The organism is Plebeiibacterium sediminum (assembly GCF_026013605.1).
Taxonomy (GTDB): Bacteria; Bacteroidota; Bacteroidia; order Bacteroidales; family Marinilabiliaceae; genus Saccharicrinis; species Saccharicrinis sediminus.
Map to the genome: position 1 here is coordinate 1 of NZ_JAPDPJ010000019.1, position 57,671 is coordinate 57,671.

Genomic DNA, 57,671 nt, shown 5'->3' on the forward strand with positions numbered 1-57,671 from the left:
TATCAAAACGAAGTTTTACCAGTTGATGTTCCAAGATTTGGTATGACAGCAGGTTTACCTGTAACATTAGAAGGTCTTGTGGGAGCTAATGGAACAGTATGGGGATTAGATCATTTTGGATATTCTGGTCCATACACTGTATTAGATGAAAAATTCGGTTTTACTGCCGATAATGTATACGAACAAGTAACGAAATTGCTTATTTAATTAGTTAATTATTTTAGGACGAAAAGCCGATTATGAATTTTTCTGATCGGCTTTTTTTAATTAACTATAATTCTTTTGTATAAACCAGAGTGTTGTGTAATATTTAAATCCAGGTTATGACGAAAAATATAATGCTATTTTACTTGATTGCAGTAGTTGTTTTATGTACCAATTGCAAACAAGAGAATTCCAAATTAGAACCTTTCCAGTTAAGCGATGTGGAATTGTTAGATAGTCCTTTTAAAAAGGCAGAGCTAACAGATATGAATTATATCTTAGAGATGGATGTAGATCGTTTATTAGCTCCATATCTGAGAGAAGCCGGGTTAGAACCTAAGGCTGAAAGTTATACAAACTGGGAAAATACAGGTTTAGATGGCCATATTGGAGGTCATTACTTAACCGCACTTTCATTAATGTATGCATCAACAGGTGATGTTAGAATGAAAGAACGCATGGAATACATGATTTCCGAATTGAAAAAATGTCAGGATGCCTTTGGTGATGGATATCTTGGAGGAATTCCAGGAGGGTATGAAATGTGGAAGGACATTGCAAAAGGTAATATCGATGCAGGTTCTTTTTCATTAAATAAAAAATGGGTACCTCTTTATAACATTCACAAAATATACGCAGGATTAAGAGATGCTTATTTGTACGGTGGAAGTACTGTTGCAAAAGATATGCTCATTAAACTATCCGATTGGGCTATTCAGTTGGTTGCAAATCTTAGTGAAGCGCAAATTCAGGACATGCTAAGAAGCGAGCATGGTGGTTTAAATGAAGTTTTTGCTGATGTGGCTCAATTAACAGGAGATTCAAAGTACTTACAACTTGCGCATCAGTTTTCTGATCTTAGTGTTTTAAATCCTTTGATAAACAAAGAAGATAAACTAACAGGTATGCATGCCAATACTCAGATTCCAAAAGTTATTGGCTATAAAAGAGTGGCTGATGAAGAAAATAATCAGGCGTGGAGTGATGCGGCTCGTTATTTTTGGGAAAATGTAGTAACCAAGCGTTCTGTTTGTATTGGTGGGAATAGTGTAAGAGAGCATTTTCATCCAATCGATGATTATTCAAGTATGTTGGATAGTGAACAGGGCCCAGAGACTTGTAACACCTATAATATGCTTAAACTAACAAAGCTATTATTCATGTCAGATCCTCAGGGAAAGTATATGGATTACTACGAAAGAGCTTTGTATAATCACATATTATCAACTCAAAATCCTGAAACAGGTGGGTTTGTATATTTTACACCGATGCGTACAGGACATTACAGGGTTTATTCTCAACCTCAAACCAGTTTTTGGTGCTGTGTAGGCTCAGGTCTTGAAAATCACGCCAAGTATGGAGAAATGATTTATGCACATCAGGGTGATGAATTATTGGTTAACTTATTTATTCCTTCAAAATTATCATGGAAAGAGAAAAATACTGAGATCATTCAGAAAACCAATTTTCCTGAAAGTGATATTGTGGAATTAGCTGTAAATCCAGAAAAAGCAACTTCTTTTAATTTAAAAGTTCGTTATCCATCCTGGGTTCATAAAGGTGATTTAAAAATAGAAATTAATGGAGGTTCTGTTGATTTTAAAGTCCTGGAAAATGGTTACTTATCTATCGATAGAAAATGGAATAAAGGAGATGTAGTAAAAGTTGTTTTACCAATGCATATTCAGGTGGAGCAAATTCCTGATCATGAGCATTTCTACTCTTTTAAGTACGGACCTGTGGTTTTGGCTGCAAAAACAGATACCACTCATATGGACGGTATGTTTGCAGATGATAGCCGTGGAGGACATATTGCTGCTGGACCAAAAGTTCCATTACAGGATATGCCTATTATCATGAGTGATCCAAATACGATTCAGAGTAAAGTACATGAGGTAGATGGAAAACCTTTAACATTTACGGTGGATTCATTAGTTTCTGATCACTATAAAAACTTGCAATTGATGCCATTTTACAATGTTCATGAGTCAAGATATATTGTGTATTGGCAGAGTGAGACAAAAGATGGTTTAGCGGAGATTAAAAAGAAGATTGAGCAAGAAGAAAAAGCAAAGCAGGCATTAGAAGCCCAAACTATTGATTTGGTTTATCCCGGAGAACAACAACCTGAATCAGATCATTTTGTTAAAAGCGAAAAATCGAATATTGGAGTATTTAATGGCAAACATTGGCGCGATGCAACAGGATGGTTTAGTTATGAATTAAAAGATCCAAAAAAGGAGGCAAAAGTTTTAAGGGTAATGTATTGTGGTTATAATGGAGGACGAACTTTTACAATTTTGATCAATAATAAGAAGTATAAAGATGTAGTTCTTGAAAATAACGATAATGTATTTTATACCATAGACTATAAATTACCTAAAGACATTGTGGATTCATCAAATGGTAAATTAACGGTGAAGTTTGTTGCTGCTGAGGGCTCTGTTGCCGGAGGTGTGTTTGAAGTTAGATTAATGAAATAATAAAATAAGGCCCTAAAAAAAGATATAAGAATTAATTTTTAGGCATCAAATTATAAAGGAAGGTCAATTCTCAATAGGGGATTGACCTTTTTTATATTGTTGATTGTTGGTTTCAGACGTTGGATGAATTTTTTTTGTAGTAAAAAAGGAAAACCAAAGTCTTTAGATAGTCATAATTTTTATCGGATTTTAGTTAGATTAAGCAGAACCTGTGAAATTCATTCCAAAGTATTAATAATCACATGGAAACAATAAAAAATACATAGATTATTTTTTGAATTTTAGATCATTATTACTTAATTGAACTATTGACATATTATATCTATAGTTTTAAAAAAATACCAATTATAATAAGAATCTGTAACTTTAGATCTTTGTATCTATGGTGTCAGAGTATTATTTTATAATATATAGATATTGTAAATTGTAACATAAATAGCTTACTTTTGTAGTAAAGTGTAATTCTAAATCTCCGTTTAGTCATTAGTTAACAAATAATCTTTAAGTTTTAGAAAATAAATCCTGTCGAGTACAACAACAAAAGTAGATTTGATGTTAACAAATACATTGAGTAAGTTGATGGATAATTAAATATTGAGAGTTTATAATGGATAATAAAAGCCTTCTTGTTAGTTTATCAAAAGGAGATGTAAATTCTTTTAATCGTATTTATAGGGATTATTATGATCGTATTTATCGTTTTGTATATCAAACTATATCAAATAGAGAAGATACAGAGGAAATTGTTCAAGAAGTTTTTATTAAAATTTGGGATAAGAAGTGTGAGCTTGACCCAAATAAATCTTTTAATTCATATATCTATACAATTTCCAAAAATTGTATTAATGATTATTTAAGACGAGTTTTAAGAAGTAAGAAATATATCGAAGAGATTATTTCAGAGTTTTCATTGATAGATAACCAATTGGAAGATATTGTAAATTATCGAGAAACAGAAAAAGTGATAAAACTACTAATTGATAAACTTCCCGCAAAAAGAAGAGAGGCATTTGAATTAAGTAGATTTAATGGAAAAACTTATCGTGAAATATCAAGGATCATGAATATTTCGGAGAATACCGTAGACACCCATATTCGAAAATCTTTGATATGGCTTAGGAAAGGACTTGTAAATTTATCTTCATTTTTAGTTCTTATAAATTCTTTATTAAAATAATCTACGAAAACTTTACTTACTATAGTTTCTTCCTTTTTTTTGTCAATACTCTCTTTTATTATCTCTCAATTATGTTTTTTAAAGGGTAATGAAAAGAAAAATACGACATATGGTTTTGTTGTTTTGTAAAAAAAAGGGGGTGAAATCTAAAAAAAATAAATATTCGATCACGGAACTTTAAAGTTCAATCGTATTATAATATATAACATTTAATTAAATGAGCTATAAAGATAAAATTGAGCAAATATTAAGTCAGAAAAGAATAAAGGCTGATAGAATTAAAGATTTGGAAAAATTTTTAGATCAATTTGAATCTGATAAGGAAATTGATATATGGCTCAGGAACAAATGGAATACGTCAAATAATTTAATTGATGAGAACCTGAAGAATAAAAAGTTAACCGTAATAAAAAGAGCTGTAGTAAAAATTGTAAGTATGGCTGCAATTATTGCAGGTATACTATTTTTAATTAATTATGGTGAGGGTAATCATTCGAAAAACAATAGAATAGCTGAAGTTGAAATTCCTAATGAATTTAGAGAGGTTATTTTACAACGTGATCAACAGGTTTATAATTTATCAGATAGTTCAATTAATATAAATGAGAATCTGGTTTGCATGCAAGGGAATGATAAAAATTTAAAAATGAGCTCTGTCCGTGTTGATACGCTAAAACAGCAAACGTGGAGTACATTAAAAGTTCCTATTGGTAAAGACTATTATGTAGAATTATCAGACGGAACAAAAGTTTGGTTAAATGCTTGTAGTGAGTTTAAGTTTCCTGATTATTTTCGAAAAGGAAAGAGAGTTGTAGAATTAAATGGGGAGGCATATTTCGAAGTTCAATCAGATGTTACGAATCCATTTTTTGTAAAAACAGGAGATTCTCAAGTTATAGTAACAGGCACAAAATTTAATGTATATCATTATTTAAGCGAGGTAGAAAACGCAGTTACACTAGTAGAAGGTAAGGTCACGGTTGAAACCTCTAAAAATAAATTTATATTAAAGCCTGGAGAACAATTTTTAAATAATAATAATAATGTAGCCAAGATTGTTGAAGTTGATGCGGATAAATTTACATCTTGGAAAGACGGAATGTTTGAGTTTAATAATCTATCTCTAAAAGAAATTTCGTTGCGTATCGAAAAATGGTATAATATAAAGTTTGATTTTGAAGATATTAATATATCAGGTCATAGATTTACAGGTATGATAAAAAAGGATAAATCAATCGATTATTTTATCACAGTATTGCAGAAAACAACAAACTTAAAATTTGAAATAAAGGAAAATATAGTAATTGTAAAAAATTAATAATCCAATCAATATTTAACTAATTAGAAAATAGCCAATGAAGAAATTTAAAACATTTCTACCTGGACTAGATAAGTTCAGGTATCGGGGAAAATACATTCTTTTGAGAATGATAGTGGTAGTTTTTATGTTGTTGATATCCAGTATGTATGATGTAGTGCTTGCTATGGAACAGCATGATATTTACATTGTAGATCGCCAACAAAAAATAGAAAAAATTTTTGAGGAAATTAACAGTCAGACCGGGTTAACTGTAATTTACAATAACGATAAGCTTAATAAAGACAAAGTAATTAATTTGCCAGATAATAAAATGGAAATTAATGCTTTGATGTATTGTGTATTAAAGGATGAAGGTCTGAGTTATGAAATAAATAGTGATTACATAATAGTGAAACCTGAACCTATTATTATTTCAAATGCAGTGCAACAAAAGGACGGAAATATAAGTGGTACTGTAGTTGATGATGTAGGTGAACCGTTACCTGGAGTTGCAGTTATTGTAAAAGGAACTCAAATTGGAACAGCAACTGACGTTGAGGGACATTTTAATTTAACTTTACCTGAAGGAAAAGCAACTCTGGTTGTTTCATTTATCGGTATGCAACCAAAAGAAATTTCAGTAAAAGGAGGTACAATTATAAAAGTTGTACTAGAGCCAGATGCTACAGACCTTGATGAAGTAGTTGTAACCGGAATGGTTTCAACAGACAAGAGACTCTTTACTGGAGCCAGTCAGAAGATAGCTGCTCAGGATGTAAAAATAGCGGGACTTGCAGATGTGAGCCGTGGATTGGAAGGAAGAGCAGCAGGGGTTTCAGTACAAAATGTATCAGGAACCTTTGGTACTGCTCCTAAAATTAGAGTCAGGGGTGCAACATCAATATATGGAAACTCTAAACCATTGTGGGTTGTAGATGGTGTTATAATGGATGATGTTGTTGAAATGAGCTCTGATGACTTATCTTCAGGAGATGTAAAAACACTTATTAGTTCAGCTATTGCAGGATTAAACTCAGAGGATATTGAGAGTTATGAAATATTAAAAGACGGTTCTGCAACTTCAATTTATGGTGCGCGAGCCATGGCTGGTGTAATCGTAATTACAACAAAAAAGGGTAGAGCAGGAGTAAGTAAGATTAGTTATACAGGAGAGTATACATACCGTTTAACGCCTTCTTATGGCGATTTTAATATTATGAACTCTCAGGAGCAGATGTCTGTTTATGAAGAGATGCGTGAGGCAGGTTGGTTAAACTACGCTGATGTGGCCAACGCTAGCGAGAGTGGAATATATGGTCGGATGTACAATCAATTGAATCAATTGGATGAGAATGGTAACTTTGTGTTGCCCAATACGCCGGAGTCAATTGCAGCTTTTTTGAGAAATGCTGAGTACAGGAATACAGATTGGTTTGATGAATTGTTTAAGCAAAATGTGATGCATAACCATTCAGTTAGTATTTCTTCGGGAAATGACAGGTCAACTTATTATGCATCATTGAGTGCTCTAGTTGATCCGGGTTGGACATTAGATAGTAAGGTTAATCGTTATACTGCAAATTTGAATTCAAGTTTTGATATTAGAGATAACCTTAAACTGAATATTATTACTAATGGTTCGTATCGTAAGCAAAAAGCACCCGGTACTTTATCACAAAATAAAGATGTGGTAACAGGTGAAGTTAAGCGCGATTTTGACATTAATCCATATTCTTTTGCATTAAATTCATCACGAACTTTAGATCCGAATGTGAGCTATATTAGGAATTATGCTCCTTTTAATATTAAAAAGGAGTTGAAAGAAAATAGTATAGACCTGAATGTTGTGAATGTTAAATTCCAATCAGAACTAAAGTGGAAACCTTTTTCTAATTTAGAGTTATCTGCATTGGGAGCATTAAAATATCAGTCAACATCACAGGAACATGATATCACTGAGTTTTCTAATCAGGCAGAGGCATATAGGGCAATGGGAAATACAACAATTCGCGACAAGAACCCGTTTTTATATACTGATCCAGATGACCCTTACGCATTACCTGTTACGGTATTACCTCAAGGAGGTATTTATAAAAGAACAAATTATTCGATGTTAGGTTACGATTTTAGGGCTACAGCTTCCTATAAAAATGTTTTTAAAGATGTACATATTGTAAATATATATGGGGGCACAGAAGTTAATTATGCTGATCGTGAACAGAATAATTTTACAGGCTGGGGTATGCAATATTCTATGGGAGAAATACCATTTTATTCATACGAACTATTTAAAAAAGGAATAGAGGACAATAACTTATATTATGGTATATCTAATACAAGATATCGCAACGTAGCCTTTTTTGCTAATGGAACTTACTCATTTAATAGAAAATATACATTGAATGGAACAATTCGTTATGAAGGGTCAAATAAATTAGGAAAATCTCGAAGCGCAAGATGGTTACCAACTTGGAATGTTTCGGGAGCATGGAATGTTGATGAAGAACAATTTTTTGAAAGTTTGAGACCAATACTGTCGCATCTAACATTAAAAGCATCCTATAGTTTAACTGCAGATAGGGGACCTTATAATGTAACAAATTCATTAGTATATATTGATAGCCAAACACCGTGGAGACCTTCTGCCGGCGTAAAAGAAAGTTCTTTATATATTAAATCTCTCGAAAATAGTGAATTGACTTATGAAAAGAAGCATGAACTTAATTTTGGTTTAGAAATGGGATTTCTAAACAATCGTTTAAATACTACTTTCGATATTTATAAAAGAAATAATTTTGACTTAATAGGTATTGTTAATACACAGGGATTAGGAGGAGAAGTAGCTAAGTATGGAAATGTTGCCTCAATGGAATCAAATGGTTATGAATTGTCTATATCTTCAACTAATGTTAAAACGCAAAACTTTAAATGGCAGACTAATTTTGTATATTCAAAAGTAAAAAATGAGGTTACAGAATTAGAAACAACTTCAAGAGTTATAGACTTAGTAACAGGTAATGGATTTGCGAGAGAAGGCTATTCTGTTAGATCAATTTTTTCTATACCATTTAAAGGTTTAAATGATGAAGGATTACCTACTTTTATAAATCAAAGTGGCGAAACAACAACTTATGATGTATACTTTCAAGAGCGTGATAATTTAGATTTTCTTGAATATTCAGGTTCTGCCGATCCAACAGATATTGGAAGTTTAAACAATACTTTTACTTATAAAGGTTTGCGTTTAAATGTATTTATGACGTACTCATTTGGAAATGTAATTCGTCTAGATCCAGTTTTTAAGAGCTCATATTCCGATTTGGATGCCTTACCTCGTGAATTTAAAAACAGATGGGTGGCTCCTGGGGATGAGAAATATACAGATGTGCCCGTGATTGCAACGAAAAGACAGCAGAACAATATTGGTTCATCTGATTTAGCAACAGCATATAACGCTTATAATTATTCTTCTGCACGAATTGCCAAAGGAGATTTTGTTCGTATGAAGGAAATTTCTCTTTCGTATGATTTTTCAAAAGAGTTGTGTAATGCACTTAAGGTGAGCAATCTGTCTGTTCGTTTACAAGCAACTAACCTGTTTTTGATTTATTCGGATGATAAGCTTAATGGACAAGATCCGGAATTTTTTAATGCCGGAGGTGTTGCTGTACCTGTTCCAAAACAATACACTTTTACTCTAAAACTGGGATTGTAGAGGATATTTATTTTTATATTAAAAAATGTGTATTTAAGATTGTTTTATAATTGAATAATATTATTTTAATGAAAAGACTCAATATTATATATATAGTAATTATTTCTATTGTCTTCTCGTCATGTAATGACTTTCTCGATGAGACCCCTGATAATAGAGCTCAGGTAGACAGTAAAGAAAAAATTCAGAAATTGTTGGTTTCCGCATATCCAACAGGCAATTATGCTTTAGCATGTGAATTGTCGTCAGATAATATATATGACACTGGCGAATCTAATCCTAATACTTCTCGTATTCTTGAGCAATATGCAAATTGGGAAGATATAACTGAAGAAGATAATGAAGATCTTGAAACGATATGGTCTGGCGCCTATGGAGCTATTGCAAATTCAAATTTAGCATTATCGGCTATTGAAGAAATTGGAGAAGAAGATTTGTTAGCCGAAAAGGGAGAAGCGCTTATAACAAGAGCATTTTCTCATTTTCTATTAGTGAATATATTTTGTAAAAACTATAATTCGACAACAAGTGGAAAGGATTTAGGTATTCCTTACATGGAAAAATCGGAAACAACTTTAGATCCAAAATATGAAAGGGGAACAGTAAGAGAGGTTTATGAAAAAATTAATGCTGATATCGAAGCTGCTTTACCTTTGATTAGTGATGATATATATGAAGTTGGATTATATCATTTTACCAGAAAAGCTGCATATGCTTTTGCTGCACGTTTTAACTTGTACTATGAAAATTGGCAAAAAGCATATGATTATGCAACCATAGTGTTGGGTGATAACCCAGTTGGACAGCTGAGAGATTGGGTTGCAATGGGAGAGTTACCTCGTAGTCCAAGTCCGGTAACTAATGCATATATCAGCGACGCTTCTGATCTATTGGCATTACCTTTTAATTCAGGTATGGGATTGTATTTTGGGGCTTATTACAGAGGATCTAGGTATAGTCATACCAATTCATTAGCTTATGCTGAAACTTTATTTGCCGGATTACCTTGGTCTCCCGAAGGTATTTCATCAGCGTATTATAATTTTAGACCCTTTGTATATTCGGGAACAAATATAGATAAAACATTATCTTATAAAATTCCATACTTATTTGAATATACTGATGCTGTGGCTGGTATAGGGTATTATAAAACTGTGATGATTCCATTTCATTATGATGAAACTTTGTTAGTTAGAGCTGAAGCTGCTATTATGCTTGAAAATTATTCTAATGCTGTAAGTGATTTAAATAATTGGGCTGGTAATTTTTTTATAGCAGATTCAGAAACTACATTAGAGGATATCGATAATTTTTACGCAGATTTAACTTATTCATCAGAGGAAGTTCCGACTTCAAAGAAAGTTTTACAACCTGGTTTTTCTGTTGTTTCAGGTACGCAAGAAAACTTAATACAATATGTTTTGCAGTGCAGGAGAATTTTAACAATACATGAGGGACTTCGTTGGTTTGATGTAAAGCGCTATGGAATTGAAATTGTTCGTTATCAGGTACAAGCAAATGGAGGGATGAAAGTTATTGATGTTTTAACTAAAGATGATCCTCGAAGAGCACTTCAAATACCAATGGATGTTATTACTGCAGGAATTGAACCTAATCCTCGTAACTAAAAAAAACAAAATATTATGATAAATATTAGTAAATCAATAAAGTGGTTGGCAATATTGGCTTTTGTATTTATACTAGGAGCATGTTCTAAAGATGAAGAACCTGATACAGGCAAAACAGTCATAACTATTGATGATTCACAAAAGAATGAATTTGATAACTACCTAGAGAAGGTTTTTACAGATCCGTATAATATCCAGGTATTATACAAGATGGAAGATATAGAATCAGACATGGATTACCAGTTGGTGCCTGCTTTGTATGAAAACTCTATAAAAACAGCCAATCTTGTAAAATACTTATGTTTAGATGCATATGATGAAGTTGCACCACAAGGTTTTCTTCAACAGTATTTTCCTAAAATGATTATGTTAGTGGGATCTGCTGCCTATAGAAATAATGGGACTATGGTTTTAGGTACTGCAGAAGGAGGATTAAAAATTACGTTATATAATATTAATGAACTAGATGTTTCGAATATAGAGTATTTATATGAATATTATTTTCGAACTATTTTTCATGAATTTTCGCATATCTTACATCAAACGATAGATTATACTACAGATTTTGATAGAATATCTGCTACAGAATATGTAGGAGGAGAGTGGAATGAAGCATGGGCAGAAGGCGAATCTTTACAGAATGGTTTTATAAGTGATTATTCAAGTAAGGAAGCTAATGAAGACTTTGTTGAACTTATAGCACATTATATAACTAATTCAGAAGAAACTTGGAATGCTAAGTTAGATGAGGCAGGAGATGAAGGGAAAGCCATTCTAAACGAGAAAATCGCTATTGTAACCTCTTATTTGGAGCAATCATGGGATATAGATATAGATGAATTGAGGAATGCTATTCAAACAAGAGCAGAAAATTTAGATCGTATTGATCTAGATAGTATTATAATAGAATAGTATAATGAGTTGTGAATCTTAAAAATGTAAGAATATGAAGAATATTATATATTTAATCTTATTTTCTATTGTGTTGGTATTTGCAGTATCCTGTGATAACGATTCAGAGGAGATATTTGATCAAACGGCTTCAGAGCGAAAAACAGCAGCCGTAGAGGAGTATCTAGGAATATTACAGGATTCTGAGTTTGGATGGTCTTTTCAATATTTTCCTGAGAAAGAACTAAGTTATGGTGGGTATAATTTTGTTGTTAAGTTTGGAGAAGACAGAAAAGCATCTGTTTGGACTGAACTAGCAGTTGATATATCGCAGTCTGTTGAATCGTATTATGATGTTATTAGTTATGGAGGTCCAGTACTTACATTTAATACTTATAATAATTTTATGCACTATTTTGCTACCCCGTCAGCTGATGAATATGATGCTAAAGGTGGAGATTATGAGTTTAGGTTAATCTCTTATGAAAATGGAGTTGTTACCTTAAAAGGGACAAAAACGGGTAATGAAATGCGATTGATTAAGCTAGAACAGCCAGTAGAGAATTATTTAAATGACATTACAGATATGGTTAGCCGCATATCTGGAGTAACTTTAGCGGTAAATGTTGATGGTGTTTATGCAGCAACGCAAAATACAGCTAGGAATATAGTTTTTGATCTTCAAGACATAGATTCGGAGAATGGGAACTCATATAAAATACCATATATTATTTCTGCGGAGGGAATACATTTCTATGAACCAATTGATATTGCAGGGATTATGTATCAAGATTTTGTTTATAATAGTGAAAATAATATACTTGAATCATCTGTTGGAAATGTTTTTTTTGATATTGTAGTTCCACCAATTAATTTAAACTCTACAGTATGGTATTTAGATGTAAGTGTTGAAGCAAATCGTTCAAGTGAAATTTTTAATTCCTGGGTTTCTGCTTATAATGCTAATGCTAATACTTGGGGAGAAGAGTTATATACCGTAATTACTTTAGGTGAGGTTAGTGCGGTTTATGGGGATTATGGTATTTCATTTTATTCTTATCCAGGACCATATAGAGCACATTATAATATGAATTTTGTAGGAGTACCTGGTCATTCTGATTATCTTGATTTTATAAAGATTGATGGTGGTTTTAACTGGACTTGGTATACCCACCTGGAAGTCTTTATAAATGAAATTGCTGATAATGCCCCATATATAACTGAAATAGATAATGATGAAGATCCATCGGAAGTTAAATTTACAAGTGTTAGTAATCCTGATGTTTGGTTTATAATTAAAACGACATATTAAAAAGAGTTGATTTTTATACTATTTAACTATTTAAAGGCTGTCTCAATATGAGATGGCCTTTTTAGTTTATATTTATTATATGTTACAATATTTAAAAATAATTAACACAGTCGATAACTTACACTTTATCAGTGCCTTAAAATACATGACATTTGTCATATTGCGCTATTTGGAACCTGTAAAAATACAGTTTGATAAATACTAATTTTAATCGTATACATTTGCCCTTCAATTTCTATAACGCACACAAAACTAATAATGTAAGAAAACTTTTAGGTAAGGTCTTACCTTTTTATTCATAAGGTTCATGTACTATTCTATTACCACCAGAATAATTCATGTTACAGACTTTATGATTCTTGAAAAGGTATGCTCTGGCTTTAAGTAAAATTGAATAACCGGCAAATACACACAAAATGAAATTTATTAGATTGAAAAACTTAAAGATCTTAACCAAACTATTAATTTTTTCCCAATCTATTGGCCTGATTATAGCTTTAAGTATTGGAGTCTTGTCCATTTACAATTCAGGTAAGGCTCTTGAAAATGAAAACATTGAAAAAATAGAAGCCTTATCCAACTTAAAAAAGAAGGCTATTGATCAATTTTACACTAACATCTTTAATGATTTAAAAGCTTTCTCTGCATCTTATGAAACAAATCTGCTTTTAGATAGATTGTTGGAATACGGAGAAACCGAAGAGGCTCATATAGGAAATGCATTTAATGTTTCAAGTGAGCATTATCAGGATATTTATAAAGATCATTACGAATCATTTAAAACCTTTATTGAAACCAAAGGATATTACGATATTTTTTTGATTTCAAAGGATCAAGGCCACGTAATGTTTACTGTCGCTAAAGAAAGTGATTTGGGAGAAAGTCTTCCCAATGGTTTTTTAAAGCAATCTCATTTTACAGATTTATGGAGGCGCACAGTAAATAAAAGAGAAATTGGAGTGTCTGATTTAAAACGTTATGAACCAAGCAATAATGATCCGGCTCAGTTTGTAACATGTCCAATAATGGATGAAAATAACGAAATGAAAGGTATTCTAGCTGTTCAGGTACCTGATAAAATGATTAACGATATCATGACCAATCGTATTGGAATGGGTAAATCAGGTGAGGCCTATTTGGTGGGACAGGATCTATTAATGCGTTCGGATTCTCGTTTTATAGAAGATGCCATATTAAATACTACAGTAAATGGAGTTACTACAAAAAAGGCGCTGAATAAAGAGATAGGAATTGAAATTGTTGATGATTACCGGGGAATACCTGTTATTAGCTCGTACGATTATATTAATATTGGAGGTTTAGATTGGGCTTTACTAACAGAAATGGATGTGTGGGAGGCGGTTAAAGCTTCAAAAGATTTACGAAACAAGTTGATTGTAATTGTTTGTATAATTGTTGTATTACTCATATTTGTATCTTACTTTTTCGGCAGAAGCTTCTCGAAACCTATTGAGCAAGTTTCTGTATTAGCTGAACAACTGTCAAAAGGAGATTTAACCCACAAGTTAAACTACAACCAGAACGATGAAATTGGTCAGATGGTGAAAGGTTTTAATATGATGGTTGATAAACTAAAAACCATTATTTCGGAAGTAGTTTATGGATCTGATAATATGCTCAAGGCTAGTCAACAGGTGAGCCAATCAGCAAATTTAATTAGTCAAAATGCATCCGAACAAGCCTCTTCTGTTGAGGAAATTTCTTCAACGATGGAAGAAATCGTAGCAAATATTTCAAATAACACAGAAAACTCAAAAAGAACAGAGCATATATCTCTTGCTGCAAAAGAAGGTATTGATGAGTTATCTGAAAATACGAAAGAAACAGTACGAGCAAACCAGGTGATTGCACAAAAGTCGGCTGTTATTAGTGAAATTGCCATGCAAACAAATATACTGGCTTTAAATGCGGCAGTTGAAGCAGCCAATTCTGGTGAGCATGGTAAAGGTTTTGCTGTGGTGGCAAATGAAGTCAGAAAATTAGCAGAAAGAAGTAAAGAGGCTGCAGAGCAGATAGAAAGTGATGTATTGAATGGTTTAAAGATGTCTGAAATAGCAGGAGGAAGAATGGTGAGCATACTTCCGGATATTGCTTTGGCATCTGATTTAGTAAAAGAAATTGCTGCGGCCAGTATGGAGCAAACACAAGGAGCTGATCAGGTAAATAACGCCATTCAACAATTAAATTATGTAACGCAACAAAATGCGGCAGCCAGTGAAGAATTAGCCGCTCAGTCAGAGGAAATGTCAAATCATGCGGGTAAGTTAAAAGATCTGGTTTCCTATTTTAAGATTTAATATCTATATCATTTTAGATACCTGTTAGTTTATGAAAAAAAAAGCGTTAAGGAGCAATCCTTAACGCTTTTTGTGTATTGTAAGTAATAAGTTTATTCTGCTTTAAACTTATAAATTGTTGTTGTATGATACTCTTCTCCTGGTTGAACTAGAGTAGATGGAAAATTTTCCTGATTTGGTGAATCTGGGAAATGTTGAGTTTCAAGACAAAGGCTTTCACGGTAATTTAATTTCTTACCATATTTACCATCAAATTCTCCTGAAATAAAGTTACCTCCATAGAATTGAATTCCTGGTTCAGTAGTTAATACATCCATTGTTCTTCCAGAAACAGGATCTTTTAATGTGGCAGCTAAAGTAAATTCTTCTTCGGTTGTATTTAATACCCAGTTATGATCGTAACCTCCACCAAGTTTTAACTGTCCGTTATCATCATTAACTCTGGCACCAATAGCAGTTGGAGTTCTGAAATCAAATGGAGTACCTTCAACAGTTGCAATTTCTCCTGTTGGGATTAATCCAGCATCAACTGGAGTGTATGCATCTGCATTAATCATTAATAAATGATCGTTAATTGTTCCTGAACCTTCACCTGCTAAATTAAAATAAGTATGGTTTGTTAAGTTAATATGAGTAGGCTTGTCAGTTGTTGCAAAATACTCGATTTTTAATTCATTTGCATCAGTTAATTCATAAACAACTTTAATTTTAGCAGTACCAGGATATCCTTGCTCACCATCAGCTGAAGTATAAGTTAACTCAAGTTTGTTTTCACCTAATTGTTTTGCATCCCAAACTTGTATATGAAAACCTAAAGAACCACCATGTAGAGAGTTTTCTCCGTCGTTAATGTCTAACTTAAAAGTATCTTCTTCAATAACAAACTCACCTTTGCCAATACGGTTTCCATAGCGTCCGATTAAAGCGCCAAAAAATGTTTCAGTATTGTTGATATAAGAATCAATATTGTTGTAACCAATACTTACATCAGCAAAAGTTCCGTTTTTGTCAGGTACCCAAAGAGAAACAACACGTCCTCCGAAGTTTGTAATTTGAGATACCAAGCCATTTTTATTTTTAAGGGTAAATAAATTAACCTCTTTACCATCAATTGTTTTAGAAAAGTTTTGTGCGTCCATTAATTGAATGTCTTGCTTTTTTTCACTTGTACAGCTAATCGCAAAAACAAAAATTAACGCATAAATTAAATTCTTCATAGGTTTAAATAATTTTGTCGTTTTTAGAAATGTATGTTTTGAAAAACCTAAAGATAGATATTTAAATAAAATTTCTGCGTAATTATTATAAACGAATTAGCACTTGTATTTATAAATTCTCTTTGTTTACAACAGGCCATCCTTCATTATCCCATTGCATATCCAAAATAATTAGTTTTGGTTTTCCTTCATCCTTAGCATCATAACCATGAAATACAAGGTAATCTTTACCATTAAATGTATATGCAGAATTATGGCCTACTCCGTACCAGTTTTCATTTCCTTGTAATACAATTGATCCTCCTCCTTTGGCCATATCTTTTCCCTCTTTGTCGATAAACGGACCTTTGATGTTTTCAGAGCGACCTATAATCATTTTGTATGTACTGTTTATTCCCTTGCAGCAATAATCAATGGAAGCAAAAAGGTAATAGTATTTTCTTTTTTTAAAGATAAAAGGAGCTTCAATAGCATTTGCACCTGCATCAACCGGATTGTTATCAACTGCTGGCGGATTTGGATCATCAGATGATTTTTTGCGTGATGCAATAGTCGGGATATCATCTAAATTGCTTATAACTTCTGTTGCATCAGATGAAAGTTGTACCATTTTAAGTCCATCCCAAAAAGATCCAAATGTCATGTAAGGTGTGTTATCTTCAGCAACAATTAAGTTTGGATCTATCGCATTCCAGTTGGTTTTGCCAGGAAAGGATTGTATTACTTTTCCATGATCTACCCACTTAAATTCAGGATCTTTAGGATCTAAAGTTTTATTTGTGGCAAGTCCAATACAAGAGGTGTTTTTGCCAAAAGCAGAAACTGAGTAGTATAAATAATACTGATTGTTAAAATAAGCAATGTCAGGTGCCCAAATATGTCCTTTAAATCCTTTAACTGCATCTAAAGCCCATTGTGGGGCATCTTTAAATACAGGTTCTTCTTTGGTCCAGTTTTTCATATCCGGAGATGACCATACACTAATTCCCCATCCAGTACAATACAAATAATAGGTGTCATTTTCCTGAATCATTACAGGATCGTGAACGATTATACTTTGTGAATTAATATTTACTGATACCAAAAATAGGAATAGGATGATACTTACTACGTTCTTCATATGCATAATTAGAGGGTGTATATTTATATTCGAAAGTAAGATATAGAAAAAACAGTAATTGTATTTGAAATGCCTGGTCTTTTCTACTACAATGTAGAGAACGGTGGTTAGAGGATAGGAAGAGTTAGTTATTGTACAATAAAAAAGGTAAGCGCACAGAGGCACTTACCTTATAATAATGTATTATTTTCTACCAACCAGTATTCTGTTCGTAATTCGGGTTTTTATCCAATTCCGCTGGAGGAATAGGGAAATATTCACGTCCGGCTATATATCCTGAGAATTCAGAATCGTGAGCTTTTAGTTCATTTAACCTGTTGGTATCATATAACCATCCCCATCTAACAATATCTTCAAAACGAATGCCTTCAAAAGCAAACTCAAGAACTTTATCATGAGATAATTGACTGTAGAAATCTTCGCTACCCATTGCTGCTATTGCATCTGAAATATCTGGTAAGTTAGATCTGTCACGAACCATTTGAATATAGTCTGCTGCAACTCCAGGGTTACCCAATTCATACTGACATTCAGCATACATCATTAATACCTCAGCATAACGCATTACTCTTTCGTTGATATCAGATCGCCAGTCTGTTTCGTTGGCTCTTTCTGAAGAATAGGCATTTGTATATTTTCTGATAAAAACAGAGTTCCATCTTGATGCATCAAAAGCTTCGCGAAAAGGAGTTCCATACATTGTACATTCCGGATCGTCGTAACTCATACTCACAAGAGCTCGTGGGTCAACGTTTCCATCAATATCCTTTTCAATCATATACTCATCATAAATCCATTGTGTTGCTGCAGCATCTCCAAAACCGAAAGGAGTAGGCGCAAAAGTAATGGCGTGAGCAGTAGTTTTTGACCAGTTGGCACTTGGTTGACTTACCCATCCAAGAACAGTACCTCCAACACTTCTGTCTAATTGAATTTCAAAAATAGATTCAATGTTATTTTCATTTGAAATGGTAAAGTTGTCCGCATAGTTATCAACAAGATCGTAAATATTCAAATCAATTACTTGCTTTAATAAAGCTGAAGCGTTTGAATAATCATGGTTCATTAAGTAAGCTTTTCCTGCAAAAGCTAAAGCAGCACCTTTTGTTGCACGACCAAGGTTTGTTTCATCGTAAGTTGTAGGCAATAAACTTGCTGCTTCAGTAAAATCTGCAATAATTGCAGCCCAGGTATCAGCAGGAGAAGATTGCGTTGGATATAAATCACTATCGCCCTGATAAGTTCTCATTACTAATGGAATGTTATTATAAAACGACACTAAATAGTAATGAGAAAGTGCTCTTAAAAATAAAGCTTCACCTTTGTACTGATTATAGGTTGCTGTTGAAGCAAAATCTACATTGTCGATGTTCTCAAGAACCTGATTAGCTCTGTTAATTACTCCGTAAAATGAAGTCCAGGGCCATTGTGCCATAATAGGATCGCCGGCTAAACTAAATTTACCTGTTAAACTTAAAACTGGCCACGGACTAAAACTTTGAATATCGTCGCCTTTAAGGTTTAATGCAAATGGCGCAAAGCGTAAAAATGTACCATCGTATAACAGACCCATATAGGCAGCACTCACACCTGCTTTAACATCCGCTTCTTTTTGCCAGAAGGTTTCCGTGGTTTGTAAGTTGGGGTTACTTAACTCCAACCATTCTTCTTTACATCCTACTAATAAAATTAATATAGGAATTATGATATATTTTAGTTTCATATAAAAGCTATTTATTGATTAATTAAAATTTCACTTTAACACCAAAAAGAATTGTTCTAGGAGTAGGTAATCCACCAGAAAAATCAGTAAATGATTTATTTGCTTCAGCACCATTGTCTGTTGCACGGTTAAATAAACCGTCGTTGTTAAATTCCGGATCGTAACCAGTATAGCCTGTAAATGTTATTGCATTTTGAAGTGATGCGTATAAACGAACAGAAGAAAGGTGAATCACATCAAGTGTTGACTTAGGTAAGTTGTAGCCTAATTCAATATTTGAAATTTTAAGGAAATCTCCTTTTTCAAGCCAGTAATTACTTGCTCTTCCGTTTTTGTTCGGATCATCTCTGATAATGCGTGTTCTACCAGTGTTTGTCTGGCTAGGTGTCCATCTGTCTAATAGATCTGTACTCATATTTTCTAGTCCGGCACCTGAACGTAAACCATTACCAATTGTATTTACAATTTTGTTACCACTCGCACCCTGAGCAGAAAGTGTGAAATCAAAGTTTTTGTATTGAGCAGAGAAATTAAGACCATAATATAAGTTTGGAATAGCACTACCAATGTATGTGCGGTCTTGTTCGTTAATTTCATTATCACCGTTTAAATCTTTGAATTTAAAGTCTCCGGCATCAGTCAATAATTCTTGATAATAACCATCAGGAGCCAGTGCATTTAAGGCATCAACTTCAGATTTACTTTGGAAAACTTTTTCAACAACATAACCATATAACTCACCAACTTCAGTTCCTACATCGGTTCTACTCCAGTTTCCATCAATTGGGTTAATTCCTTCACCTAGTGATAATACTTCATTTTTAAGAGTTGAAACATTTGCGTTAATGCTATAAGTAAATTCGCCCTCAGCTTTACGGTAAGTAGCGTTTAATTCTACCCCTTGGTTTTTAACTGATAAAGCATTTCGTACAGGAGACTCCCATTCATACCATCCTAAATGTGTTGGAGTAGGAATAGTTCCCAATAGATCGTCAACTTGTTTTACGTAGTATTCTGCAGTAAATAAAATTCTGTTTTCAAATAGACCTAAATCAACACCAATGTTTGTTGTTTTTGATTGCTCCCATTTAATAGCACTTGAAGCTGGAATAAATTGAGCAGCACCAGCAACCGGATTTCCGTTTAATACATAACTTGCATAAGGGTTAATGTATCCTTGATAGCGGTAATCACCAATATTTTGGTTACCTAATATACCATAACTAAGTCTTAGTTTTAATTGACTGATAAGGTCACTTGAGCTTAAGAATGATTCTCTATGTGCTTTCCATGCAACTGCAATAGAAGGGAAGTTACCCCACTTGTTTTTAGGACTAAATCTTGAAGATCCATCACGACGTAAGGTAGCTGTTACCATGTATTTATCATCATACCCCAAAATAAGTCTACCAAAGTAAGATGTTAAACGGGACTGGTATTCGTCACTACTACTTGTTCTTGATTCACCATTACTAAGTTGTTTAAAGTAAGGCTCAGAAAAACCTTCTGCGTGTCCGTATATTCGGGATTGTAATGAGTTTAGAGCACTTTGTCCAAGTAAAGCATTAACAGAAAATCTGTCGAAAGTTTTATTATAAGATAAAGTCTGTTCAAGAGTAGTAGTATAACCATAACCCCTGTTATCATCCATTTTTGCAACAGAGTTTCTGTATCCGGCAAACCATCCTAACTCATAGGTAGGTTCAAAGTGGAAATCTTTCCAATCTGTTCTTTCGTAACTTAAGCTTAGCTTATATTTTAAACCTGAGATAATTTCGTATTCACCATATACGTTACCAATAAAACGGTATCTGTCTGTATTACTTTCAAGTGTATTGTTCATACCAACAACGTTAGCAGAATAGGCTCCGTGTAAATCGGCACTGGCAGCAGAATATGTTCCTGTTGATGGATCAATTACCGGTAATGTAGGAATTGCAGATGCAACATAAGATAACATTGTTCCTGTGTGTAGGAAAGTCATTAATGATTGATCAGCATAGGTATAGTGTAACGATTCACCAATTTTTAATTTACCTAATTTATGATCAGAGTTAACCATAATACCGTATCTTTTGTAATCAGGGCCATTACCTTCAACAGTACCTGTTTGATCATAATAGTTCAGGTTCACACTAAAGTTAGACACGTCATTTCCTCCACTTAACGAAAGTGTGTGGTTGCTAATATGACCGGTTTTAAACATTTCATCCTGCCAATCTGTATCCACATCGTTTACATAGTTTGGATTACTAGGATCATTTGCAGGGTAGATATACAAGTCGTTAGCATATTGTTCATAAGCCATTGCATTTGTTGTAGCTTCATTTACTAAAGTTTGATATTGCTCTCTGTTAGCCACATCATATCTTTTAGTAACATCCTGAATACCATAGTAACCACTGTACGAGATATCCATAGCTCCTTTTTTTCCTCGCTTGGTAGTAATGATGATTACACCATTTGCTGCACGAGAACCATAAATAGCCGCAGCAGAAGCATCTTTTAATACTTGTATTGATTCAATAGCTTCTGTTGGAATATCGTTTGCAGGTGCAAATACTCCATCAATTACATATAAAGGATCATTGTTAGTAAAAGAGGTAATACCACGAATTTTAATTTTTGGTGCGGCACCCGGATCTCCTGAACTTTGAATTGAGATACCAGAAACTTTACCTTGTAGTGCTTTACCAACATCGTTTGTGGCAACTTTTGCCATTTCTTCGGTATCCACAATTGAAATAGATCCTGTTAAATCTGATTTCTTTTGAGTACCATAACCAATAGCAACAACTTCATCTATCCCAAATACATCCGGTGATAGAGAAATGTTAATTGATATTTTCCCATCGATAGCTATTTCTTGTGTTGTATAACCAATAAAGGAAAATATAAGGTTTGTGTTTTGATCAGAAACAGAAAGTGTGTAGTTTCCATCAATGTCGGTAATAGTACCATTAGTAGTACCACTTTCTACAACATTTACTCCTGGCAGCGGGCTACCATCATTTGCATCTGTTACATTACCTGATATAGTATGTTGTGCCATACCATGTAGAGGTATTAGTGATAGTAACACGAGCATTAACAGATTAATCAGTTTTTTCTTCATAAACTAGATATTTGATAATTAATAACAATTAAAGCATGTGAAATAATGTTAAACAAATGTATTGTGCTTGTATAGAAAGTACGGTCAGTTAAGTTTTTAAATGGCGGATATATGTTGATTTAACTGTATTTGAATGGGGGTGTGAAGTGGTGAACTGCTGTAATCCTTGTATAGTGCGGTTTTTGGGGCGTTGTAAAAAGGAATTGTTTATGGTGAAAATTGTTGAATCCGTGTAGCAGCCTGATGTAGAGGTCTGTTTTGTATTCTAAAATCCGCTTAATTTTAAATATAAGTCCCCCTGATTTTATAAATAAATTGAGTGAACACTGGAGATATCTTTATTATTAAAGACATGGAATAATCTAAAAATGCAATAAAACGGGAATTTTACCTCTCAAAATATACATGAAACCTCTTTTAAATATTAATAATGGTTAAAAAGGGTGTCGATTTAAAGTCTGCTTGTTCGGGAATTTCATTTTTTTGTTGATGAGGAGCTGTTTAGGATTAAATACGTTTTGCTGTAAAGCACAGAAAAAGTGGTTGTTTACCGCATTTTTAAAGGAATAATTCAATGATGTTACGCATATTTTTAGTATCATTAAATTAATTACTCTGAAAGTATGTGTTGAGAATACAAGTAAGGGTAGTTGTTGTTAATAAAAGATTTACCCTTAATCATTCGTCTACAAAATTATGTTGCAAAAATATACGAGAGTAGTTTGTTCGTTGGTTTTATTTCTGATGGTTTTTGTTGTTCAAGTAACAGCATTAATATTTAGTCCCGCAACGCTGGAGTACATTACTGTTTCAAATGGATTACCGCAGAATACGGTTCGTTGCATAGAAAAGGACTTTTATGGTTTTATGTGGTTTGGAACGGATAATGGATTATGCAGATACGATGGTTATGATTTTGTTTATTACACTACCTCAAAAGAATCCGGAACTTTAAATGATGATCGTATTCTTGATATAAAATCCGGTAAAAACCATCTTTTATGGTTAACAACACCAAAAGGGGTTCAGATATTCAATGCTTTAACCAATAAGTTTGAAGTCATCTTTGATCAAAATGTAAAAGAATTATTTAATTCAAAAATATTACATCTTGAAGTTTCCGAAAAATCCATATGGGTAGTATCTCAAAATAATGGTGTTTATGAGTTAAACAACAATAATAAAGTAGGTAACATACGAATTAAAAAACAATACTTTAATAATGATTTGAATATAAAAGCTTCGTATGTTGAAATAGGAAAGGATAACCAAGTATATGTAGGAACTAACAATGGTGTTTATGTGTTTGATGATGCAACTAGCACTTTTGTAAAGTTAGACAGTAAGAATACCGAATTTAAAAATGTAGCTGTTCAAACAATATATAGCACAGATTCAGAGATGTGGGTTGGAACAGAAGAAGGACTTTATGTATTAAACAGTAGAACCAAACAAGTTAGGCATTATGTTTATGCTCCATTAGATGCAACAACAATACCTCATAATAGTATTACAAGTATTGTAGAGAGTGTAGAAGGTCAGATATTGATTGGTACTTTAGGAGGACTGTGTGTTTACAATGATGAAAAGGATTCTTTTCAGGAGATTGAGTTATTTCCATCATCATTGAATAAAGATCACGATGTTTTTATTAGTTCATTATATACAGATGATATTGGAAATGTATGGGTTGGGACTGAAAAAACAGGCTTGGTTCACTTCTATACATTTACAAAGAAATTCAAGGCTTTACCCGAAAGTGAACGGTTTAAGAATTTTAATCATAATATTATAAATGCGATTCTTTATAGTAAAAATAACTTATGGATAGGAACAGCTGGTGAAGGTTTGGTTCGATATGATCAGAACAACGACATGGTGATTCGTTACAAAACAGAGTTAAATAATGACAATGCAATAGAAAGTAATTTTGTAACCTATATTTTGGAAGATAAAAATTCAGAATATTGGATTGGAACCTGGGGAATGGGGGTTCAGAAATTGTTGGATATTAATAGTGAAAATTTTATAAGTTATCATACAGAACAAGGACTTCCTAACGAAAATATAGCCTGTTTTTATAAATGTAAAAATGGAACCCTTGTGGTAGGAACTCAGGGAGGATTAGCGATTTATAATCCAATAAAAGATGTGTTTGTACCAATTGAATTAACTTGCAGAAATAAAGAGGATGCCTGGCAGGTTGGTAGTATTCAGGAAGATAATGAAGGATTTTTATGGATTGGGACAACCAATGGATTATTTCGATTTAAATCAGATTTGATTAACTACAAAAGAGAAATACAATTAAGTGTTTATGATATAATTGCCTTCGAAGAATCTAATGATTTAGGTACTCTGCCTAACAATTATACTACTTGTATTGATTTAGATAAAGAAGGAAATATCTGGATTGGAACCTATGGAAAAGGAATCGCAAAGGCAGTACCTGAAATTAATGGTACATTTTCTTTTCAGAATTTTACAGAAAAGGATGGCTTAGCCAATAATGTGGTTTATAAAATAATTTCAGATAAGAATAATGATTTATGGATAACCACAGAAAACGGACTATCTCGTTTTAATCTGGATTCATTGAGGTTTATCAATTATTATTCTAAAGATGGATTAAGAAATGATCAGTATTACTGGTCAGCAGGCTATAAAGCCAATAATGATTATATCTATTTTGGAGGACTTAATGGATTGAATTATTTCCATCCGGATAGCATAGAGAATTACCCTTACAGTTCAAAAACCTATATTACAAAACTCAAAGTCTATAACTCAGATGTAACAGCGGGACAAAAACTTCATGGAATCATGCCTCTGAAAAAGGCTACTTTCAATACAGATTCCATTCAATTATCCTATAAAGACAATGTTTTTAGTATCGAATTCTCAGCTTTACCTTATTATCTGTCATCTAAAGTAAAATATGCTTATTTATTGGAAGGTGTGGATAAGGATTGGGTATATGTAGATGCCGACAGAAGAATTGCATCTTATACAAATTTAAATGGGGGAGCATATACCTTTAAGGTAAAGTCAACAGATTTGGATGGTCAATGGATTGGTGAGCCTACGGAGGTACTTATCCGAGTGGAACCACCGATTTGGAAAACCAAATGGTTTCAGTTTTTATTAATACTCTTATTGGCCATTCTTATTTCAGCTTATATCAGGTATCGTTCCTTTAGAATTTCTCAACAAAAGAAAAGACTGGAGCAGATTGTTAAACAGAGGACGCTTGAGATCAAAGAGAAGAACGACCAGCTGGAAAAGAATGCCTTAACTTTACGAGCCAACAATAAACAATTGGCGGCGCGGCAAGAAGAAATTGAGGAACAAAAAACGCAGCTCGAAATTCAAAAGTCGCAGTTAGAACAGCAAAACGGAGAGATTATTTCTCAACGAGATCAATTAATTGCCTTAAATAAAGAGGTGGAATCCATTCATCAGATGAGGATGCAGTTTTTCACTAATATATCTCACGAATTCAGAACGCCTCTTACCTTGATCATTTCTCCAATAGAAAGAATTTTAAGTAATAATTTTTCTTTTACGAAAGATAATGTGGTAAATGCTGTAAAGTACATTAAAAGAAATGCAGAGAGGTTATTGATGCTAACCAATGAGATTACCACATTTAGAAAGTATGAAGCAGACAAGGTGAAAATCACGTTAACACATGGCAATGTTGGTGAATTTATATCTGAAATTGCAGATTCTTTCAGAGAACTTGCAGAATCAAACAAGATAAAGTTTAATGTTTCGATAGATTATAACCTTGAAGATACCTGGTATGATATCAGTAAGCTGGAAAACATTTTATTTAACCTGATATCTAATGCGATTAAGTATACCAAAGAAGGTGGAGTGGTTTCAATTTGGGTAACTAAAATCAAGAATGAATTTAATAAATCGCAGTTACTAATTAATATTCAGGATAATGGAATTGGAATAGATAAAGAAAAGCAGGATAAAGTTTTCGAGAGATTTTACAGGGATACTTCAAATGAGAGTAATACAACCTATGGAACCGGAATAGGACTATCTCTCACAAAGCAAATGATTGAAGTGCTAAATGGCTCAATCAGCTTGGATAGTGAAATTAATAAGGGTTCGTCCTTTAAAGTAATATTACCCATTGAAGAGGCGGATTTTCCAGAGCATGAGATACAAACAGGAGAGCGCTCAGATCAGATTTTGTTAAAAGAACGAATTGAACTTTTAAAGGATCCTAAAGGGAGCGAGCAGACATTTTTAAAAGAAGAAGTGGAAGACAATCTGGATGAAGCTAAACCTCGGTTATTGGTTGTAGATGACAATAGTGATTTGCGTGAATTTTTAGCTGAATCACTCAGTGGGACTTATCATGTACAGACTGCAATTGATGGAGAAGTAGGGTATAAAATGGCATTGGAGAAAGATTTTGATTTAATTGTAAGTGATGTAATGATGCCTAAAGTTAGTGGTTTGGAAATGTGTAAGCAATTGAAAAACAATATTCATACAAGTCATATTCCGGTAATATTACTAACCGCAAAAGGGCAGGAAGAGGATTTTGTTGAGGGATTGGAATATGGTGCCGATGATTATATTTCGAAGCCATTTAATTTGAACGTTTTACAGGCTAAAATCAGTAGTTTAATAGAGAATCGTAAGAAGTTAGCTCAACGGTATCAGCAGATGGAACATAAAGAAGATCAAGCAGAGATTAAAACAAACTCGTTGGATGATGACTTTATGAATAAATTAAACCAGGTTATATCAGAAAATTATACCAATCCGGCTTTTGATATTGAAACATTCTCTTCAAAAATGTTTATGAGTAGAAGTTTATTGTATAAAAAATTGAAAGCCTTGACAAATGTTTCGCCTACGGAATATGTGAATATGTACAGACTTAAAAAATCGGTAGTTTTATTAAAAAGTAAAAAGCATCAGGTATCAGAAGTTGCCTTTATGGTAGGTTTTAATGATCCTAAATACTTTGGTCGCGTATTTAAAAAGTTCTTCAATACTTCGCCATCATCATATGTTGATTAAGCACTTTTAAAATGCTAAAACATAAAAAAGAGGATAACCATCTGGCTATCCTCTTTTGATATAATCAAAGCTTTTTTTTAGTTTACTTTCTTACCCCATAAAGATCTGCCATTACCAGATATACCAGAGTATACAATGGTAAGTTCTCTTGGGTCTGCCTCCCAGTCTAATTCTCTTTCTACACAAAGTTGTGTAGAACCAATAGTCAGGATTTTTTTCGTAGCATCAAATGACCATGTTCCGGTTAATGCACCAGAAGCTTTGTGGTCTGATGATAAATTTAAGGAAACAGAAGTTTGTTGATTCTGGAATGAATAGTTAAGCGTAATATGCTCCCAAGAACCCAATAATTCATCTTCACTGATTTCTTTTTCAGGAGCAGCAGCGTAGCGCTCAGGCATTACCACAGGCCATCCATCTTCTGTCCATCGGATTTTTCTTACTTGTCCCATCATAATCGCGTTACTATAGGCGTTGCCTCCTGTATTTGCAGGTAAACGTCCTTGCGAAGAGTAAAACCATTCACCGGTAGTTTCATTTTGAAATACACCACAGTGAGAAATACCAACCCAGCCAGAATGATTTTTAAAAGCGTATGGATGCGTGATGATTGGATAAATTTCGCCACCATTTGTAATATCACTACCATCATAACTGTAATAAGGACCGTCTACATTTCTTGATCTACAAACTCTGGTGTTGTATGCCACAGAAAGTTCATCGTAAGCTAAAAACATATAGTAATAGCCTGTATTTTCATTGTAAACAACTTCAGGTCCTTCAGAAGCTTGCCATCTTGAACCTGAAGATCTTGTATAAAGAGGTTTTCCCCATGTTGATTCATTATTGATATCAAATTCGTTTAAAGGAAGTCCTGTTTCTGCATCTAGTTGAATAGCAGCAATTCCACTATGCCATGAACCATAAATCAACCAGTGTTCACCTTCAGGAGTAACAATATAGGAAGGGTCAATGGCATTAAACTTAAAATATCCACTCCAGTCATTTCTTGAGTCTCTTGACCAATCGTTACCTCTGTCAGAAACCGAACAAACTACCATTCCCTTGTCTTCCCAGGTATTCATCAATAAACTGGTTGATTCCATCATTCCGATATAGGCTCTTTCGGTCCAGGTGTAATCAAAGTTCTCAGCGGTATTTGGTAGTCCGTTTCCAATATAGTTGTCAACAACAATACTGTAATACATTCTGTATTTGTCGCCAACTTTACGAACAGAAGGTGCCCAGTGACCAAAAACCGGATTTGTAATAGGATCTAATCCTACTCTTGAACGTTGATCGTTTAGTGTATCCACAACCCATTCCGGAGTTTGAGACATTGCCATGCCTTCAAATTTCCAATTTACCAAATCTTCTGATTTTCTATATAAAAAGTGTCCATGTCCATCATGTGCATTTCCATACGAAGCATCAGTTCCATACATGTAATAGTATTTACCATCATAAACAACAGAAGGGTCATGTACATTTGCCAGATTCCAACGAGCTCTTAAATCCCATGATGCAATGGAGGCATAATCATCAGCATATGTTGGCGCAACATAATCAGGAAACATCTCTTCTTCTTTTTCCTCTTCCTCAGTTTTTTTTGAGTCGTCTGGTGTATCGCTATCTTTTGAACATCCATATGCTATAAATATGGATGCAAATAAGATTAAAAATAATTTTTTTTTCATCTATAAATTTTGATTTAAAATGCCACAACAACCCACTGTAAACTTCTTTCTCTCCTTTGAATAGATATACCTTGTTGTGATCGATTTATACTATCTTTTATTATTTCACAATATCAAAATAAGCTAATAATTAAGTGTTTTAGGTGGACTATATTTTATTTCATGTAGAGATATAGATAATATTATTGTTTATAAAATAAACAGATTTAAAATACATTAGTTTATAAGGGTATAATGTGTTTGTATACAGTGATTTATATGAGTGGAAATTTGGACGTCAGATTGGATTGTTTCTTCACAAAATATCGCAAAAAAAAACCGCAAAGGATAAAACATCCTTTGCGGTTTTAATATTAAAAAAAGCTATCTAGTATTAATTCTCTGAACTTTGACCTAATTCCCAACCTGGGTTTTGACCTAAGTTAGGCGCTCTTTTAACTTCGCTATCTGGTAAAGGAAAACGATAGTTTTTAGGACTTGTAAAAGAACGGGTAGGGTGTGCTTCAGCTTTTCTGTATTCAAATGAAGGATTTTCAGGATTTGTAACAGTTACTCCATAAAGGTTATAATATTGTTTATAATATGGATTTCCTGTTTCAGAAGTAATTGTTTGATCTTCAAAAATCATCCAACGACGCTCATCAAAGAATCTATGATCTTCAAAACAAAGTTCAATACGTCTTTCATTTCTGATTCTTTCACGTAATTCAGCTTTTGTCATACCTGAATAAGCAGGCATTCCAACACGAGCTCTAAGTTGATTGATGTACGCATAAGCAGCACCAGGACCTTCAGATTCGTTAATAGCTTCAGCAGCGTTTAATAGAATCTCTCCAAATCTGAAAATTGGGAATACGTGGTCTTTAGCAGTACCCAATTTAAAAGAAATGTTATGAAGGAATTTCTTTGTATAATAACCAGTTAAAGTACCTCCGTGTAATTCCTGATAATCTACACCGTCAGGAGAAGAAACATCTACCATACGATATTCTTCGTTTTCGATATCTCCCCACATAGATCCATGGTGAAGAATAGTTTGCTCAAGACGAGGGTCTCGATTTGCATATGGATCTTGTGGATCGTATGATGGATCTTCATCAATAGGTAAACCATTAGCAGTTTCGTAACAATCTACTAAGTTTTGAGTAGGATTTGTACGACCTACAGAGTTTAGAGAACCACTAAAACCACAAGGAGCAAGGAATGACTCAATTGCATTTGTACGCCATGCAGAACGGGATAAAATAAACTCGTTATTCAATCTTGGAGCATCAGATGCAAAACATTCGTAATAATCATTGTCTGGATTTCCAGTTTCGTATAGACGGTATGGATTGCTTGACTGATTATTTGCATTAAGAAAATCTCTTGCTGCCTGAGCTGCATCTGCCCAGTATGAAGCATCGTTATTTGGATTGTTTAATGCAGATGCACGATATAGCAATGCTCTTGATTTTAGAGCATATGCAGCAGCACCATTCACACGACCCCAATTTACCACTTCATTGGAGTATCTGAATGGAAGTTCATCTTTAATTAAGTCACACTGATCAGCAACCCATTTTAAAGCATCTGCAGCATTTGTACGCTCCATATTCATTGCTCCCGGATTTCCCAAGTCAAATACAATTGGTGTACCTTCTTCGTTTTCGCCAATGATTGGAGCATCACCAAACCAACGAACTAATTCAAAATGGAAAATGGCACGAAGCAATTGAGCTTCTGCTAAATATCTGTCAAATAGTCTGTTGTCATCACCATCTTTAACAGCATTCCCAACAACACCTTCTCTGGCATTTTTTAGGAACTGATTTGTTTTTCTGATGGCACTTACATTGCTGTTCCAAAATCCAAGTAAAGGGTGATTAGTAGCATCGTAACTATCAGATAATACACCATGATAATAATGCACGTTCCAGTAAGAAACGGCATTATCAGTCATACAATCACGTGATGCACCTAAAAACTGACCATTAGTATAACCACTAAATCCGTCCGGCAAATTGGTATATATGTTAGCCAAAAAGCCTCGCGTATTATCTTTATTAGAGAATACTTGTTCTTCCGACATCGAAAGGTCGTATTCTTTATCAAGATAATCGCTACATGAAAACAAGGCAAAGGCTACTAATGCACTTGTAATATATGTTGTTAACTTATTCATTTTTAATACTGTTTATCAAATTAGAAACCTATTTTCACACCCACTGAGAAAGAACGAGTTTTAGGATACCACCATACAAAACTCATTGGTTTTTCAGGATCAACATCATCAGGTAAATCGCTAAAAGTATGTAAGTTATAACCACTTAAGTAAATTCTGCATTGAGTCATATTTACTTTTGAAATTAGGTTCTTAGGTAAAGAATATCCAATTTCAACGTTACGAAGAGATAAGAAATTACCGTTTCTAACCCAAATATCATTTTGGTATGTACCAGAACCTCTATCACTATCAATAGTGTTATAACCTCCATAAGTAGGACGAGGATAAAGTGCATTAATATTTCGGGAATCAGTTGGGTCATCATTGTAATATCCCCAGGCTTTTGTTACCTCATGAGTACCCATGTTACTCCATCCTGAGAAACTGATTGCTGGAGATAAGAATACAGAACGATTCAAATAAGCTGTCATTAACACACGAGCATCAAAACCTTTCCACTCAAAACCAATGTTTAATGATGGAATTAATTCAGGAATGATAGTATATGTATCAGGAGTCATATCGTTAGAGTCAATCTTACGGTCGCCATCTAAATCTTTAAATACAGCTGTACCTAAAGCCTGACCTGTACCTGATGCAGTGTGATAAGGATATTTTTCAGGATTGTCAATAGCATCCTGATGACTGGTAGCTACTTTTGAAGGATCATCAGCCCATTTTTCAAACTTATAAATGTTCCATCCACCAATAGAGTTGTTAAATGCATTTTCATATAAGCCAGCAACAGAAGTATTATCATAAATTCTGTTTCCAGTTTTACGCTGCCATGGAACATTAGGTTCCAACTCATCCATTTCGGTAATTTTGTTGGTATTCCATGTCACCATTCCTTGAACATAGTATTTAAAGTCTCCAATGTGGTTTTGGTGTCCTAGAGAAACTTCAAAACCTCTACTTTCAACTTTACCATATGAATCATCAGGAGCAGAAACTCCTAATAAAGCAGGAACAGTAGAACGAGTTACCAAAATATTGGAACGCCATTCTTTAAATACATCAATAGAACCAAAAAGCTTCTTCTTGTAAACATCAAAGTCTAAACCTAAGTTTACCATGTCAGATAATTCCCACTTACTATTTAAGTTACCAGCTTTACTTTCGTAAAATCCACCAACATTAGCTCCACCTTCATTTCCAAAAGTGTATCCACCACCAGAAGCATAAGTACCTTGGAAAGGATATCTTCCAGCTCCGGTATTAGCTTGTCCTGAGCGACCAAAAGAAGCTCTTAATTTTAATAAATCGATGTTTTTGTTTTGTAAGAAAGACTCTTCAGAAAGAACCCAACCTACAGAACCTCCAGGGAAAATATCAAAACGCTCACCTTCAGCAAAGTTATCACAACCCATATAAGATACATTACCAGATAAAATATATCTGTTATCGTAGATATAAGTAGCCTGACCGTTATAAGATAAGTAACGGTTTGAAGATGTAGAACCATGCGATACATTTTTATATGTACGAATGAAGGCTTGTGCATTTACAGCATGTTTTCCAAAAGTTTTATCATAACCCAAACCAGCTCTAAAGTTGATGTTATAGTAATAATCTCTTGGAGAAGTAGATGGGTTTGATAATGCCGAATAAGTTGAGAAACGAGTATATTCATACTCCGATACATCAGTTACGTCAGCATTGTAATCGTAATTAAAAGAGTTTACGTTGTTCGACTGTCTTGAGTTAAAAGTCTCATAAGAGTCAAAACTTACAATTGCGTTCGCTTTTAATCCATCAACAACATCACTTAAATCACCAGTAATATTTACGGTACTGTAAACATTTCTACGACGGTTTTTATTGATACCAGAAGATGCTAATAAACGTCCTGCATTGGCAGCTGTACTTGAAGCATAAATACTACCATCAGGGTTGTAAACAGGTTCCATTGGGTTTGCCTCAACAGCACCAAAGGTTACAATACTAAATACACCTGTTAAAGGCTGTGAGATATTGTCGATACGACCACCTAAGTCTAAAGAAACATTCAATCTTTTTGTTACATCAATATCGATATTTGATCTTAAGTTGTAACGATTTAATTTATGCTGAGTACTAAAGTTGCTGTTATATTCAGTCCATTTGTCGTTCCACATACCAGATTGATACATGTGAGACATAGATACAAAATAACGAGCCGTTTTGTTTCCACCACTAATCGTTAAGTTTGTTTTAGTTTGAGGTGCTGCATCTCTATATAATTCGTCATACCAGTTGGTATTAAAATATTTATATTGATCCATACCTTCAAGTTTTTCGCCATTACTTACGCGACGGTACATTTCAATTTGATCATCAGTATAAAGAGGGTCTTTTCCGTCCAAATATCTAACCTGGTTACGGGTTAAAGCCATATTATACGAGTTCTGAGTTTCCATTTTACCAGTAAGAGTCTGAATACCTACTTCCTGGTTCAATGTAATTTTTGTACGTCCAGCTTCTCCACGTTTAGTGCTAACCACAATGGCACCGTTGGCACCTCTCATACCATAAATAGCAGTAGCGGCAGCATCTTTTAAAATAGTGATATTTTCAATAGGATATGCATCCAGGAATGATAAATCCCTTTCTACGTCATCAACAATAACAAGTGGAGAACGTGCATTTCTGTTCATCGTTCTAAGACCACGAATATAAATAGCAGTTTCTGACCATCCTGGCTCACTTGCCCATTCGTAAGTAGCTACACCACTAACAGTAGAAGTAAAAGCATTTTGTAATACTGTAATAGGGTATTTTTCTAACTCCTCACCAGTTACAACCGAAGTAGCTTCTGTTACAAATTTCTTTTGTTTTCTACCAAAAGCAACAGGAGTAGTGTGTGCATATTCATCACTATCAGGCTCTAATACAACTTCAAATTTGTCGTTAAATACAGCCTTTGCAGATGCGTTTTTATAACCAATTAATGTAAAAATGATTTCATCACTTGGCTTTACAGATTTCAAACTAAAGTTACCGTCTTTGTCAGACAAAACGATTTTACTGGATTCTGCGATATTAACAACAACACCCGAAACAGGATTCCCTTCTGGATCAACTATTCGTCCATTTAAAACTTTTTCCTCTTGCGCAAATGTTGTAATCGCAGTCAGGAAAAATATGCCTATCAGCAAAAGCTTAAAAGCTCGTGCCGAATAATTATTTATGTTTTTCATTATATTCCACATAGTATAACTCGATTAAAGGATTACCATCCTGGATTGTTTTCAATATCTGTTTTCCAAACTTCTGCTTCAGGAATAGGATATAGATACATTTTATCTTCAAACACACGTTTTTGTGCAACTTTTCGTGAAATAGTACCATCTGCGGCAATGTTAACGCCGTAAATGTCGCGCGAAAGAGCTTTAGTTGCTACATTCCAACGACGAACATCCCAGAATCTGTGTTCTTCAAAAGCAAATTCCACAGATCTTTCTTTTCTGATGAAATTTCTCATGTTTGTTTGAGAAGAAGTTAATTCTGCTCTGTCTTCAACATTACCTGTAATGCCGGCACGGTGACGAATGGCATTTAAAGCATCGTAAACTTCAGTTGAAGGACCGTTGATTTCATTCATTGCTTCTGCGTAGTTTAAAAGAATCTCAGCATAACGAATAAAAATCCAGTTGCGGTAGCTTGATCCTGAATGATTATCACCTAATATGGTTTCAGGAATATATTTACGCACATAGTATCCGGTTGGAGTTGCATTGGCGTTTCCAATTGGATTATCACGTTGACCTAAAATTACATTAATAATTCCGTCATCACCCCATTCTACACCTTGATACAATACACTAGCAGCAAGACGAGGGTCTCTGTTTGTCCAAAGAGTTGCTTCATCGTATCCACTAGCTGCATTTACTGCTGGAGTTGATGTTCCGTTGTAAACAGGAGCTCCGGTTTCGTCATAAGTAGTAAAAGGTGATGAACCATCTACCATGTCGTACATGTCGATAAGGTTTTGAGAAGGACATAATCCTCCGTTACCACCTTCTCCAACAGGAGTATCATCAGAAATAGATCCCCAACCAATAGTTCCATCGTTTCTGTAGAAAATAACTTCGTTATTTTGTCCACTGTATGGAGTTCTTAATATACTGTTAGTATAGGCTGTTTTACCATCAGCATCCTGGAAAAGACCATAGTTAGTACCGTAATCATCCATAAAACTTTTGGCAGCATAAGCAGCTTCATCCCAGGTAATACCTGATTCACTGCTATAACGGTCACTAGCCATATATAACATGATTCTTGAATATAAAGCTCTTGCCATTGGCATACTGATACGACCAGCATTGGCTGATTTGAAACCATCATCATATGATAATAGTCCTGCTTCACACTCACTAAGCTCTGTTAAAACAAAATCAACTACATATTCTTTAGTTGTTGGACGGGTAGTGTAACCAGTTAAAAGATCACCTTCCGGATCAAGAACATCAGTAACAATAGGAATAGGTCCGTAGCGTAAAAACATTTCCCAATAGAAATAAGCACGTAAAAATCTTGCTTCAGAACTATAGTTAAGTTTATCGATAGCATATTTCTCGTCACTTAAATCAACAGGTTGAGGAACATTTTCGATGCGGTTAAGTAACATGTTACATTTACGAATACCTCTGTAATAATGCTCCCAGGTAGCAACTAACTCATTGTATCCACCACCACCGTAGTAGTTACCAATATTAAAAGATGTACGCACACCTGCGCTAGCATAACTGGTTTCAGCTAAATCAGTAGCTGCATCTAACCAGGAACGATTAATTCTTCTGGCTCCGTGACGTAGGAAATTGTAAGTGTCAAAATGAAACTGTCTTGTAGTTTCCCAGTCACTAAAAACCTGCTCTTCTGTTAACTCATTACTCGGCTGTTTATCAAGAAAGTCTCCAAACATATCTTCACATGAAGTTAATGTAAGGGCTGACATTCCTAATACGCCAATTATATATAATAAAACTTTATTCATGACTTGTTAGAATTTTAAATTAACTCCACAATTAATTGTTTTCATAATAGGATAGCGGTTTGAGCCATTACTTTCAGGGTCTGCAATACCATCAATATGATCCCATGTAACTAAGTTGTTAGCATTTACATAAAGTCTGCAATCGCTGATACCAACTGTTTTAATCCATCTGGTAGGAAGCGTATAACTTAACTCAATGTTTTTCAATCTAACAAAAGCACCATTCTTTAAGAAATAAGAGTTTAAACGCTGATTGTGGTCTCCGTTATTATCATAGTGTAATAAAGGATATTTAGCGTTAGCTAAGTTGTATTCTTCGCTTTGAGAAGGATCCCATCTGTCAAGGTGATGTTCTTTTACTTTACCACCACCAACAAAAGAATACATTGCTTCAGCATCGTAATATCTACTTACGTGATCAACTCCCTGGAACATTACACTAAAACCCCATCCTTTGTAATTACATCCTAATGATAAAGCATAAGTGTTTTCTGGAACATTACTAAAACCAATAACAGTTTCATCGCGTTCGTCAATAAATCCATCATTGTTAATATCACGATATTTCAAGTCACCAACCTTTACATCTCCAAAAGTAGAAACTGGCATATCAGGATTTGCTAAATCAGCAGCAGTAACAAAACCATCACTAATTAAACCAAAGTACTGTCCGATAGGATTACCTTCACGTTTTCTGTACTCGGTTTTTAAATCTGGCTCATCCATATCTTTAATCTCATTCTTAGCATGAGCAAAAGTTACGCCTACATTGTATGTAAAGTTCTCACCAATACTGCTGGCATGTTTTAATTCAATTTCGAAACCGCTGTTTTTAGTTTTACCTAAGTTACCAGCAGCCATTGTTACACCAACCCATTCAGGACGAGTAAGGAATTCAGTAAGAATATTATTACGTTCTTCGTTAAATACGTCAATATTACCGCTTAATAAACCATTCCATAATCCAAATTCAATACCTGCATTGTATTTGTTAGCGCGTTCCCATGTTACACCGTAGTTAGGATATTGTCCTTCGTAAATACCGGTGTATCCAGATGTACCGAAACGGTAAGCACCACCTAACTGAGTCCATTTTTGCTCATATAAGAAACGTTGACGTACGCCATTAACTTTATAGATATCGTTACCCACCTGTCCGTAAGATGCTCTAATTTTTAAGTTATTAAGCCAGTCTTTAGTATTGCTCATAAATGCCTCGTTGTTTAATCTCCATCCAAGAGAGAATGAAGGGAAAAATCCGAATCTTTTTCCTTCCATAAAGTTCTCAGAACCGTTATATCCAGCATTTATCTCTAATAAATAGCGATCATCGTATCCATAAGTTACACGACCAACTAAACCTTGATATCTTTGTGCTAAATCAGCCTGATGACGGTAGTCATTTTGGTTGTAAAGGATCATTGCAGTAACATCGTTTTTACCGAATTTACGTGCATAGTTTAATTGATATTCAAAATATAACTTTAAAGTTGTTGTTTGATTGTTACCAGCATAACCTAATTCAGTATCACTATTGAATTGGTTGTAGGCATCAATTGACTCATAGTTGCTTCTGTCATTAAGCTCATAAGTAGCAAAATTCGCAGTAAATCTTCTGTTATAGTATGCATCGTAGTCAAACGACATCATGGCTTTAGCTTTTAAACCTTCAGTAAGCCAGTCCATTTTGTAATCAACAATAAAGTTTGTTTCACTAATGGTATTGGTTGCTCTGTAAAAACCTGCCTTAGCTAAACGAGCAGCAATGTTGTTTTGGTATTGCGAACTACCTCCATATAATGTTCTTTCAGAGTCTCCTTCTGGAATAGTATAGCTAACAGGAAATAACCAACCCGGAGTGTGGTTTATTTCATAAAATACTTCGCTAAAAGACGAACTTTCAGAAGTGTTTGGTCCGTTACGCTCCTCGAAACGAGTTCCGAAGTTAATAGAAGCAGTAAGATCTTGTGATAATAAAAAGTCAAGGTTAGCACGGAATGCGTATCTGCGGAAACTTGTATTTGATTTGTTTCCATATTTATCTAAACTTAAGTCTTTATATAAACCTTGTTGGTCGTAATACTCACCAGAAGCAAAATATCTCATTCTTTTTGTACCACCCTGTACGTTTACATTATAACGTTGTGCAGGAGCTGAAGAACGTAAAATTTCGTCATACCAGTCTACATTAGGATATAACATAGCGTTTAATCCGTCTAATTGACCAGCTGAAGACTGACGATACATATCTATATCAGAAGCAGAGAATTGAGATGGTAAACCATCATTTGATAATGCTTCTTCTAACAACATAACTGAGTTGTAAGAATCCAAATAAGTGTTTTCTCTTGTAGGGCTTTGTGATTGCCAGTTTGCAGTTAAACTTACAACTGGTTTTTGATCACGACCTCTTTTAGTTGTAACAAGGATTACACCGTTTGCACCACGTACACCATATACTGCAGTTGCAGATGCATCTTTTAATACAGAAATAGCTTCAATATCATCAGGAGCAATCTGCGAAAAAGAACGTTCAACACCATCTACTAAGATAAGAGGTTGTCCGTCACCGGCAAATGTTGCACGTCCACGAATAAAGATTTGTGAGTCATCAGCACCCGGAGCACCAGATGACTGAGATGTTACCACACCAGGAATTTTACCAGAAATAGCCTGAGTAATGTTGGCTGCAGGTGATTTCAAAATTTCCTTTGAAGACAATTGAGAGATGGCTCCAACTACACTTTCCTTTTTCTGTGCACCATAACCAACAACAACAACTTCTTCTAATTCCTGATCATCTTTACGTAATGTTACGTTGAAAGATGTTTGACCGTTTAAAGCGATTTCCTGGCTTGCAAAACCAATAAAACTTACAACGATTACTGATTGACTACCACTTACAGTAAGATTAAATTCTCCGTTAAAATCAGTAACGGTACCATTAGTAGTGCCTTTTTCAACAATAGTAGCACCAATAATTGTTTCTCCTGTATCGTCTTTTATTGTACCACTAATATTCACCGACTGTGCAAAAATATTTTGCCCGGCCAGAAAAAACATCAGTATTATCATCATACCTACCAATCGATAAGATGATGCTATATTACTTGTTATTTTTTTCATAATTAATATCTTGACTTAAGATTAATTGCCTGCATATTTTGCAGTCATTATATTTGCTATTTGACTTTCAGAAAGTGCTACAGAATAAATAGCTACATCATCAAATTTATATGATGGGTCATTGTCACCCCAGTTCCATGCCTGATTACCCCCCAGACAAACATAAGGAAGTAAGTTACCTTGAGTTAAAGGACCTGAAATATATTGACCGCCTTTTGTTACTCCATCTACAGTCCAACTGTTTCTAACAACACCATCTACGTAAATAGTTAAAGTTGTTTCAGTCCAAACTGCAGTGTAGAAATGCCAAGCACCATCATGTAACCAATCATTAACAGCGTAATTTGCTCCTTCGTCATTTTGTTCGTTTGTAAAATCACACCATTCACCACTAGGACAATTCACTTGAGCAACAAGTCTTGATTGTAAAATCATCATTGGTGTAGTGTTTGAGTTGTCAACAGGAGCTGCACCATAAGCAGAAAATAAAGGATACCAATTAAAACCAGTATCAGCAGTACCTTGATTTGCCCAGAATGAAATAGTCATTTCATTAGTTTGAGCATTTGAAATGTTAGAAAAGATATTGCTTGGTAATAATAAGTAGTTTGTTCTTTGAGCTTCAGTACCACCTTCTCCTACATTGTAAAATACTTGTCCAAAGTATTGGCTGTCGTCAGAATTATCAGCAACAATTTCACCTGAACCAATAATTTGCTCTGTAGTTAAACCATTTTCAAAATCCTGAGCATAAACAGGAGTTGGAATCACGTCTGGATTCGTGTATTTTTGATTAATGATTTCTTCAATTTGAGTTACCGATAAAGCTTCAGAATAAATAGCTACATCATCAAATTTATATGAAGGGTCATTATCTCCCCAATTCCAAGCCTGGTTACCACCTAAACAAATATAATTAAGTAGATTACCTTGAGTTAAAGGACCAGAAATGTATTGGCCTTCTTTTGTAACACCATCAACAGTCCAACTATTTCTAACCACACCATCAACGTAAACAGTTAATGTTGTTGAAGTCCATACTGCAGAGTAGAAGTGCCAAGCACCATCATGTAACCAATCATTAACAGCGTAATTTTCGCCATTGTCATTTTGCGCATTGGTAAAATCACACCATTCACCACCAGGACAATTTACTTGAGCTACAAGTCTCGATTGTAAAATCATCATTGGAGTAGTGTTGGAATTATTGTTTGGAGCTGCACCATATGCAGAAAATAAAGGATACCAGTTAAAACCAACATCAGCAGTACCTTGATTAGCCCAGAATGAAATAGTCATTTCATTAGTTTGAGCATTGGTAATGTTAGAGAAAATGTTACCTGGTAATAATAGGTAATTAGTTCTTTGTGCTTCTGTTCCATCTGCACCTACATTATAGAATACTTTACCAAAGTATTGATTTTCTTCTGAGTCGTCAGTAACAACTGAACCGGATCCCACGATTTGTTCTGTAGATAAACCAAACTCAAAGTTCTGATAATAAATTGGTGTAGGAAGTTCAACTCCTGCATCTTTTTCAATTGTGGGAACTTCAATATAATTGGCTGTAATAATGTTTCTAAACGTACTGATGTTGTCTACCCAAATTGAACCAGGAGCCGTTCCTGAACCATATCCCAAATAAAAATATTGTAGAGAAGGAATTACATCAATAACTTTTTGGAAATCAATTTCTGAAGTAGAAACATTAAGAGTTTCTGCTCCATCTACATTTACTAAGTAACCCTCAGTGTTAATTACGATAGCTAAGTAGTGCCATTCGTTAGCTGAAAATAAATCTTCAGAAACACTATTAGATGTTGTTCCTTCTGGTGTTTCAAAAGTTAATGAGCCATTCTCTGTCATATACAATGTTGTTCCTTCATCGTTAGAAAATGAGAAAACTGCAGCATTGTCCGGATTAGTATCCGAAACTTTCACCCACATTGTAATAGAAATACCTTTTTGTAAAGATGCCTCATAAAGAGAACTGTTTGTTTTAATGTATCCTGTATTTAATTCAGGAACATAACCAATAACATCATCCACAATAATTGAAGGATTTGTACCTCCTTCATATGCACCTAATGTAACTTCCTCGGGAAATTCTGAACCAAACTTCAATTCCCCCCTCAAAACCAGTTTTGGGTATACTTGATTTCCTGCTTCCGGGTCCATTTTTCCCCATTCAGAACAGGACCAGGTCCCCAGCAAACCGAAGATTGCTAATACTAGCAAAAACTTGTTTGTTAGTTTCATTTTCATAGTCTTTGTTAACATTAATATTTATGTTGCTTTTTGCATAAAGAATTTTTTTTAGTGATGTTTCTTTATGACCAATAATCACATCAAACAGCCTCAATTATCATTTTTTTTGGTTGAGGACTGTAATTTTCACTAACTCATATTTAAAAAATTTAATAATTACTAAACAATTGACCCATTAAAAGGGGTGCGGTGTGGTTTTTAAGAATTTTTTCAGTTCTGCGATAAAAATGTTTTAAAATGTTAATCAAATGTACTCTGGCTTTATAACTTAAAGGTTCATAATTATTTTTTTGAAGTGGATATTTGTTTACACAAATTTACCCATAGGTCAGAATTGTAAAATGCGCTGTATTCAGAGGATAAGGAGGACTTAAGAGGTGCTAAAACACTGGTGGGAGGGCTTGTGAGGGTGAAATAAGAGGCGTGAGCTATAATTAAGGGGTGAATTAATTATCCACCATAAAGAACTAATAATCCACTTCAGGGGTCTTATATTTTAACATTTGACATCGTAATTTAAAGATTTACATGCTAAAAGAAGTTAAATTTAACATCTTGATAAGGGTAGAAAACCACCTAAGAGTATTATTTTTGTTTTTTCAGGCTTGTGACCTATAGGTATTCAGATTGCAAAATATTAAGGAATATAATAAAAGGTTAAAATTTAATATCTGTGATAGGTCTAATTATAATTCTAAGCCATTTTTAATGGTATAATTTCCATTACCATATTTGAGTTAATTAGTAGGTTTTGTGAATAATAATAATTAAGAAAGCTGTATTTAATAATTGGAGAAGGAGGGATTTAATGTATTTGTTAATGAATAGGATTGTTTTTTTAAGGAGTATTTTATTGTTTGGCCTGTTGTCTGGGTTTTCTTACTTAAAAGGGAATCCTTACGATGTTTCCAGAATGTATGAGTATATTGATATATCCAATGGACTTCCTCAGAATACAGTTCGATGTTTTGAAAAAGATAATTTTGGTTTTATCTGGATCGGAACAGATTACGGTTTATGTAGATATGATGGTTATGACTTTGAGTATTATAATGCATCTAATAATTCTTTATCATTAAATGACAATAGAATTGTTGATATTCTTGCCGATTCAAGAGGACTGATATGGATTGTAACTCAAAGTGGAGTACAGATATTAAATTCAACCACGGATAAATTTATTGACGTTTCCAATAGCGATGTGCGTGAAATTCTTAGTAAAGATATCGTTCAGGTAGTAGAAGCCAATTCTCATATTTGGATTGCAACTTTAAATGAAGGGATTTATGATTTAGAAGTAAAGAAAGGAAGTGCTGAAATTATAGTTCACTCACATTATGGATTAGGAACAAATGAAGGTGCCGTTTCTTGTATTACGTATGGTGAAGATGATCATATTTATGTAGGTACCAATAAAGATGTATATATGTTTAATCATGAGATTGGAGGATTTGAAAAAATACAATTAGATATCCGAATTTCATTTGATGTTTACGTTCTTTATCAGGACGATGATTGTTTATGGATTGGAACAACTAATGGCTTATTCAGGTATTATCCTAAAACAAAACAATTGGATTGGTATGCCCACAACAGTTCCGATAAAAACACTATAGCTCACTCTAATGTTACGTCGTTAATAAAAGATGCTACAGGTAAATTATTGGTAGGTACTCTGGGAGGACTTTGTGTTTATAACTCAGAAACCAATGACTTTTCGCAAATACGACTGTTCTCATCTGTTAATGGTGGGCCTAATTATGTGTTTGTTAGTGAGTTGTTTGCCGATAAAGAAGGTAATGTATGGATAGGTACAGAAAAAACAGGAGTAGTACACTCTAATGTTTTTAGTAAAAAGTTCTATTCGTTTAAAGAAGATGATCAATACAAACCATTTAATTATAATATCATTAATTCTATTCACGTATCAGATATAGAGATATGGGTTGGTACAGCGGGAGATGGATTGTATTGGTATAATAGAATTGACCAGTCTGTTAAGCATTTAAAATTTGGCCCGGGTAGTTCCGGTGGTTTAACAAGTGATTTTATTTCAGCTTTTATTGAAGATCAGAAAGGAAATAAGTGGATAGGTGCATGGGGTACAGGAATACAAAAATTGAATATTGAAGATGGCAAGAATATATTCCGATCTTATCTACACGCCCAGGGATTGCCATCAACTTTTATTTCTTGCTTTTATATAGGTTCCAGAGGAGAATTGATTGTTGGAACAAATAGTGGACTCGCTGTTTATGATGAAAAGAACAACTTATTTGTACCAGTGGGAATTACCAATGAGTATAATGCCTGGAAAGTAGGATGCATTCATGAAGATAATAAAGGTTTTTTGTGGGTTGGAACTACTGATGGATTGTATCGCTTTAAGGCTGATTTAATTAGTCCGGACAGATCAGAAGAGCTCAGTAAATACGATGTTGTTACTTTTAAAAAGACAGCTCAGAAGGGAAGTTTGCCCAATGATTATATTACTTGTATTGACGAAGATAGTAATGGTAATGTGTGGGTTGGAACTTATGGAAATGGTATTGCGAAGTGTGTTGCAAATGAGGATGGATCTATAGTTTTTGAAAATTATACGGAAGAAGATGGACTAACCAATAATGTGGTATATAAGGTTTTGGTAGATGCAAATGATGATCTTTGGATTAGTACAGAAAATGGGCTGTCGCATTATAAAGTTAAGGACTCTTTATTTGTAAATTATTATAAAAAAGATGGCTTAAGAAATGATCAGTACTATTGGTCGGCAGGTTGTAAAGATGACTCTGGTAATCTATATTTTGGAGGTTTAAGTGGATTAAACTTTTTTAATCCGGATAGTATTATCGATTATCCGTCGGGTTCCAAGACTTTTATTACAAAGTTGAATGTTGTAAATGATGTAGTTAGAGCAGGTGAAAAAAGACAAGGGATAATTCCTCTTACAAAATCTGTATTTAGTGCTGATACCATTCATCTTTCTTATAAAGACAATGTTTTTAGTTTCGAATTTTCGGCTTTGCCTTACTTCTTATCGAGTAAAATCAAATATGAATATCAATTGGAAGGGGTAGATCAAAATTGGGTGGAAGTAGGAAGTGACAGACGCATTGCCTCTTATACCAACTTAAATGGAGGTGAATACTTGTTTAAAGTCAGATCAACAAATATTGATGGCGTCTGGAATAAAAATTACTCTTCTGTTTTACTCATTATTGATCCTCCATATTGGCGAACTTCCTGGTTTAAAATTGTGCTATTGCTGGCATTGGTTCTGTTAGCTGTAGTTTATGTGCGATATCGTTCCATCAGGATAACAGTTCAAAAACGAAGGTTGGAAAGGATTGTGGAGGAGCGAACTGATGAAATAAAAGTGAAGAATGAACAACTTGAGCATAATTCTGAAATGTTGATAGCTCGTAATGAGCAGTTGGCGCAGCGTCAGGAAGAAATTGAAAAACAAAAGAACCTGCTGGAGAAGCAGAATAAAGAGATTATATCACAACGTGATCAGTTAATTGAGCTTAATGAAGAAGTAGAGTCCATCCATCAAAGCAGGATGCAATTTTTTACCAATATTTCGCATGAATTTCGAACTCCTTTAACATTGATCATCTCTCCAATTGAAAAGATGCTTAATGATAGCTTTTCCTTTTCAAAAGAAAACGTGAAGCATACCATTAGTTATGTAAAACGAAATGCGGAGCGCTTGTTGATGTTAACCAATGAGATATTGACCTTCAGGAAGTTTGAAGCGGGTAAAATAAAGATTTCTTTGTCGCAAGGTAATTTATCTGAACTGATTCAGAATATTGCCGATGCATTTAAGATTCTTACAGAGCAAAAAAGTATTGTTTTCAATATTGCAATAGATTTTAACCTCGAAAATGTTTGGTTTGATAAGGAAAAACTTGAAAATATTTTATCAAATCTTTTATCCAATGCGATCAAATATACGCCGGAAAAGGGCAAGGTTTCTTTAGCTGCCACCAGAATGTATGACTCTGCTAAAAAGCCTTATGTGCTCATTAATATACAGGATAATGGTATTGGAATTAGTGAAAATGCACAAGCTAAAGTATTCGACCGTTTTTTTAGGGATGATTCCGATCAACAGAATAGTTCCTATGGTACAGGTATAGGTTTGTCTTTAACTAAGCAAATGGTTGAAATTCAGAATGGTAAAATATCTTTGGAAAGTGAAATAAATAAAGGATCGTCATTTAAAGTGATGTTGCCTTTGGAGAAAGAGGATTTTCCGGTACATGATATTCTTGCAACTGAGGTGGAAGAACAAATTCCTTTGCAAAAACGTGTGATGTTAATGACTGATATACATTTGGATGCAGTCAGTCAGGAGTCTTCGAAACAGAATGCAGAAAAGGGTAAAACGAATATACTTATAGTTGAAGATAACAGTGATTTGAGAGAATTTTTGGCAGAAGCTTTGGCTGTAAATTATAATGTTTCAACAGCAGAAAATGGAGAGGTAGGATATCAGGTTGCTTGTGAAAATGATTTTGATTTGATAGTAAGTGATATTATGATGCCTAAAGTTGATGGCCTGGAATTGTGTAAAATGCTTAAGAATAACTTGCAAACCAGTCATGTGCCAATAGTTTTACTGACAGCCAAAAATCAGGAAGAAGACTTTGTGGAGGGTTTTAAGTACGGGGCAGACGATTATGTATCAAAGCCATTTAATTTAACGGTACTTCAGGCTAAGATTGATAGTATAATTGCCAACAGGAAAAAGTTATTGGAAAGATTCCAAAAACCAGAAGAAGTTGAGTCTGAACCCGAAGCTGTTTCCATGTCTCTTCTGGATGAAGAGTTTATGGGAAAAGTAAATCAGGTTATCGAAGAATCTTATACTGATTCAACGTTTGATATAGATACCTTTTCATCCAAATTATATGTTAGTCGTAGCTTGTTATATAAAAAGTTAAAAGCACTAACCGATGTTTCTCCTAATGAGTATATCACCATTTATCGGTTAAAGAAATCAATTGCATTACTAAAAAGTAAAAAACATCAGGTTTCCGAAGTGGCTTTTATGGTAGGATTTAATGATCCAAAATACTTTAGTCGTGTCTTTAAAAAATACTATGATTGTTCCCCTTCAGCCTATGTAGAATAAGCTTATTGGTTTTGGAGTACAAATGATTACACATCTGTATAAAAATGTACTATAATGCAGGGATAGCGCGAAAATTGCTCAAGTATAATATCGATCTATCCTCTTAATAAAAACTTTTGTCCTCATATAAATGCCTAACACAGGTTACTTTTGTTTGTGTCAGTTTGTGTTAAAATGGTTTAAAGCAAAAGTAATTATTGATGATGTTATATAATCGAATGAAAATTATTCTACTTATTGCTGTTGGTATTCTTATGCAGATGTGTACGACTACCTCCAATGATAAAGATAAGGGAAATCCTTATCAGGATGACTATACCAAAATAGCATCTTTAAAAAACAGGGATAAATGGAATGGGGCAAATGTTCATGATCCAACATGTATAAAAGTTGGAGATACTTATTATTTGTATTCCACAGATGCCTATTACATTCCTCCTAATATCAATTTTAAAGATGATCCTACTGTTGAAATTGGTCATACGCCTATTCGTAGTTCTAAAGATTTAGTTCATTGGAAATTTGAAGGATGGGTTTTTGATGATTTTCCTGCTGAAGCTTTAGCTCATGTAAAAGAAAATAATCAGGGTAAATCTCCAGATGGAATATGGGCTCCATATATTCATCAAAAAGGCGATGAGTTCAGATTATATTACTCGCTTTCTTATTTCGGATCCAATGCATCTTTTATCGGTATGGCAACATCAAAATCGCCATCAGGTCCATGGGAAGATAAGGGGGAAGTTGTTAAAACATTTCGGGATAGTGAAATGAATGCCATTGATCCAACAGTTCTGTCTGATCATAAAACAGGAAAAGAATGGATGATATATGGTTCTTTTTTTGGTGGGTTGTTTTGTATGGAGTTAGATCCTGAAACTGGTTTGGCCAAAACAAAAGGTGATCAGGGTGTTGTTGTGGCACGAAGAGCAGATGGAAAGTCTCGTGTTATTGAAGCTCCGGAAATTGTATATAATGAAGAACAGGATATGTACTACTTGTTTGTTTCTTATGATTCATTATTTACTTATTACAATGTTAGAGTTGGTCGGTCAAAGTCACCAACAGGACCATTCCTTGATTATTTTGGAAATGATTTAAGCGATACTACCAATAACTATCCAATTCTTACCTATACCTACATGTTCGATAACCAACCTGGTTGGGCAGGTAATGCACATTGTGCCGTTATTGAAGATGAGGGTAAGTACTTTGCTTTTCATCAGGGGCGATTGGCTCCAATTAATCTGATGCTTCAGCTTCAATGCCGCGAGGTGAAGTGGTTAAGTGATGGATGGCCTGTGTTTTCTCCTGAGCGATATAATGTTGTTGATGAAAAATCAGGTTTTACAGAATCTGATATTCAGGGTAGCTGGGAAGTGATCGAATTAAAAGATTTGTTAGAACTTTCGGATAAAGGACAATTAAAAATACCTGTAGGAGAGTGGAAGTATACACCAAAAGCTTTTAACACATCCAATGAAATGGTTGTTTCTTCTGGTAGCGTAACACTTGAAAACGATAATTATAAAATTACCGGTGTTAAGGTAAATGGCGATACCATGGTGTTTACCGATGAAGATGGAACAGAAGTTGAGTGTAAGATATTTTCAGGATGGGATTGGGAAAATGAAAATAAAACAATTCTATTTTCAGGTATTTTACCTAACGGACATGGATTCTGGGGTAAGAAGATTATAAAGTCAAATTCTTAGTTTAAATGGATTAAGATTGTCAGTATTGACATATTTGATATCCCTTTTTGATTAATAAATAAACTTATCTCAATGAGCAAATACTATTTTTGTCATTGAGATATTTTATTATAAAAACTTATAGACAGGAGAAAACAAACTAAAGTAATGAAGAAAAGACAAATGGGATTAAGAATAATTGTTTTGGTAGCAGTTGCCATTTTTACTTTTGGCTGTTGTGAAAAAAAAGTTGAATATATAAATCCGATTGCGGCACAACGAGCAGATCCTTGGGTTTATAAAAACAATGATGGAGTATATTATTTTATAGCAACAGCTCCTGAATATGATAGAATTGAAATAAGGAAATCGAATACCATAAACGGAATTGGAACTGCAGAGCCTGTAGTAGTTTGGAAAAAACACGAAGAAGGTACTATGGGCGGTTTTATCTGGGCACCTGAATTGCATAAAATAAATGGCAAATGGTATGTTTATTTTGCTGCCGGCGATGCTGATAATGTTTGGCATATTCGTATGTATGTTTTATCCAACGAATCAGATGATCCGACCACAGGTGAATGGGTAGAGGAAGGAAGAATATTTACTCAGAAAGATTCTTTTTCATTAGATGCAACTACCTTTGAAAATAATGGAGAGTTATATTATATCTGGGCTCAAGGCGTAAGAGAAGGTGAAAATACATCGTTATTGCTTTCAAAAATGGAATCTCCAATAAAGCTTAAGGGAGAAGAAGTGATTATTTGTGATCCAACACTTGATTGGGAGAGAAGGGGATACAAAGTAAATGAAGGACCTGCAGTGCTAAAGAAAAATGGGAAGATATTTGTAACATACTCTGCCAGTGCAACTGATGCCAATTACTGTATTGGAATGTTATGGGCAGATGAAAATGCAGATTTGTTAGATCCTAAATCATGGCACAAATCTCAGGAACCTGTTTTTTCTACAAATAAAGAAGCCCGAAGGTTTGGCCCGGGACATAGTTGTTTTACTGTGGCAGAAGATGGCAAAACAGATGTGTTGATTTATCATGCCAGGGTTTATGAACAAATCAGAGGAAACTCATTGTTTGATTTTAACAGACATACCAGGGCTCGTGCGATTGCATGGGATGAAAACGGAATGCCTGATTTTAGACAAGGGGAGGCAGATTAAGGACTAAAGATCAAAACGATATTGCAATAAAAAGCTGCATGATAACACAATTGAGTGTTAGATGCAGCTTTTTTTATGATTAAAAATGTGAAATATCTGTGTGTTTTGAGATTTCTGAATTTCCTGTACTTAAATCGTTAATACTTAAATCGTGTATATCGCTATTGCCAGTCAGTCTGGCGAAGGTTTTCAGTTCCTCAGTGCTTACCTTTAAAAAGTTTTCTATCCTTTTTGCAGATAGATCAATGTTGATACGTTTTCTTAGTTCGGGATCTTGAGTGGCTATTCCAATCGGGCAATTACCTGTGTTACAGATTCTATATTGCTGACAACCGCCTGCAATCATGGCTGAAGTAGCAATGGCCACTGCAGTAGCTCCAAGAGCAATAGCTTTTGCAAAATCAGGAGAAACTCTGAGGCCGCCGGTTATTACAATGGCAATGTCTTCTCGTTTGTGATGTTCTAAGTGTTTTTTAGCCCTGTAAAGAGCAAAAAGAGTTGGAACCGATGTGTGATCCTTAACAAATTTTGGGGCGGATCCGGTTGCGCCACCTCTTCCATCTATAGTTACAAAATCGGGGTTAGCGTAAATAATCTCATCCAGATCTTTTTCAATGTTACCAGCGGCAATTTTAATACCAATGGGCTTGCCATCCGATTTATCTCGTAGCCAGTCTACTTTCTTTTTTAAATCCTCCTTGCTTTTAATGTCTTTAAACGAAGATGGACTGTGAATATCCTCACCAACAGGTTTATTTCTTATTTGAGCAATTTCGGTGGTGACTTTATCTCCAGGTAAATGGCCACCCATACCGGGTTTGACCGATTGACCAATTTTTATTTCTATAGCATCAACTTTTTTAAGGTAGTTCTCTGTTACGCTATATTCATTCGGCACATATTCAAAAATGTATTTGTAAGCGTTGTTTAATTCATCATCTAAAATGCCACCTTCACCTGAACAGATACAGGTTTTTACTGCAGCACTACCTTTGGCCATGGCAGTTTTAAACTCTTTGGATATGGCACCAAAAGACATGTGACTAATGTAGATTGGAGTTTCAAGTATAAGCGGATGTTTGGAATTTTGTCCGATAGTTGTTTGGGTTGAAACTTCATCGCCGGGGTTTAGTGGTATTTTATGGAGTTGAGCACCTTTAATAATAATATCATCCCACGAAATAATTGGCATCCTGGTTTTCATTGGTTCAGAGATGGATTCTCCTGATTGAGCCATTTGATGAATTTCACTGAGGTGATTCTCGTTTGGATCTGAAGATTTGGACCATTCCTTTAAATATGAATCCATAGAAGTTTCTTTTGTTGCAGGAGTGCTGGATGGCGTACCATCTTCTTCAGCTTCCTTTTGAGCAAACATGGGTTTGTTTATGCCACATATAGGGCAACACCAATCTTCTTCAAGTTCATCCCATAGTGTTCCTTCTCTTTCTTCATCGTATTCATATCCGCAAGCCTGACATTTATATATAGCCATAGATTTTAAGATTTATATGATTATTTAAGACAAAGATCAATTTACAATAATTGATACAGATCTCATAATCGTGAAAGATGAAAAGAAGTATTAAAACAAGAAACTAAATGAGAGGAGCTTCTTTAAAAATATATAATGCGAGATAGTAATCTTTCGGTGAACTTGAAAATAGTATTAGCTCAAAACCAGATTCCTGGTTGTAATCAATATTTGATTATTAGCCTTATTCATTTTCTTCACTATCGTTAGTTATAGTTAGCTGTTCACGTAAAAACTGGAGTGAACGGCGAAGTTGTGTTTGTACAGTATTTACACTGATACCTAATTCTTCGGCAACTTCTTTGTATTTGTAACCTTCTAAATGAACAAGTTTAAAAATTTTACGTCGTTCCTGAGGGAGAAGTTCTATGGTTTTATACAATTTTACATACTCATCTACATCTTCAGTTTTGAATAATTCAGTTTTTGAGTAATCTTCGTGAGTTGACATTAAAACCTCTTGACGTCTATCCTTTGATTTAAGGTAATCTAATGTTTTATTTTTTACAGATCTGAATAAATAATAATCAAGGTCGGTTTTAACATCGGTAAAACGTTTCTTTTGCCAGAAACTAATTAAGGTTTCTTGTACTATATCTTCTGAGGAGTGTTCATTTTGAATCATCTTATTTGCAAAAAGTACCAACGGAATATAATATGTATCAAAAAGAAGTTTGAAAGCAGACTTCTCATCCTTCTTGTACATGATTAATATTTCGTTTGTTTTTTGATGAGACATAACAGTGTTGATTCTCAGTGTGTAATATCTTTCAGATAATTCTGAATCTGCGCAAATATAAAAATTAATCGTAAGAATGAGGCATAAAAAAATAAATACGACAAGGTTGGAAAAAGAGTCTATTTGAAATTTTTTTCAAAAAAAATACACCTACTGTCACTGAAAAGTGTTTTTAAAATCGTCTTAGTGTTATTAGAAAGGGGATGGTATATGTTTAAATGTTGAATTTTTTTGAAGATACCTCTTTAGTTAAAATGATAATCCGTAATGGTGATAGATGAAATTATAAATAAATACCTGAATAAGGAGCCTTTATCAAACGAAGAGCTTTCCATTCTTAATGAATGGAAGGTTAAAAGTTCTGATAATGATAACTTATTGCATCATCTGGAATTTTTAAGTAATGAAAAGAATTTAACCAGAAGACTCCAAAAAGAGTTGGATGATACATATTACGCAACACGTAAGAAATTAGAGAATAGAAAATCTAAGCAAAGACGTATGATGTTTTATCGTATGGCGGCAGCTTCTGTATTGTTGGTAATAGCCATAAGTTCTGTGTTATTCTTAGGTCGCAATGTGGGTCCTGATAATTATCAGGGGAATATTCAGCCAGGTAGTAACCAGGCCATACTTGAACTTGCTGACGGAAGAAAAATTGAATTATCACCTAAGGTGAAAAATGTTGTAAAAGAAAAAGATGCTTTAATCAATATTGATAAAGGCATGGTTTCTTATAAAGAAACAAAAATTGAAGAACCAAATCTTGAGGACTCATTGGTTTATAATACAATTGTTATTCCGCGTAAAGGAGAGTATAAAATTGTACTAAGCGATGGAACAACAATTTGGTTAAATGCAGAATCAAAACTTAAGTATCCTCAGAAGTTTAAGGGGAATGAACGAAGAGTCTTCCTGCAGGGAGAAGCTTATTTTGAAGTGACTCACAACAAGAAGATGCCTTTTATTGTTGAAACAGAAGCACAGGAGTTAACTGTATTGGGAACTAAGTTTAATATTTTGGCTTTCCCTGAAGAAAGTACTGTACAATCAACTTTGGTTTCTGGTAGTGTAAAAATCAATGTTAAAGAATCAGATAAAAAAGTATTGTTAATCCCGGGTCAACAGGCAATTGTCGATAAAGAGTCGCAAATGTTAAAAGTTAACTCGGTTGATGTTACTGAAATTATTGCCTGGAAGGAAGGTTTCTTTTCTTTGGAAAATGTCACCATGGAAGAATTCCTGAACAGATTATCACGTTGGTATGATGTGAAATTTGTGTATAATGATGATAAGGCTAAAGAGTTAGCTTTTAAAGGAAGTGTTCCAAGGTATGATAATTTGATTAGTGTGTTGGATATGTTGCAGGCTATTAGTCCTGTAGAGTTTAAATATCAAAAAGAAGAAATTGAAGTTACAATGAAGAACTAAAAAAGAGCGGTAAGTTCTGGTAAAACCTACCGCTCGATTTTAAATAAAAACTGTTGCAACAGTAATTATAATTTAACTCGAATTACAAATGTATGAAAAATTGTTATCAAAACGTCCATCTCCCGGCGCGGAAATGGAAAGGGGCTTTATGGCTAAAGAATTCAAAATTGGTACTGACAGTACTGTTCTTTTGTCTGGGATTTTTTGTAGCCACATCGGCTTATTCTCAACAAACACTAGATGTAAAGTATGAGAATAAAACTATTGTATCGGTCTTAAATGACTTAAAGAGTCGTACAGGAATGAAAGTTACTTATATGCAAGGACTAATTCCTGAAACTAAAAAAGTTAGTGTTACGATTCCCAATGCTTCTATAGAAACTATTCTGAATGAGGTATTGGTAAAAAATGGATATAGTTATCAAATTAAAGATAATGTTATTCTTATTAGTGAGGGAAAAACTTCATCTGAACAAGTTCAAAACAAGCATTATAGCTTAAAAGGGCGTGTTACTGATGAAAATGGAGATCCGCTTCCCGGGGTGAGTGTTGTCATTAACAAAACAATGAAAGGTGTAGCAACTGATGGTGAAGGCCGTTACACTATGACTGTTATGTCGGATGATGTTTTGAAGTTTTCTTTTATTGGATATACCAGCAGAACTATCCCTCTTGAAGGAAAGTCTAAATTAAACGTTCAATTGAAACCGACACAAGAAAATGTTGACGAGGTAACAGTTGTAGCGTTTGGTTCGCAAAAAAAGGAAAGCGTTGTATCATCAATTACTACTGTAAAACCTGAATCATTAAAGTCATCAAACAGTGACTTAACTTCCAGTTTTGCAGGTCGTATCCCTGGTTTGGTTGCATGGCAAACAGGTGGTATGCCAGGAGCTTTAACTGAAGATGAAATGAGTACCAAGTTTTACATTCGTGGTATTACTTCATTTAATGAGAATGCAAACACTGATCCATTAATTCTTTTGGATAATGTTGAGGTTTCTAAGTTAGACCTTGCTCGTATTGATCCTGAAGATATTGAGAGTTTTAGTGTAATGAAGGATGCTTCAGCAACTGCCATGTACGGAGCTCGTGGTGCCAATGGAGTTATTCTCGTAACTACTAAAAAAGGACATGAGGGACAGGTTTATACTTCAGTTCGTTATGAGGCTATTACTTCTATGCCAACTCGCGAAATAGATGTAGTTGACCCGGTTACTTATATGAGAGCTTACAATGAAGCTTTAACAGGACGTGATCCTTTAGCAACTCCATTGTATACATCTGAAAAAATTAATAACACAGGTAGTAGCAGATATCCATCATATGTGTATCCTGCCAATGATTGGTATAACTTATTGTTTAAAGATGCATCTATAAACCACCATATGGGATTAAACCTTCGTGGAGGATCTAAAATTATCCAGTATTATGCTTCTTTAAATTATAGCATGGACCACGGTATGTTAGAAACTGACCGATTGAATCAGTTTGATGTAAACATTCGTAATAATACCACTGCATTTCGTGTAAACCTGAATATTGACCTGACACCAACAGCAAAGTTAGTTTTAAACTCTACTACTACTCAGGATAAATATCATGGACCGCAAACCGATGTAAGACAAGCGTATAGTCTGGCTTTTAATGCAAGTCCTGTTGATTATGCAGCAGTGTATCCTGCAGATGAATTTCATGACTGGCCACATATTCGTTTTGGAGGTTTGACTGTTAATACCAGCAATCCATATGCCCAGGTTCAGAAAGGATATCAGGAGCGTAGTCGTTTTTCTACAATCAATAGATTAGAGTATATTCAAAACCTGTCTGATTTAATAAAAGGATTAGAGGTAAGAGCCAATGGTTCATTATATCAGGAGGGCTATTATCAGAATGTTTTTACTACTGATGAGTATTTATACCGTTTATTAGACTATGATTATCAAACAGGAGAGCACACACTTCAGCAGGTAAAAGAAGGTGATCGTACTTTAAGACTACAGAATCCTGCTAATAACTCAGCTGGTGCTACTCGTATTTCAGGAGAATTCAGAGTATTGCATACTGCAGCATGGAAAGAGCATACAACCAGTTATACTGCTGTATACCAAATGCAACAAGCGACTAACTCTCGACCAGTGTCGTTGTTAGATGCCATCCCTGCCCGAAATATGGGACTATCTATGCGTATGGCCTATGGTTATAAAGAGCGTTATTATGCTGAAGCCAGTTTTGGTTACAATGGTTCAGAACGTTTTGCTAAAGATAACCGTTTTGGATTTTTCCCTGCTGCTGGTTTAGGTTGGGTAGTTTCAAAAGAACCATTTTTGTTACCAGCTTCAAACTGGTTAACATTTATGAAGCTTAGACTGTCTTATGGTAAGGTTGGTAACGATGGTATTGGAAGTGCAGGAACTGGAAGCACTGGTGTTTCCAATTCACGATTTGTTTACTTGCCAAATATATCTGTGAATTCACAAGATCGTTATACTATTTCGGCATATAAAAACCCTGAGGTTACATGGGAAATTGCAGAGCAAGTTAACCTTGGATTAGATTTAAAATTATTTGAAGGATTATTTGATATCAATGTTGATGCCTATCAGGAAATTCGTCATAACGTGCTAGCGGAACGTATGGCTGTACCTGCATCAATGGGATTAGGTGTATTCCCTCTGGATAATATTGGTAAAGTAAGATCAAGAGGTATCGATTTTCAAGGTAAAATCCAACATGCTTTTAACGAGAAATTCTGGTTTATTTTAAATGGTACGATAACCTATAACAAAGCAACTTTCGAATCGATTGAGGAAGCAATGGATAAACCATCATGGCAAAGACGTAAAGGTCACGATATCTCTCAGCAAGTAGGATATATTGCTGAAGGTTTATTCCAGACACAGGAAGAAATTGACAATGCACCAGTTCAATCCGGAGATGTAATGCCTGGAGATATCCGTTACAGAGATATCAATAATGACGGTGTTATTGATGTGAATGATGCTACACATATTGGATTCCCAACTACACCTCGTTTAATTTATGGATTAAGTGGTGTGGTAAACTATAGGGCTTTCGAATTTAACTTTTCATTTCAGGGATCAGGACAACGTTCAATGTTTATGAATCCTTCAAGTTTATCCCCTTTTGTGAATGATCATGCTTTATTAAAAGAAATTTATGATGATCACTGGACTCCGGATAACATGCAGAGCAAACCTTTCTGGCCACGTTTATCTACCAATGGTTTAACTTATCACAACAAGGAAGAAGAATCATATGCTAATCAGGAAAATCCTCGATTCTCAACATACTTCATGCGTGAGGTAAGTTTTATACGTTGTCGTTCTCTTGATTTAGCATATAATCTCCCTGAAAAGTTGTACAGTAAATTGAAGATGAAAAGGGTGAAAGTTTATGTTAGAGCGAATAATCCTTTCATAATCACAAATTTTAAAATTTGGGATCCTGAGTTAGGTAGTGACGGATTTAATTATCCTATTCAGAAAACTTATTCAATTGGTGCAAACATCAGTTTCTAAAAACATTTGATTATGAATTTGAAAAAATTATTAATAGGCATTGCGGGAGTAATACTTTTACTTCCATCATGTGATAGCTACCTTGATCAAGTACCGGATGAGGATATTTTAAGTGTTCCGGCTATCTTTGAAACTAGGGATGGTGCTGAGCGTTGGATGAAAGATGTATATGCCGGAGTTCCTACACTTTATGGTGGAGAATTTCAAGATCCGGGATTACTTGGTGGTGATGAATTTGTAGGGGGACAATATAGTCGTACAAGCACATACTTATCTATGTTTTATATTGCTGATGGTCAGCAATCTGCGGTGGCGCCTTATGGTGATATTTGGCGTTTTAATGGTATTTACAATAACATTCGTTTTTGTAATACATTTCTTGAGAATCTAAATGACGTATATAATTTACGTCCGGGTGAATTGAAAGTGTGGACTGCTGAAGCCAAGGCTGTAAAAGCATTTTACTATTTCGAGATGGTGAAACGATATGGCCCTATTGCATTAATACCTAATAATATTGATGTGTGGGAACCTCTTGAAAAAATGAAAATAAAAAGAAGTCACGTTGATACTTGTTTTAATGAAATAGTAAGTCTTTTAGATGAAGCTATTCCTGATCTGTTAGTTATGGCAGAGAAGGATCCTGAGCGTTTTGAGTACTTCTCAAAAGAGGGTGCAATTGCATTAAAAGCTAAAGTATTGCTTTTCCAGGCTTCACCGTTGTTTAATGGGAACTCATTTTATCGCGATTTCAGAAATAGTGAAGGTGAATTGTTGTTTGATCCCGAGTATAAGGAAGAGAAATGGAGAATTGCAGCTGAAGCTGCTGATGAGGCCGTTCGAATTTGTGAAGAAAATGGTTATCAATTGATTTCCGGTTCT

28 protein-coding genes (1 of these 28 running past the window's edge) are annotated in these 57,671 nt (G+C 34.3%); 16 read left to right on the plus strand and 12 right to left on the minus strand.

What is annotated here, in order from left to right:
- The 9 genes from OM075_RS09930 to OM075_RS09970 all read left to right on the plus strand — a co-directional run.
- Positions 1-207 (plus strand): transketolase-like TK C-terminal-containing protein (locus OM075_RS09930; protein ID WP_301190352.1); only part of this gene is annotated, 207 nt, incomplete at its 5' end.
- A 116-nt stretch (positions 208-323) separates the two neighbouring features.
- Entirely contained in the window at positions 324-2,687 is a 2,364-nt protein-coding gene (locus OM075_RS09935; protein WP_301190353.1) for a glycoside hydrolase family 127 protein, read from the plus strand.
- 607 nt (positions 2,688-3,294) lie between these two features.
- The gene (locus tag OM075_RS09940) at positions 3,295-3,864 is read left to right on the plus strand and encodes an RNA polymerase sigma factor (RefSeq protein ID WP_301190354.1); all 570 of its coding nucleotides are present in this window, start codon (positions 3,295-3,297) and stop codon (positions 3,862-3,864) included.
- Positions 3,865-4,081: 217 nt separating this feature from the next.
- A complete protein-coding gene (locus OM075_RS09945) occupies positions 4,082-5,182 on the plus strand; it encodes a FecR family protein (RefSeq protein WP_301190355.1) in 1,101 nt (366 codons plus the stop codon).
- A 37-nt stretch (positions 5,183-5,219) separates the two neighbouring features.
- Positions 5,220-8,879: a SusC/RagA family TonB-linked outer membrane protein gene (locus OM075_RS09950; RefSeq protein WP_301190356.1), complete on the plus strand. Its 3,660-nt coding sequence runs from the start codon at positions 5,220-5,222 to the stop codon at positions 8,877-8,879.
- A 68-nt stretch (positions 8,880-8,947) separates the two neighbouring features.
- Entirely contained in the window at positions 8,948-10,507 is a 1,560-nt protein-coding gene (locus tag OM075_RS09955) for a RagB/SusD family nutrient uptake outer membrane protein (RefSeq protein ID WP_301190357.1), read from the plus strand.
- A 15-nt stretch (positions 10,508-10,522) separates the two neighbouring features.
- Positions 10,523-11,419 (plus strand): zinc-binding metallopeptidase, encoded by an 897-nt coding sequence (locus OM075_RS09960; protein WP_301190358.1) that lies wholly within the window; start codon positions 10,523-10,525, stop codon positions 11,417-11,419.
- Between the two features lie 34 nt (positions 11,420-11,453).
- Positions 11,454-12,710: a DUF4302 domain-containing protein gene (locus OM075_RS09965; RefSeq protein ID WP_301190359.1), complete on the plus strand. Its 1,257-nt coding sequence runs from the start codon at positions 11,454-11,456 to the stop codon at positions 12,708-12,710.
- Between the two features lie 416 nt (positions 12,711-13,126).
- Positions 13,127-15,028 carry a methyl-accepting chemotaxis protein gene (locus OM075_RS09970; RefSeq protein ID WP_301190360.1) on the plus strand — a complete coding sequence of 634 codons (1,902 nt, stop codon included), beginning with the start codon at positions 13,127-13,129 and terminating at the stop codon, positions 15,026-15,028.
- Between the two features lie 92 nt (positions 15,029-15,120).
- On the opposite strand, the gene OM075_RS09975 is transcribed toward OM075_RS09970, so the two are convergent.
- From OM075_RS09975 to OM075_RS09990, 4 genes are all read right to left on the minus strand, one after another.
- Complete coding sequence (locus tag OM075_RS09975; protein ID WP_301190361.1) at positions 15,121-16,245, minus strand: aldose epimerase family protein; 1,125 nt, start codon at positions 16,243-16,245, stop codon at positions 15,121-15,123.
- A gap of 109 nt (positions 16,246-16,354) precedes the next feature.
- The gene (locus OM075_RS09980) at positions 16,355-17,365 is read right to left on the minus strand and encodes an arabinan endo-1,5-alpha-L-arabinosidase (RefSeq protein WP_301190362.1); all 1,011 of its coding nucleotides are present in this window, start codon (positions 17,363-17,365) and stop codon (positions 16,355-16,357) included.
- A gap of 190 nt (positions 17,366-17,555) precedes the next feature.
- Positions 17,556-19,088: a RagB/SusD family nutrient uptake outer membrane protein gene (locus OM075_RS09985; RefSeq protein ID WP_301190363.1), complete on the minus strand. Its 1,533-nt coding sequence runs from the start codon at positions 19,086-19,088 to the stop codon at positions 17,556-17,558.
- A gap of 22 nt (positions 19,089-19,110) precedes the next feature.
- Entirely contained in the window at positions 19,111-22,203 is a 3,093-nt protein-coding gene (locus tag OM075_RS09990; protein WP_301190364.1) for a SusC/RagA family TonB-linked outer membrane protein, read from the minus strand.
- A 696-nt stretch (positions 22,204-22,899) separates the two neighbouring features.
- Between OM075_RS09990 and OM075_RS09995 the strand changes: the two genes are divergently transcribed.
- On the plus strand, positions 22,900-27,255 hold the full coding sequence (locus OM075_RS09995; protein WP_301190365.1) for a two-component regulator propeller domain-containing protein: 4,356 nt from the start codon (positions 22,900-22,902) through the stop codon (positions 27,253-27,255).
- 77 nt (positions 27,256-27,332) lie between these two features.
- Here the strand turns inward: OM075_RS09995 and OM075_RS10000 are convergent, their stop codons facing one another.
- From OM075_RS10000 to OM075_RS10025, 6 genes are all read right to left on the minus strand, one after another.
- Positions 27,333-28,952 carry an arabinan endo-1,5-alpha-L-arabinosidase gene (locus OM075_RS10000; protein WP_301190366.1) on the minus strand — a complete coding sequence of 540 codons (1,620 nt, stop codon included), beginning with the start codon at positions 28,950-28,952 and terminating at the stop codon, positions 27,333-27,335.
- 373 nt (positions 28,953-29,325) lie between these two features.
- Positions 29,326-31,116, minus strand: coding sequence for a RagB/SusD family nutrient uptake outer membrane protein (locus tag OM075_RS10005; protein ID WP_301190367.1), 1,791 nt, complete (start codon positions 31,114-31,116; stop codon positions 29,326-29,328).
- Between the two features lie 20 nt (positions 31,117-31,136).
- Positions 31,137-34,337, minus strand: coding sequence for a SusC/RagA family TonB-linked outer membrane protein (locus OM075_RS10010; protein WP_301190368.1), 3,201 nt, complete (start codon positions 34,335-34,337; stop codon positions 31,137-31,139).
- A gap of 32 nt (positions 34,338-34,369) precedes the next feature.
- Positions 34,370-36,133 (minus strand): RagB/SusD family nutrient uptake outer membrane protein, encoded by a 1,764-nt coding sequence (locus tag OM075_RS10015; protein WP_301190369.1) that lies wholly within the window; start codon positions 36,131-36,133, stop codon positions 34,370-34,372.
- 6 nt (positions 36,134-36,139) lie between these two features.
- Entirely contained in the window at positions 36,140-39,259 is a 3,120-nt protein-coding gene (locus tag OM075_RS10020; protein WP_301190370.1) for a SusC/RagA family TonB-linked outer membrane protein, read from the minus strand.
- A 21-nt stretch (positions 39,260-39,280) separates the two neighbouring features.
- Entirely contained in the window at positions 39,281-41,518 is a 2,238-nt protein-coding gene (locus OM075_RS10025; RefSeq protein ID WP_301190371.1) for a LamG-like jellyroll fold domain-containing protein, read from the minus strand.
- Between the two features lie 829 nt (positions 41,519-42,347).
- Between OM075_RS10025 and OM075_RS10030 the strand changes: the two genes are divergently transcribed.
- The 3 genes from OM075_RS10030 to OM075_RS10040 all read left to right on the plus strand — a co-directional run bounded on the left by OM075_RS10030 (position 42,348) and on the right by OM075_RS10040 (position 49,543).
- Positions 42,348-46,670, plus strand: coding sequence for a hybrid sensor histidine kinase/response regulator transcription factor (locus OM075_RS10030; protein WP_301190372.1), 4,323 nt, complete (start codon positions 42,348-42,350; stop codon positions 46,668-46,670).
- Positions 46,671-46,870: 200 nt separating this feature from the next.
- A complete protein-coding gene (locus OM075_RS10035) occupies positions 46,871-48,385 on the plus strand; it encodes an arabinan endo-1,5-alpha-L-arabinosidase (RefSeq protein WP_301190373.1) in 1,515 nt (504 codons plus the stop codon).
- 147 nt (positions 48,386-48,532) lie between these two features.
- Positions 48,533-49,543 (plus strand): glycoside hydrolase family 43 protein, encoded by a 1,011-nt coding sequence (locus OM075_RS10040; RefSeq protein WP_301190374.1) that lies wholly within the window; start codon positions 48,533-48,535, stop codon positions 49,541-49,543.
- 79 nt (positions 49,544-49,622) lie between these two features.
- On the opposite strand, the gene OM075_RS10045 is transcribed toward OM075_RS10040, so the two are convergent.
- Both OM075_RS10045 and OM075_RS10050 read right to left on the minus strand, forming a co-directional pair.
- On the minus strand, positions 49,623-51,038 hold the full coding sequence (locus tag OM075_RS10045; RefSeq protein WP_301190375.1) for a glutamate synthase-related protein: 1,416 nt from the start codon (positions 51,036-51,038) through the stop codon (positions 49,623-49,625).
- Positions 51,039-51,261: 223 nt separating this feature from the next.
- Positions 51,262-51,816 (minus strand): RNA polymerase sigma-70 factor, encoded by a 555-nt coding sequence (locus tag OM075_RS10050; RefSeq protein ID WP_301190376.1) that lies wholly within the window; start codon positions 51,814-51,816, stop codon positions 51,262-51,264.
- Between the two features lie 267 nt (positions 51,817-52,083).
- Here OM075_RS10050 and OM075_RS10055 point away from each other — a divergent pair, with 267 nt between their 5' ends.
- The 3 genes from OM075_RS10055 to OM075_RS10065 all read left to right on the plus strand — a co-directional run.
- A complete protein-coding gene (locus tag OM075_RS10055) occupies positions 52,084-53,247 on the plus strand; it encodes a FecR family protein (protein ID WP_301190377.1) in 1,164 nt (387 codons plus the stop codon).
- Between the two features lie 92 nt (positions 53,248-53,339).
- Positions 53,340-56,789, plus strand: coding sequence for a TonB-dependent receptor (locus tag OM075_RS10060; RefSeq protein ID WP_301190378.1), 3,450 nt, complete (start codon positions 53,340-53,342; stop codon positions 56,787-56,789).
- A gap of 12 nt (positions 56,790-56,801) precedes the next feature.
- Positions 56,802-57,671, plus strand: the beginning of a protein-coding gene (locus OM075_RS10065; RefSeq protein WP_301190379.1) for a RagB/SusD family nutrient uptake outer membrane protein. It continues 1,080 nt past the right edge of the window; the window shows 870 of its 1,950 coding nt (coding positions 1-870); its start codon is at positions 56,802-56,804; its stop codon lies off the right edge, out of view.

What these genes read in the sequence shown, in the direction of transcription:
- OM075_RS09935 (WP_301190353.1), top strand. Translation starts at nt 324, where the DNA reads ATGACGAAAAATATAATGCTATTTTACTTGATTGCAGTAGTTGTTTTA.
- OM075_RS09940 (WP_301190354.1), top strand. Translation starts at nt 3,295, where the DNA reads ATGGATAATAAAAGCCTTCTTGTTAGTTTATCAAAAGGAGATGTAAAT.
- OM075_RS09945 (WP_301190355.1), top strand. Translation starts at nt 4,082, where the DNA reads ATGAGCTATAAAGATAAAATTGAGCAAATATTAAGTCAGAAAAGAATA.
- OM075_RS09950 (WP_301190356.1), top strand. Translation starts at nt 5,220, where the DNA reads ATGAAGAAATTTAAAACATTTCTACCTGGACTAGATAAGTTCAGGTAT.
- OM075_RS09955 (WP_301190357.1), top strand. Translation starts at nt 8,948, where the DNA reads ATGAAAAGACTCAATATTATATATATAGTAATTATTTCTATTGTCTTC.
- OM075_RS09960 (WP_301190358.1), top strand. Translation starts at nt 10,523, where the DNA reads ATGATAAATATTAGTAAATCAATAAAGTGGTTGGCAATATTGGCTTTT.
- OM075_RS09965 (WP_301190359.1), top strand. Translation starts at nt 11,454, where the DNA reads ATGAAGAATATTATATATTTAATCTTATTTTCTATTGTGTTGGTATTT.
- OM075_RS09970 (WP_301190360.1), top strand. Translation starts at nt 13,127, where the DNA reads ATGAAATTTATTAGATTGAAAAACTTAAAGATCTTAACCAAACTATTA.
- OM075_RS09975 (WP_301190361.1), bottom strand. Translation starts at nt 16,245, where the DNA reads ATGAAGAATTTAATTTATGCGTTAATTTTTGTTTTTGCGATTAGCTGT.
- OM075_RS09980 (WP_301190362.1), bottom strand. Translation starts at nt 17,365, where the DNA reads ATGAAGAACGTAGTAAGTATCATCCTATTCCTATTTTTGGTATCAGTA.
- OM075_RS09985 (WP_301190363.1), bottom strand. Translation starts at nt 19,088, where the DNA reads ATGAAACTAAAATATATCATAATTCCTATATTAATTTTATTAGTAGGA.
- OM075_RS09990 (WP_301190364.1), bottom strand. Translation starts at nt 22,203, where the DNA reads ATGAAGAAAAAACTGATTAATCTGTTAATGCTCGTGTTACTATCACTA.
- OM075_RS09995 (WP_301190365.1), top strand. Translation starts at nt 22,900, where the DNA reads ATGTTGCAAAAATATACGAGAGTAGTTTGTTCGTTGGTTTTATTTCTG.
- OM075_RS10000 (WP_301190366.1), bottom strand. Translation starts at nt 28,952, where the DNA reads ATGAAAAAAAAATTATTTTTAATCTTATTTGCATCCATATTTATAGCA.
- OM075_RS10005 (WP_301190367.1), bottom strand. Translation starts at nt 31,116, where the DNA reads ATGAATAAGTTAACAACATATATTACAAGTGCATTAGTAGCCTTTGCC.
- OM075_RS10010 (WP_301190368.1), bottom strand. Translation starts at nt 34,337, where the DNA reads ATGAAAAACATAAATAATTATTCGGCACGAGCTTTTAAGCTTTTGCTG.
- OM075_RS10015 (WP_301190369.1), bottom strand. Translation starts at nt 36,133, where the DNA reads ATGAATAAAGTTTTATTATATATAATTGGCGTATTAGGAATGTCAGCC.
- OM075_RS10020 (WP_301190370.1), bottom strand. Translation starts at nt 39,259, where the DNA reads ATGAAAAAAATAACAAGTAATATAGCATCATCTTATCGATTGGTAGGT.
- OM075_RS10025 (WP_301190371.1), bottom strand. Translation starts at nt 41,518, where the DNA reads ATGAAACTAACAAACAAGTTTTTGCTAGTATTAGCAATCTTCGGTTTG.
- OM075_RS10030 (WP_301190372.1), top strand. Translation starts at nt 42,348, where the DNA reads ATGAATAGGATTGTTTTTTTAAGGAGTATTTTATTGTTTGGCCTGTTG.
- OM075_RS10035 (WP_301190373.1), top strand. Translation starts at nt 46,871, where the DNA reads ATGATGTTATATAATCGAATGAAAATTATTCTACTTATTGCTGTTGGT.
- OM075_RS10040 (WP_301190374.1), top strand. Translation starts at nt 48,533, where the DNA reads ATGAAGAAAAGACAAATGGGATTAAGAATAATTGTTTTGGTAGCAGTT.
- OM075_RS10045 (WP_301190375.1), bottom strand. Translation starts at nt 51,038, where the DNA reads ATGGCTATATATAAATGTCAGGCTTGCGGATATGAATACGATGAAGAA.
- OM075_RS10050 (WP_301190376.1), bottom strand. Translation starts at nt 51,816, where the DNA reads ATGTCTCATCAAAAAACAAACGAAATATTAATCATGTACAAGAAGGAT.
- OM075_RS10055 (WP_301190377.1), top strand. Translation starts at nt 52,084, where the DNA reads ATGGTGATAGATGAAATTATAAATAAATACCTGAATAAGGAGCCTTTA.
- OM075_RS10060 (WP_301190378.1), top strand. Translation starts at nt 53,340, where the DNA reads ATGAAAAATTGTTATCAAAACGTCCATCTCCCGGCGCGGAAATGGAAA.